The organism is Proteus sp. PR00224, assembly GCF_016238105.1.
Lineage (GTDB): Bacteria > Pseudomonadota > Gammaproteobacteria > Enterobacterales > Enterobacteriaceae > Proteus.
Genome location: NZ_JAEHQU010000002.1, coordinates 173,014 through 230,684 on the forward strand (window position 1 = coordinate 173,014; position 57,671 = coordinate 230,684).

General features: G+C 39.2%; 51 protein-coding genes (2 of these 51 only partly in view). 9 read left to right on the forward strand and 42 right to left on the reverse strand.

Annotation, left to right across the window (positions count from 1 at the left end; genetic code table 11):
• Positions 1-37, reverse strand: partial view of a cell division protein ZipA gene (gene zipA / locus JEP71_RS04190; RefSeq protein ID WP_409281909.1) — the 5' end (the start) only. 989 nt of this gene lie to the left of the window's left edge; 37 of the gene's 1,026 nt are visible here — the first part of the coding sequence; it begins with the start codon at positions 35-37; the stop codon falls past the left edge of the window.
• A 226-nt stretch (positions 38-263) separates the two neighbouring features.
• On the opposite strand from zipA, the gene cysZ reads away from it, so the two are divergent.
• Positions 264-1,034, forward strand: coding sequence for a sulfate transporter CysZ (cysZ, locus tag JEP71_RS04195; protein ID WP_198619742.1), 771 nt, complete (start codon positions 264-266; stop codon positions 1,032-1,034).
• A gap of 117 nt (positions 1,035-1,151) precedes the next feature.
• Here cysZ and JEP71_RS04200 read toward each other — a convergent pair whose 3' ends face one another.
• Positions 1,152-1,682 carry a hypothetical protein gene (locus JEP71_RS04200; RefSeq protein WP_232797507.1) on the reverse strand — a complete coding sequence of 177 codons (531 nt, stop codon included), beginning with the start codon at positions 1,680-1,682 and terminating at the stop codon, positions 1,152-1,154.
• 235 nt (positions 1,683-1,917) lie between these two features.
• Between JEP71_RS04200 and cysK the strand changes: the two genes are divergently transcribed.
• The 4 genes from cysK (at position 1,918) to crr (ending at position 5,883) form a co-directional block, all read left to right on the forward strand.
• Positions 1,918-2,871: a cysteine synthase A gene (gene cysK / locus JEP71_RS04205; RefSeq protein ID WP_109370945.1), complete on the forward strand. Its 954-nt coding sequence runs from the start codon at positions 1,918-1,920 to the stop codon at positions 2,869-2,871.
• A gap of 330 nt (positions 2,872-3,201) precedes the next feature.
• Positions 3,202-3,459 (forward strand): phosphocarrier protein Hpr, encoded by a 258-nt coding sequence (ptsH, locus tag JEP71_RS04210; RefSeq protein ID WP_006533407.1) that lies wholly within the window; start codon positions 3,202-3,204, stop codon positions 3,457-3,459.
• 137 nt (positions 3,460-3,596) lie between these two features.
• Positions 3,597-5,324 (forward strand): phosphoenolpyruvate-protein phosphotransferase PtsI, encoded by a 1,728-nt coding sequence (gene ptsI, locus JEP71_RS04215; RefSeq protein WP_198625811.1) that lies wholly within the window; start codon positions 3,597-3,599, stop codon positions 5,322-5,324.
• A 49-nt stretch (positions 5,325-5,373) separates the two neighbouring features.
• Complete coding sequence (gene crr, locus JEP71_RS04220; RefSeq protein ID WP_036935451.1) at positions 5,374-5,883, forward strand: PTS glucose transporter subunit IIA; 510 nt, start codon at positions 5,374-5,376, stop codon at positions 5,881-5,883.
• 222 nt (positions 5,884-6,105) lie between these two features.
• Here crr and cysM read toward each other — a convergent pair whose 3' ends face one another.
• The 8 genes from cysM to JEP71_RS04260 form a co-directional block, all read right to left on the reverse strand.
• A complete protein-coding gene (cysM, locus tag JEP71_RS04225) occupies positions 6,106-6,990 on the reverse strand; it encodes a cysteine synthase CysM (protein WP_198625812.1) in 885 nt (294 codons plus the stop codon).
• Between the two features lie 173 nt (positions 6,991-7,163).
• Positions 7,164-8,252 carry a sulfate/thiosulfate ABC transporter ATP-binding protein CysA gene (cysA, locus tag JEP71_RS04230; protein ID WP_198619739.1) on the reverse strand — a complete coding sequence of 363 codons (1,089 nt, stop codon included), beginning with the start codon at positions 8,250-8,252 and terminating at the stop codon, positions 7,164-7,166.
• Between the two features lie 32 nt (positions 8,253-8,284).
• Positions 8,285-9,127 carry a sulfate/thiosulfate ABC transporter permease CysW gene (cysW, locus tag JEP71_RS04235; RefSeq protein ID WP_196534097.1) on the reverse strand — a complete coding sequence of 281 codons (843 nt, stop codon included), beginning with the start codon at positions 9,125-9,127 and terminating at the stop codon, positions 8,285-8,287.
• The gene (gene cysT, locus JEP71_RS04240) at positions 9,127-9,960 is read right to left on the reverse strand and encodes a sulfate/thiosulfate ABC transporter permease CysT (RefSeq protein WP_072068681.1); all 834 of its coding nucleotides are present in this window, start codon (positions 9,958-9,960) and stop codon (positions 9,127-9,129) included. Before cysT ends, cysW begins: the two co-directional genes overlap by 1 nt.
• Positions 9,960-10,979, reverse strand: a complete 1,020-nt coding sequence (gene cysP, locus JEP71_RS04245) for a thiosulfate ABC transporter substrate-binding protein CysP (RefSeq protein ID WP_198625813.1) — start codon at positions 10,977-10,979, stop codon at positions 9,960-9,962. Before cysP ends, cysT begins: the two co-directional genes overlap by 1 nt.
• Before the next feature lie 236 nt (positions 10,980-11,215).
• Positions 11,216-12,112, reverse strand: a complete 897-nt coding sequence (locus tag JEP71_RS04250) for a Dyp-type peroxidase (RefSeq protein ID WP_109370951.1) — start codon at positions 12,110-12,112, stop codon at positions 11,216-11,218.
• Positions 12,113-12,265: 153 nt separating this feature from the next.
• Positions 12,266-12,862 carry an RpoE-regulated lipoprotein gene (locus JEP71_RS04255; protein WP_232797508.1) on the reverse strand — a complete coding sequence of 199 codons (597 nt, stop codon included), beginning with the start codon at positions 12,860-12,862 and terminating at the stop codon, positions 12,266-12,268.
• A 350-nt stretch (positions 12,863-13,212) separates the two neighbouring features.
• Positions 13,213-13,650 carry a GNAT family acetyltransferase gene (locus JEP71_RS04260; protein ID WP_109371471.1) on the reverse strand — a complete coding sequence of 146 codons (438 nt, stop codon included), beginning with the start codon at positions 13,648-13,650 and terminating at the stop codon, positions 13,213-13,215.
• Between the two features lie 133 nt (positions 13,651-13,783).
• On the opposite strand from JEP71_RS04260, the gene hemF reads away from it, so the two are divergent.
• Positions 13,784-14,692, forward strand: coding sequence for an oxygen-dependent coproporphyrinogen oxidase (gene hemF, locus JEP71_RS04265; protein WP_198625814.1), 909 nt, complete (start codon positions 13,784-13,786; stop codon positions 14,690-14,692).
• An 89-nt stretch (positions 14,693-14,781) separates the two neighbouring features.
• Here the strand turns inward: hemF and JEP71_RS04270 are convergent, their stop codons facing one another.
• Positions 14,782-15,129: a hypothetical protein gene (locus JEP71_RS04270; RefSeq protein WP_232797509.1), complete on the reverse strand. Its 348-nt coding sequence runs from the start codon at positions 15,127-15,129 to the stop codon at positions 14,782-14,784.
• 306 nt (positions 15,130-15,435) lie between these two features.
• Between JEP71_RS04270 and JEP71_RS04275 the strand changes: the two genes are divergently transcribed.
• The gene (locus JEP71_RS04275) at positions 15,436-16,350 is read left to right on the forward strand and encodes a Gfo/Idh/MocA family protein (RefSeq protein WP_198625815.1); all 915 of its coding nucleotides are present in this window, start codon (positions 15,436-15,438) and stop codon (positions 16,348-16,350) included.
• Between the two features lie 70 nt (positions 16,351-16,420).
• On the opposite strand, the gene der is transcribed toward JEP71_RS04275, so the two are convergent.
• The 22 genes from der to trmJ form a co-directional block, all read right to left on the reverse strand.
• Positions 16,421-17,911, reverse strand: a complete 1,491-nt coding sequence (der, locus tag JEP71_RS04280; RefSeq protein ID WP_098942308.1) for a ribosome biogenesis GTPase Der — start codon at positions 17,909-17,911, stop codon at positions 16,421-16,423.
• Positions 17,912-18,030: 119 nt separating this feature from the next.
• Complete coding sequence (gene bamB, locus JEP71_RS04285; protein ID WP_109370955.1) at positions 18,031-19,203, reverse strand: outer membrane protein assembly factor BamB; 1,173 nt, start codon at positions 19,201-19,203, stop codon at positions 18,031-18,033.
• A 14-nt stretch (positions 19,204-19,217) separates the two neighbouring features.
• Positions 19,218-19,838: a YfgM family protein gene (locus JEP71_RS04290; RefSeq protein WP_109370956.1), complete on the reverse strand. Its 621-nt coding sequence runs from the start codon at positions 19,836-19,838 to the stop codon at positions 19,218-19,220.
• A gap of 10 nt (positions 19,839-19,848) precedes the next feature.
• Positions 19,849-21,132, reverse strand: a complete 1,284-nt coding sequence (gene hisS, locus JEP71_RS04295; RefSeq protein ID WP_036912557.1) for a histidine--tRNA ligase — start codon at positions 21,130-21,132, stop codon at positions 19,849-19,851.
• A 122-nt stretch (positions 21,133-21,254) separates the two neighbouring features.
• Positions 21,255-22,376, reverse strand: coding sequence for a flavodoxin-dependent (E)-4-hydroxy-3-methylbut-2-enyl-diphosphate synthase (ispG, locus tag JEP71_RS04300; RefSeq protein WP_196534106.1), 1,122 nt, complete (start codon positions 22,374-22,376; stop codon positions 21,255-21,257).
• Positions 22,377-22,423: 47 nt separating this feature from the next.
• A complete protein-coding gene (gene rodZ, locus JEP71_RS04305; RefSeq protein ID WP_198619734.1) occupies positions 22,424-23,407 on the reverse strand; it encodes a cytoskeleton protein RodZ in 984 nt (327 codons plus the stop codon).
• A gap of 76 nt (positions 23,408-23,483) precedes the next feature.
• Positions 23,484-23,918, reverse strand: coding sequence for a hypothetical protein (locus JEP71_RS04310; protein ID WP_198619733.1), 435 nt, complete (start codon positions 23,916-23,918; stop codon positions 23,484-23,486).
• A gap of 88 nt (positions 23,919-24,006) precedes the next feature.
• Positions 24,007-25,188, reverse strand: a complete 1,182-nt coding sequence (locus JEP71_RS04315) for a bifunctional tRNA (adenosine(37)-C2)-methyltransferase TrmG/ribosomal RNA large subunit methyltransferase RlmN (protein ID WP_023581631.1) — start codon at positions 25,186-25,188, stop codon at positions 24,007-24,009.
• Between the two features lie 155 nt (positions 25,189-25,343).
• Complete coding sequence (gene ndk, locus JEP71_RS04320) at positions 25,344-25,769, reverse strand: nucleoside-diphosphate kinase (RefSeq protein ID WP_023581630.1); 426 nt, start codon at positions 25,767-25,769, stop codon at positions 25,344-25,346.
• A 343-nt stretch (positions 25,770-26,112) separates the two neighbouring features.
• Complete coding sequence (pbpC, locus tag JEP71_RS04325; RefSeq protein WP_198625816.1) at positions 26,113-28,434, reverse strand: peptidoglycan glycosyltransferase PbpC; 2,322 nt, start codon at positions 28,432-28,434, stop codon at positions 26,113-26,115.
• A gap of 48 nt (positions 28,435-28,482) precedes the next feature.
• A complete protein-coding gene (locus tag JEP71_RS04330; RefSeq protein ID WP_198625817.1) occupies positions 28,483-33,576 on the reverse strand; it encodes an alpha-2-macroglobulin in 5,094 nt (1,697 codons plus the stop codon).
• A 288-nt stretch (positions 33,577-33,864) separates the two neighbouring features.
• Positions 33,865-34,290, reverse strand: a complete 426-nt coding sequence (locus JEP71_RS04335; RefSeq protein WP_196534111.1) for an enhanced serine sensitivity protein SseB C-terminal domain-containing protein — start codon at positions 34,288-34,290, stop codon at positions 33,865-33,867.
• Positions 34,291-34,317: 27 nt separating this feature from the next.
• Positions 34,318-35,613, reverse strand: a complete 1,296-nt coding sequence (gene pepB / locus JEP71_RS04340; RefSeq protein ID WP_198625818.1) for an aminopeptidase PepB — start codon at positions 35,611-35,613, stop codon at positions 34,318-34,320.
• 280 nt (positions 35,614-35,893) lie between these two features.
• Entirely contained in the window at positions 35,894-36,088 is a 195-nt protein-coding gene (gene iscX, locus JEP71_RS04345; RefSeq protein WP_006533441.1) for a Fe-S cluster assembly protein IscX, read from the reverse strand.
• Between the two features lie 15 nt (positions 36,089-36,103).
• Positions 36,104-36,439 carry an ISC system 2Fe-2S type ferredoxin gene (gene fdx, locus JEP71_RS04350; RefSeq protein WP_198619730.1) on the reverse strand — a complete coding sequence of 112 codons (336 nt, stop codon included), beginning with the start codon at positions 36,437-36,439 and terminating at the stop codon, positions 36,104-36,106.
• 2 nt (positions 36,440-36,441) lie between these two features.
• A complete protein-coding gene (gene hscA / locus JEP71_RS04355) occupies positions 36,442-38,292 on the reverse strand; it encodes a Fe-S protein assembly chaperone HscA (protein ID WP_198625819.1) in 1,851 nt (616 codons plus the stop codon).
• An 11-nt stretch (positions 38,293-38,303) separates the two neighbouring features.
• Entirely contained in the window at positions 38,304-38,825 is a 522-nt protein-coding gene (hscB, locus tag JEP71_RS04360; protein WP_100158400.1) for a co-chaperone HscB, read from the reverse strand.
• 48 nt (positions 38,826-38,873) lie between these two features.
• On the reverse strand, positions 38,874-39,197 hold the full coding sequence (iscA, locus tag JEP71_RS04365; RefSeq protein ID WP_006533446.1) for an iron-sulfur cluster assembly protein IscA: 324 nt from the start codon (positions 39,195-39,197) through the stop codon (positions 38,874-38,876).
• Positions 39,198-39,286: 89 nt separating this feature from the next.
• Positions 39,287-39,673, reverse strand: coding sequence for a Fe-S cluster assembly scaffold IscU (gene iscU / locus JEP71_RS04370; RefSeq protein WP_006533447.1), 387 nt, complete (start codon positions 39,671-39,673; stop codon positions 39,287-39,289).
• A gap of 24 nt (positions 39,674-39,697) precedes the next feature.
• Positions 39,698-40,912, reverse strand: coding sequence for an IscS subfamily cysteine desulfurase (locus JEP71_RS04375; RefSeq protein WP_100158398.1), 1,215 nt, complete (start codon positions 40,910-40,912; stop codon positions 39,698-39,700).
• A 68-nt stretch (positions 40,913-40,980) separates the two neighbouring features.
• The gene (gene iscR / locus JEP71_RS04380) at positions 40,981-41,475 is read right to left on the reverse strand and encodes a Fe-S cluster assembly transcriptional regulator IscR (RefSeq protein ID WP_006533450.1); all 495 of its coding nucleotides are present in this window, start codon (positions 41,473-41,475) and stop codon (positions 40,981-40,983) included.
• Between the two features lie 131 nt (positions 41,476-41,606).
• Entirely contained in the window at positions 41,607-42,335 is a 729-nt protein-coding gene (gene trmJ / locus JEP71_RS04385; RefSeq protein WP_198625820.1) for a tRNA (cytosine(32)/uridine(32)-2'-O)-methyltransferase TrmJ, read from the reverse strand.
• 124 nt (positions 42,336-42,459) lie between these two features.
• Between trmJ and suhB the strand changes: the two genes are divergently transcribed.
• On the forward strand, positions 42,460-43,263 hold the full coding sequence (gene suhB, locus JEP71_RS04390) for an inositol-1-monophosphatase (protein WP_023581619.1): 804 nt from the start codon (positions 42,460-42,462) through the stop codon (positions 43,261-43,263).
• Between the two features lie 86 nt (positions 43,264-43,349).
• On the opposite strand, the gene JEP71_RS04395 is transcribed toward suhB, so the two are convergent.
• A complete protein-coding gene (locus tag JEP71_RS04395; protein ID WP_196569567.1) occupies positions 43,350-44,504 on the reverse strand; it encodes a 3-phenylpropionate MFS transporter in 1,155 nt (384 codons plus the stop codon).
• 92 nt (positions 44,505-44,596) lie between these two features.
• Positions 44,597-45,850 (reverse strand): serine hydroxymethyltransferase, encoded by a 1,254-nt coding sequence (gene glyA, locus JEP71_RS04400; RefSeq protein WP_088495048.1) that lies wholly within the window; start codon positions 45,848-45,850, stop codon positions 44,597-44,599.
• A gap of 366 nt (positions 45,851-46,216) precedes the next feature.
• Here glyA and hmpA point away from each other — a divergent pair, with 366 nt between their 5' ends.
• Positions 46,217-47,416 carry an NO-inducible flavohemoprotein gene (hmpA, locus tag JEP71_RS04405; RefSeq protein ID WP_198619729.1) on the forward strand — a complete coding sequence of 400 codons (1,200 nt, stop codon included), beginning with the start codon at positions 46,217-46,219 and terminating at the stop codon, positions 47,414-47,416.
• Between the two features lie 95 nt (positions 47,417-47,511).
• Here hmpA and JEP71_RS04410 read toward each other — a convergent pair whose 3' ends face one another.
• The 7 genes from JEP71_RS04410 to purL all read right to left on the reverse strand — a co-directional run.
• Positions 47,512-48,159, reverse strand: a complete 648-nt coding sequence (locus JEP71_RS04410) for a hypothetical protein (RefSeq protein ID WP_198619728.1) — start codon at positions 48,157-48,159, stop codon at positions 47,512-47,514.
• A gap of 265 nt (positions 48,160-48,424) precedes the next feature.
• The gene (glnB, locus tag JEP71_RS04415) at positions 48,425-48,763 is read right to left on the reverse strand and encodes a nitrogen regulatory protein P-II (protein ID WP_006533462.1); all 339 of its coding nucleotides are present in this window, start codon (positions 48,761-48,763) and stop codon (positions 48,425-48,427) included.
• Positions 48,764-48,778: 15 nt separating this feature from the next.
• On the reverse strand, positions 48,779-50,395 hold the full coding sequence (locus JEP71_RS04420; protein WP_196534117.1) for an NAD+ synthase: 1,617 nt from the start codon (positions 50,393-50,395) through the stop codon (positions 48,779-48,781).
• Between the two features lie 73 nt (positions 50,396-50,468).
• On the reverse strand, positions 50,469-51,806 hold the full coding sequence (gene glrR / locus JEP71_RS04425) for a two-component system response regulator GlrR (RefSeq protein WP_023581612.1): 1,338 nt from the start codon (positions 51,804-51,806) through the stop codon (positions 50,469-50,471).
• A gap of 11 nt (positions 51,807-51,817) precedes the next feature.
• A complete protein-coding gene (gene qseG / locus JEP71_RS04430; RefSeq protein ID WP_232797510.1) occupies positions 51,818-52,861 on the reverse strand; it encodes a two-component system QseEF-associated lipoprotein QseG in 1,044 nt (347 codons plus the stop codon).
• Positions 52,861-54,309: a sensor histidine kinase gene (locus JEP71_RS04435; protein ID WP_196534119.1), complete on the reverse strand. Its 1,449-nt coding sequence runs from the start codon at positions 54,307-54,309 to the stop codon at positions 52,861-52,863. The genes qseG and JEP71_RS04435 overlap by 1 nt, the downstream gene beginning before the upstream one ends.
• Positions 54,310-54,999: 690 nt before the next feature.
• Positions 55,000-57,671, reverse strand: partial view of a phosphoribosylformylglycinamidine synthase gene (gene purL, locus JEP71_RS04440; protein ID WP_198619727.1) — the 3' portion only. Its footprint extends 1,219 nt past the window's final position; the window shows 2,672 of its 3,891 coding nt (coding positions 1,220-3,891); its start codon lies off the right edge, out of view; the stop codon is at positions 55,000-55,002.

Below are 57,671 nucleotides of genomic sequence, written 5' to 3' on the forward strand. Positions count from 1 at the left end.
CAACAACGATTAATATCAGACGCAAATTTTGCTGCATCATTTCTATCTCTGTTGTCTTGAGGTTTAATAGCCACGTTGGCAAATATTACTTTTTACTAAGAGTATTTGCCAATGCTCATAAGTGCAAGCCAATACTTAATTTTCTTGTCACAAAGATACACACTTCAATCTCTTATGTGCGTTTTTTAGACAATTCATGACTAGTAAGGCTGATTATCTCCCTATATGATACTAGCTTGCCCTCATTGGAGAGAATAGGAAGTATGACAAATTTGACAGAAACGAATAAAAATTTAAATGGATTTCATTATTTTGCTCTTGGTTGGCGTTTAATTACACGCAAAGGGCTGAAGCGTTTTGTTATCTTACCCTTACTTGCCAACATTATTATTCTCGGAAGCGCTTTTTGGTGGTTATATGGTCAAATTGATGGCATGGTCAATTGGATGATGGAAAAAATTCCTGATTGGTTACAGTGGTTGAGTTATTTGATCTGGCCATTATCCGTTATTTTTATCTTATTAGTGTTCACTTATTTCTTTAGCACCTTAGCCAACATTATTGCTTCTCCGTTTAATGGATTATTGGCTGAAAAATTAGAAGGTCAAATAACTGGCATTGCCCCACCAGATACGGGTGTTGCAGGTATATTGAAAGATGTTCCACGTATTTTAAAGCGTGAGTTAACTAAAATAGCTTATTATTTACCTCGCGCTATTGTTTTGTTATTGCTCTATTTTATTCCTGCTATCGGACAAACCGTTGCGCCTGTTTTATGGTTTGCTTTTGGTGCTTGGATGATGGCAATTCAATATAATGACTTTCCATTTGATAACCATAAAATTTCATTTGCAGAGATGAAATCTTCACTTAAACAGGATAAATGGAATAATCTTCAATTTGGTATGATTATTAATATTTTTACCATGATCCCTATTCTAAATTTAGTCATCATGCCAGTTGCGATCTGTGGTGCAACAGCAATGTGGTGCGATCGTTATCGTAAACAACATGTGCAAGATGGGCAGTGGTAAACCTAATTTAGCGACATATCGATAAATATAAAAAAACCCCGTTTTATTCTTCTTAGACGGGGTTTTATTTTATGGTTTTTCTAAAATGTGATTTAGCTTATTTTGTTATTAACCAGACTACTCAATTAATGAACGAATATAATCTTTCGTTTCTTCTCTATCCATCGGCTCACGCTCATTAATACCCATTTCAAAGATATTTAATGCGCCATCTAGTTTTTCAATAATCTCTTCATCATCTCGAATGCAGAGAATATAAGCATTTTCAAACGGTGTGAGATCGACCAATCGTAACCCTTTTTCTGTCAAAAAGTGGTTAATATATTCCAAATAAGGTAGTTCATAAGGCAACATATAAGGATCTACACTCACCTCATCCCAGTCAATATTTTCAACTTGAGATAAAATCAACGCACTCGGTGATTCAGGCAAAGAGATGTGCTCTAACGATTTTAGATCAGGAATATCACCGAAATATTCTGTCCACTCCACATAGTCCATTAATCCTTGAGCTGAGAGTGATTCATATAGCCAATTAAGGACATCTTCTTGAGCATCTGACTCGGGTAAATTTTCACGCAAAGCTTGCGCATCTAATTCAGGTACGGCGAGTTCAAGCGCACTAATCAACTCTTCAATGGTTTCCATTATGACCCCTGTATTTGCAGTAAATGTGGTTAAAAATAGATTATCAGCCATCAATATACTGTACATCTCTTGATTTATTAATTTGTGAATCGTCTCACTGACTCTTGATTAGAACCTTTTGGAATAAAAAGAGAAAAAAGTTATAAGTATATTCATAAAGCTTATTTCCATCTTTAGCTTGATGGCGTATGGTAATTTCATCTGACCTTATAAAAATTATGTACCGAGGATAAAAATGAGCAAGATTTTCGAAGACAACTCGCAAACTATTGGGCACACTCCCTTAATTCGCTTAAAACATTTCGGAAATGGCAACATTCTGGCTAAAGTGGAATCTCGTAACCCAAGCTTCAGTGTAAAATGCCGTATCGGTGCCAACATGATTTGGGATGCAGAAAAAAAAGGCATTCTTAAAGAAGGCGTTGAGCTTGTAGAACCTACCAGTGGTAATACTGGGATTGCTCTGGCTTATGTTGCAGCAGCTCGTGGCTACAAATTAACACTGACGATGCCAGATACCATGAGTGTAGAACGCCGTAAATTACTCAAAGCATTAGGTGCTAATTTAGTGCTGACTGAAGGCGCAAAAGGCATGAAAGGTGCCATTGATAAAGCCAATGAAATTCGTGATAGCGATCCTAAGCGTTACCTTTTACTACAACAATTTAGTAATCCAGCTAACCCTGAAATTCATGAAAAAACCACAGGTCCTGAAATCTGGAATGATACTGATGGTGAAGTAGGTGCTGTTATTGCTGGCGTCGGCACTGGTGGTACTATTACGGGTATTGGTCGCTATTTGAAAAAGACACAAGGTAAAGCGGTAACAATGGTTGCTGTTGAACCAGTAGGCTCCCCTGTTATAACTCAAGCTCTCGCAGGTGAAGAAATAAAACCGGGTCCACATAAAATCCAAGGTATCGGAGCTGGCTTTATTCCTGAAAACCTAGATTTATCGTTACTGGATCGTGTTATTCAAATCACTAACGAAGAAGCCTTTGATACTGCTCGTGAACTGATGACTAAAGAAGGTATTCTTGCGGGTATTTCTTCAGGTGCAGCTATTGCAGCTGCAGTAAAACTCGCAAAAGAACCAGAATTTGCAAATAAAGAAATTGTGGTTATTTTACCTTCTTCAGGTGAACGTTATTTAAGCACTCCACTTTTTGCTGACATTTCTGACAGCTAAATCGCGTCATCTCAATTGTAAAATATTTATTAAAAAAGCACCTCAATGGTGCTTTTTTTGTGGTAGAGATCAAAGTTTGTTATCCAGACAGGTGATTTATTTCTTCGAGTTTAGTATTTAATCAATTAATTATTTCGAAGGTCGAAATTAATCAGAAAATAACCGAGATGACAAAACGAACTCTTTTATCTTTCTGAACACTATTTTTATCAGATGACGCTTTACGGCTTAATATTATCTGATATTGCTACGCAAAGCAGGACAAATTCATCTACACTTACTAAGTCCTGACTTAATGTGAACAATTGAGTTATAAAAGGAAAAAATCCTATGTACCAGCAAGAAGTTACTATTACAGCACCAAACGGCTTACATACTCGTCCTGCGGCACAATTTGTAAAAGAAGCCAAAACATTTTCTTCTGATATCACGCTTATCTCTAGCGGTAAATCTGCCAGCGCTAAGAGCCTTTTCAAATTACAAACTTTAGGCTTAACCCAAGGTACTGTTGTAACTATCTCTGCTGAAGGCGAAGATGAAAAACAAGCTGTTGAAGCATTGGTAAAATTAATGGCGGAATTAGAGTAATTCGCAATTAAGCATTAACGCACTATTTATTCCCCTGAAACCATTCAGGGGAGTTAATTTCAATGATGATTTTAAAACAACAGTATTTTGCAATCCTATTCTTTTAAGATTATCACCAGCAAGTCATAGGATAAATTATGATTTCAGGAATTTTAGCGTCACCCGGTATCGCATTTGGTCAAACCCTTCTCCTCAAAGAAGAACCTATCATCATTAGCCAACGTAAGATCCAAAGTGATGAAATTGAAAATCAAATCGAACGCTTTAAAGACGGTCGTAACAAATCTGCACAACAACTAGAAATTATTAAAGAGCGTGCTGAAAAGAACCTTGGTGCGGATAAAGCCGAAATCTTTGAAGGCCATATCATGTTGCTAGAAGATGAAGAGTTAGAACAAGAAATTGTTACTCTTATCAAAAGTGACAAAAAAACCGCTGAAGCTGCGGTTCAATCTGTTATTGAAGATCAAGCAACCGCATTAGAAGCGTTAGATGACGAATATCTAAAAGAACGTGCAGCTGACGTTCGTGATATTGGAAAACGCTTAATGCGCAATATCTTAGAGATGCCAATTATCGATTTAAGTGCTATCTCAGAAAAAGTTATTTTAGTTGCAACTGACCTTACCCCTTCTGAAACTGCGCAATTAAGCTTAGACAACGTATTAGGTTTTATCACTGACTTAGGTGGCAGAACATCTCACACATCTATCATGGCTCGTTCATTAGAAATTCCAGCTATCGTGGGAACATCTAATGCGACACAAACAATTAAAAAAGACGATTATCTTGTTCTTGATGCGATTAATAACAAAATCATTATTAATCCATCAGATGAGGAACTCGAAGCATCAAAAGCTATCAAAGAAGAGTATCTACACGAAAAAGAAGAATTAGCAAAACTCAAAGACTTACCTGCTATTACACTTGATGGGCATCAAGTCGAAGTTTGCGCTAATATTGGTACAGTTCGAGATGTTGCTGGTGCTGAACGTAACGGTGCTGAAGGTGTTGGTCTGTATCGTACAGAGTTCTTATTTATGGATAGAGACTCTTTACCAACAGAAGATGAGCAATTCCAAGCCTATAAAGCGGTAGCTGAAGCTGTAGGAAGCCCAGCGGTCATTATTCGTACTATGGATATTGGTGGCGATAAAGACTTACCTTACATGAACCTACCAAAAGAAGAGAACCCATTCTTAGGCTGGCGTGCAATTCGTATTTGTCTTGACCGTAAAGAGATCCTTCATCCACAATTACGTGCTATCTTAAGAGCATCTGCTTTTGGTAAACTACGCATTATGTTTCCAATGATTATCTCTGTTGAAGAGATCCGTGCATTGAAAGCAGAACTTGAAATACTGAAAAGCCAGCTTCGTGAAGAAAAGAAAGCTTTTGATGAATCTATTGAAGTCGGTGTGATGGTAGAAACCCCAGCCGCAGCAGTGATGGCTCGTCATATGGCAAAAGAAGTTGACTTTTTTAGTATTGGGACTAACGATCTAACACAATATACTCTGGCTGTAGACCGTGGAAATGAGCTGATATCTCATCTATATAATCCAATGTCACCTGCAGTACTCAACCTGATAAAACAGGTGATTGATGCATCACATGCTGAAGGTAAATGGACTGGAATGTGTGGTGAACTTGCTGGAGATGAACGAGCAACATTGCTCCTTCTCGGCATGGGATTAGATGAGTTTAGTATGAGTGCGATTTCAATTCCTCGCATCAAAAAAGTGATCCGTAATGCGAATTACGATGATGCAAGAGCACTAGCAGAGCAAGCACTTGCTCAGCCAACTGCAAAAGAATTGATGGACTTAGTAGAAACTTTTACTAAAGAAAAGACACTATGCTAATCGCATTAGCCAGAGCCCGGTCCCAACTACAATAATTAGGAGAAGATTCATGGGTCTGTTTGATAAATTAAAATCACTGGTTTCAGAGGAAAAGAAAGGCAGTGGCACGATTGATATTGTTGCACCACTTTCTGGTGAAATCGTCAATATCGAAGATGTTCCTGATGTTGTTTTCGCTGAAAAAATCGTAGGTGACGGTATTGCTATCAAACCTGCTGGTAATAAAATTGTTGCGCCAGTCGATGGTACTATCGGTAAAATTTTCGAGACTAACCATGCTTTCTCTATTGAGTCTGACAACGGTATCGAGTTGTTTGTCCACTTCGGTATCGACACTGTTGAACTGAAAGGTGAAGGGTTTAAACGTATCGCTGAAGAAGGTCAGCAAGTAAAAGTAGGTGATACGATTTTAGAATTTGACTTAGCTGTATTAGAAGAAAAAGCAAAATCAGTTCTAACTCCGGTTGTTATCTCTAATATGGATGAAATTCAAGGTTTAACCAAAATGACAGGCCCAGTTACTGTTGGTGAAACCGTTATTATTCAGATTAAAAAATAATCTTCTGTGATGTTCTCTATTTAAACCGCCACCAATAATGTGGCGGTTTTTTATATTTAAAAAACACAAACTAAAAACTAAAAACTACTCTAACTCATTCGACGATGTTCTTACTCTAAATAATTCAAGGTGTAGCTAGGCGACAAGTGAATAAGTCCCTAGGAGCATACATTAGTATGTGGCTAGGGTGAGTGAACGCAGTCAACAACGCTACAACTTGAATTATGACGAGAAAACGCCCGTAGATAAATAACGATCACCCCTATCACACACAATCGCAACAATCACCGCACCAGGATTCTCTTTTGCAACGCGCAGAGCGCCAGCAACAGCCCCTCCAGAACTTACGCCACAGAAGATACCCTCTTGGCTAGCTAACTGGCGCATCGTCTCTTCTGCTTCGATTTGAGACATATCTATCACACTATCCACCAGCTCTTTTTTAAAGATACCCGGCAAGTAAGCTGGTGACCAACGACGAATACCTGGAATTTGGCTTTTTTCTTCAGGCTGAAGGCCTATCACTTGCACACTATTAGATTGTGTTTTTAAGTAACTTCCCACACCTGTGATTGTACCCGTTGTTCCCATACTCGAAACAAAATGCGTAATACGACCTTGTGTTTGTTGCCAAATTTCAGGGCCTGTTGACATAAAATGTGCTCTTGGATTATCGGGGTTATTAAATTGGTCTAATACCTTACCTTCGCCCTGTTGTTCCATTTGTTGTGCGAGATCTCGCGCACCTTCCATACCGATTTCACGACTCACTAAAATCAATTCTGCGCCATAAGCTTGCATTGATGCTTGACGCTCTTTACTCATATTCTCAGGCATTAGCAGCTTTAAACGGTAACCTTTTACCGCCGCAATCATCGCTAAGGCAATCCCCGTATTACCACTGGTTGCTTCAATCAACGTATCACCCGGCTTTATTTCACCGCGTAATTCCGCTTGTTCAATCATCGATAATGCAGCTCTGTCTTTTACTGAACCTGCGGGATTATTACCTTCAAGCTTAACCCAGATTTCAGCGTCTACCTCTTGTGTAAGTCGTTGTAGTTTTACTAATGGTGTATTACCAATAAATTGTTCTAACCCTGCCACAATAAGTCCCTGCTCATTTGTTTGTCTGTATTAATGAAGAAATCACATTTAACTTATTAACGCAATAACATTAACGTAATTCGATAAGTCTCTACACTTTCGTAAAAACCAAAACACCCACGCTAAAAATAAGCATGGGTGAGAAATAATAAAAGGCTATGCTATTAATAAAATTAAGCGGTATAAGCTAACGATACTGTATTTAAGGGAGTATCTCCCGTATATAAACGGGCTTGAGCACCTCCCATATAATAGGTATTTCCTTTTGCTGGCGCCGAAGAAATATCATTCCAAATTGCAGTAATAGGTGTTTCACTCCATCCTAATGGCTGTAAAATTAACTGCCAATAATGCCCTTTGGGTGATACCTCAATAACCTTAACGGGTAATCTGCAAACACTATTGGCATGTGCACTTAATGCAATTTCCCACGGACGTAAGAACACATCTACCGAACCTTGATAAAGCGGTGTCACAGATAATGGCAAGTGATATCCCCCGATCTGTAATTGAGCGCCATTAATTTCACCTTTTAGGTGGTTCACATCACCTAAAAATTCTAAAACAAAGCGACTTTTTGGTGATTGCCACACTTCTTGTGGTGTTCCTACTTGCTCTATTTTGCCATTTCCCATAATCACAATGCGATCAGCTACTTCCATCGCTTCTTGTTGATCATGAGTGACGAAGACACTGGTAAATTTAAGCTCTTCATGCAATTCACGTAACCAACGGCGTAATTCGGTTCTCACCTTGGCATCTAAAGCACCAAAAGGCTCATCTAATAACAAAATTTGAGGTTCAACGGCCAATGCTCTTGCTAAGGCTACACGCTGTTTCTGTCCGCCTGACAATTGTGCAGGATAACGTTGAGCTAAATGAGGCAATTGGATCATCTCTAATAACTGCTCAACTTTTTTATGAATTGCGTCTTTGCTAGGGCGCTCACGACGGGGCAATACGGTTAAACCAAAAGCGATATTCTCAAATACGGTCATATGACGAAACAATGCATAATGCTGAAAAACAAAACCGACTTTGCGATCTCTCGCATGTAATCGGCTAACATCCTGCCCTTCGAAACGAATACTTCCTTGGGTTTGATGTTCAAGACCTGCAATAATACGTAAAAGTGTCGTTTTCCCCGATCCTGAAGGCCCTAACAGCGCCACCATTTCACCTGAAGCCACATCAAGACTGACATCATGCAACACTTCAGTGCGATCAAAATATTTTGTGACACTATTAATTTCAATACTCATATTTTGCCTCTACTTTTGTGTAAATAATGATGTCATTGCTGACGAGCTAAGTGCCATTGCAATGCACTTTTAAACATTAAAGTGAATATTGCCATCATGGCGAGTAATGCAGCCGCCGTAAATGCACCAACGGTATTGTAATCTTGATGAAGTAATTCCACTTGTAACGGTAGTGAATAGGTTTCGCCACGAATAGCACCAGACACCACAGAAACCGCACCAAATTCACCAATTGCTCTAGCATTCGTTAATACAACACCATAGAGCAATGCCCAGCGAATATTAGGCAACGTCACTCGCCAAAACATCTTCCAACCACTCGCTCCTAATAACACGGCGGCTTCATCTTCTTGGCTACCTTGGCTCATCATCACTGGCACCAGTTCTCTGACTACAAAAGGGCAAGTGACAAACACCGTAACTAATACCATTCCCGGCCATGAGAACATAAGCTGGATATCAAATTGCGATAACCACTGCCCAGCCCAGCCATTACTACCGTAAAAAAGCAGATAAAGTAATCCAGCAACCACTGGAGATACTGCAAATGGAATATCTATCAACGTCATTAACAGTTGACGCCCCGGAAAACGAAAGCGCGTGACAAGCCATGCCATACTGACACCGAACAACATATTGACAGGTACAGTGATTAGCGCGATGAGAACCGTTAACCAGACAGCATGTAACATATCGCTGTCTAATAAATTCTCAGTAAATATTTCAACGCCTTTTGAAAACGCGGTCATAAAGATCCACGCAATAGGCACAACTAAAAATAAAATGGATAACACAACGCCAGTAAAGATTAACCCCCACTTTACCCAATCAATTTGGCGACGATATACCGAGCGTTGTTGCATAATATCTGACATCAATGCCCCCTTAACCGTTGACCAAATCGGCTTTGTAATCCATTAATTGAAAACAGTAAGACTAATGAAACAAGTAAAATTACAGAAGCAACGGCACTTGCCGCAGGATAATCAAATTCTTGCAATCGAATAAAAATCATCAAAGAAACGACTTCTGTTTGCCATGCAATATTGCCAGCAATAAAAATAACGGCGCCAAACTCACCTAAACTGCGCGTAAAAGAGAGCGCGGTTCCCGCTATTAGTGCCGGTGATAACTCAGGTAATACAACCTTACGAAAAGTCTGCCAACGACTCGCTCCTAGCGTCTCAGCCGCTTCTTCATACTCAGGGCCTAACTCTTCAAGAACTGGCTGAACCGTTCTTACAACAAAAGGTAAACTGGTAAAAGCCATAGCAACGGCAATGCCAATCCATGTATTAATGACTTTTATATCAAATTTATCCAATACAAAACCGTACCAGCCTTGTGTTGAAAAAAGCGTTGCGAGTGTCAAACCAGCAACAGCCGTAGGTAAAGCGAAAGGCAAATCCATTAAACCATCAAGCAGTTGTCTACCTGGAAAACGGTAACGAGTAATGATCCACGCAAGCAACATACCGAAAATAGCATTAAAAATGCTGGCAACTGCCGCCGCTAATAGCGTGACTTTATAAGCGGCCACAATTTGTGGATGCGTGATTACTGCCCAATATTGAGCCCAACTCATATCAGAAAGTTGCACAACCAGCGCACTCATTGGTAACAGTAAGATCAAGCAGGTATAAAACAGTGTTCCACCTAAACTTAATCCAAATCCTGGTAAAACCCGTTTGCTGGTTGTGGTAAACATTATTGACGTCCTTGCGCTAATAACTTGTCAAGCATGCCATCTGTCGTGAAATGTGTTTTCATCACGTTATTCCAGTCACCAAATACTTCTTCAACCGTAAATAGTGACGTTGCGGGGAACTGTGCTATTTTTTCAGCCATGACCGCTTTATCATTTACGCGATAATTAAATTGCGTGATGATCTCTTGTGCTCTCGGGCTGTATAAATAGTTTAGATAAGCTTTTGCCAGTACTTCGGTGTCGTTACGTTGAACATTTTTATCAATCCAAGCGACTGGAAATTCAGCTAAAATATCAACAGGTGGCACAATGACTTGATATTCATCTTCACCATATTGTTGACGAATATTATTAACTTCAGATTCAAAGCTTATTAATACATCTCCGAGTCCACGTTCAATAAAAGAAGTCGTTGCACCACGGCCTCCTGTATCAAACACCTCAACATTCTTGAGGAATTTCTTCATCGCTTCTTGTGTTTTCTCATCGTTACCATAAGCTTTTTCAAAAGCGCCCCACGCGGCTAAATAGGTATAGCGACCATTACCCGATGTTTTAGGATTAGGGAAAACCACTTTGACATCTTCACGGGTTAAATCTTCCCATGAAGTAATGTTCTTGGGATTTCCTTTGCGTACTAAATACGCCATGGTGGAATAATAAGGTGAACTATTATTAGGAAGACGTTGTTGCCAATCAGCAGGAATTAATTTGCCTTTATCATGCAAAATTTGCACATCAGTAACTTGGTTATAGGTCACTACATCCGCAGGTAAACCTTGCAATATTGCAAGTGCTTGCTTAGAAGAGCCTGCATGTGATTGTTTGATGGTGACTTTATCGTCAGGATGTTGTGCATCCCATTGCGTTTTAAAGTCGCTGTTTAGCTGTGTGAATAACTCTCTGGCGATATCATAAGAGCTATTAAGTAATTGAGCCGCCCCTGCATAACTACTAACCACCAAAGACAATGCTGCGGTTGCTTGTAATGCAAAGGTTCTGATCATGTTTTTCTTCATTAAAAGTACCCATCATTGTAAGTTTTATTCTAATGGTTACTCTATCGACTTTATTTATAACAGTGTAGTTAGCTTTTGTTATTTGATATAACTATAAGATATTAAAAATGAATAAAACTCAGGCTAATTAATTAAATTTGCATCAATTACTCTTTATATGAAAAAAATTCAGACAAAAATGCCCGCTTTTAAAGCAGGCATTTCATTAATAAAGCGTATTTAACACTAGATAATAATCACAGTGATTTTAATACTTCATAAGAAGGTGCGAAGTAATAACTTCCCGTTACAGGTTTACTCATACGTAATAGGTCATCATGTTTGCCGTCTAATTCACCAAACATGCTCAATAGTTGCTGCTCGATGTTATATAAACGACCACAGTAAGCTAAGAAATATAAACCATGTTTACCGCTTGCAGTACCGTAAGGCAGGCTGTGGCGTAAAATCGCTAGCTCTTCACCATCTTCTTCAATCACAACACGAGAAACATGAGATGTCACATTACGCTCAGATTCATCAAGTTCAACACTGTCTTTTTTAGTGCGACCGATCATTTTTTCTTGGTCTGATTCACTAAAACGAGCCCATTTTTTCAGGTTATGCTCATAACGTTGCACTAAAACATAACTACCACCAGCATCAATGCCGTCATTAATTAGTGCAACACCATAACGTTCATCATCCTGTGGATTTTCTGTGCCATCAATGAAACCACTTAAATCGCGCTCTTCTATCCAACGGAAACCATGTATTTCTTCTTCAACTTTGATTGCATCACCAAAAGCAGCAATTGCGGCTTGTGCTAGTGAGAAATTCACATCATGACGCATAGATTGGATATGAATAAGAAGATCGCGCTGTGTTGCAGGCGCTAAACCTTTACCTAGAGGGCGAAAAGGTTTGAGCTCTGGTGCGCTATTTTCATCGGAAAGTTTTTTCCAGAGATCAGAACCAAATGCAACAACTGCGCCTAGTGATGCATCAGGAAATTGCTTTTGTAAATCAGATAATGATTGCATGAATTTCTGACATCCTTCACGCAGAGCCTCTAATTCACCGACAACCATTGCTTCGATAAAAAGACCAAATTTACTATGTGCGACTAAAATGCCACTTTGTGCATGAGACATATTGCTTTCCTAATCAATAATCAAAACACCTAGAATGATGTTAATTATATCGAATATTTTTTTCTGAAGATTTGCCTTTTAACAAAAATCGGACAGTCTGATTATAAAATCTTCCTTGTTTTATAAGGAATAGCATAAGGAATAGCGTGAAGGCTATTTGTTCTGCCAAATAATTTGCGTTAACGTCCAGTTAGATAGAACTTCATCAGGTGGCATTAATCCATCAGGACCATCCCATTGACCACTAAAGACATAACTCACCGATTTAGCTTCTGTGGATTGACATAAAATAGTTCTCTGTTTTTCATCTTTAGAACCTTTGCTGCACACACCAAATGCTTTTTTATAGATATCTTTAAATGGTGTACCCATCGTTGTACCCCAATCTGTCGTAGCCTTGGCATCAAAGACTTCTATTTTCTCAACAGTGCCTTTTTCTTTGCCATAGAAAGCCACTTGAACTTTATTATCTTCAAGCGCTTGGACTACAACAATAATATCGCTACCTTGCATCTCCATGCCTTCACGATAATTGAAGCTACTCCCTAGCTCATTTTTTATTTCACTTTCTGCTATTTTGGTTGAGCTGGTAATATTTCCTAATCCATTGGCAGAAATTGTTAACGTATCATTTGAAAACCAATTCATCGGATTTAGTGCAGAAAAAGACATTCCTCCCATGGATGAACAGCCACTTAATAGCAAAACACTTGTGCTTAAACACAAGGGTAACCAAAACTTAGGCATCATTTATTTCTCCGTTAAACTTTTTCGTCACACATTAAAATAGATATTGAGGTTATTAAGTACACCTTATCTTACTCTTTGTATCGTCTCAATCATCAGACTAAAACTGTCGCAATAAGTCAGCATAACAAAATATTTACTGATTTGATCTTAGATAACCACATGAAAAGAAAGCCTAGTTACGACCATCAACATAACATTTTGTTCCACAGAAAAGGCAATATCAGATTTTACGCATAAAATAAGAAGTACAAATGTAAGAATAGAAACAAAGAAAAAAGAGATGAGCATAAAGGGAAGAATAGAAAGGGAAGAGAAATAACCCCTAAAGATATCAGGGGTTTTAAACACAATTAAAGATCAAAATCCTGATCAACAATTAATCGTTTAGTATAAGTTGTGCTTTCTTGGTTTTGATCTTCATACAATAATTTCTCAAACATACAAATTGTTGCATCATTTTCTTCTGGTACAACTAATGTAATTTGAGGACACCCTTTCGCGATCAGCTTTTTCTCTAACCGAGAGATCAATGCATTCGCAATGCCTCTTCCACGAAAATCTGGATGAACGCCTAAATAGTATAAAGAACCACGATGACCATCATACCCCCCCATCACACTACCCACGAGTTCACCCGCGACTTCGGCGATCAGAAACAAATCTGGTGAGTGGTTTATTTTTCTTTCAATATCAATTTCAGGATCGTTATCAGGCGATATCAAATCGCAACGCTCCCAAAGTGTAATAATTGCCTCAAAATCATCTTGGCGAAATACACGTATTTCCATGGTTTTGCCCATTATCGGTCACATAAATCTGAATTTATTATCGCTTGTTTAGTTTATGAATCAACTTGAAAATGAGAACATAGACAATATGGAGTTCTATTTTTAATAAATATGATAAAAATTGTAGGTTATTATGAATTTGCCTGATATTCATCGCGTTAAAGAATTTTTCTTATCACTACAAGATACGATTTGTCGCTCTCTTGAAAACATAGACCAAAAAGCCACTTTTCAGCAAGATAACTGGGAAAGAAAAGAAGGAGGCGGTGGTCGTACTCGCGTTTTAACCAATGGCGCTCTTTTTGAACAAGCTGGCGTCAATTTCTCGCATGTTTATGGCGACACATTACCGAAATCTGCCACTGCACATCGCCCTGAATTAGCAGGACGTCGTTTTCAAGCAATGGGTGTTTCATTAGTAATTCATCCTCTTAATCCTTATATTCCAACTTCTCATGCTAACGTGCGTTTTTTTATTGCTGAAAAAGAGGGAGAAGATCCTGTTTGGTGGTTTGGTGGTGGCTTTGACTTAACACCTTATTATGGGTTTGAAGAAGATGTTATTCATTGGCATAAAGTAGCTAAATCGGTTTGTACTCCTTTTAGTGAAGATTATTACCCTCGTTATAAAAAATGGTGTGATGATTATTTTTATATTAAACACCGCAATGAACCTCGTGGTGTAGGTGGCCTTTTCTTTGATGATTTAAATACTCCAGATTTTGACCATTGTTTCGAATTTGTCCAACAGGTTGGGCTTGGTTATCTTGATGCCTATTTGCCTATTGTTGAAAAGCGCAAATCAATGCCTTGGGGAGAGCGTGAACGCCAGTTCCAACTCTATCGCCGTGGCCGCTATGTTGAATTCAATTTAGTGTGGGATAGAGGTACATTATTTGGCTTACAAAGTGGCGGAAGAACAGAGTCCATTTTAATGTCGATGCCTCCCTTAGTCCGTTTTGAGTACAATTACTCGCCCGAACCGAATACCCCAGAAGCAAAGTTATACAGTGACTTTTTGATCCAAAAAGAGTGGGTATAAAATACTTCATTCATTGAGAGTAAAGCCACATTAAAAATGTGGCTTTACTAGAATCAAACGAGAAGTTTAATAACAAATATTTCCTAAAATCAATTAAACAAAAAAGCCAGTAAACCTGTCACTTTATTTTTGTTTTCCCACCCTTCTGCTCTCATACAGGTATTGAAATAGTCTTTACGTTCCCATTCATTAGCATCGGAAGGAAGAGATGCTCCTGCGCCTGAATTAGGAATATCTTTACCATTTATACTCATAGGAGCAAAAGAAGGCTGGCTTGAAGCCACATATCTCGCGGGATATCGCGCTTTAGCTTCTTGCATACACATATTCTTAGCAATATCTAACGGTGATGGATTTGTAGTTTTTGCTTCCCATTTTTCAGGTGTTGCACATGCAGAAAGCGTAAAAATTGATGCAATGATGATCGTTTTTTTCAAAGTAATAGCTCATTAAGACGAATGGGAATCAATTGCATTTTAGCTATTTTCCGAAAGAAATAATTAATTTTTTATGAAGCTTAATCTCATTGAATAATTATTGAGCATAAAAAACGACAAATTAAATGTTAAATAAGCTGTGACACCTCATTTAAGACAGTGATATCTATTTTTCATAATTTATCTCACTAAAATATATCAAAGCTCCCATCATGCAAGTATGTTGAAAAAATATAAAATTGAAAAATTTATCATTTTTCTTGTCTTAAACTAATCATGCGATCTAAGAAATAAGGAAGGTAAATAATGAGAAAATTACGTATTGGTATGGTCGGTTTAGGATCAATTGCACAAAAAGTTTATCTACCTATTTTAAGTAAAGCTTCTAAGTGGGAATTTATAGGCGCATTTTCACCTAATCAGGAAAAAGGGAATATAATTTGTGCCACTTATCGTATCCCTTTATTCACTAGCTTAAGTGCTTTAGCTCAACAGTGTGATGCGATATTTGTACATAGTACAACTTCAAGTCATTTCGAAGTTATAGACTATTTATTAAACGCAGGTGTACATGTTTATGTTGATAAACCCTTAACAGAACATATTCACCAATCTGAGGCACTTATTGAGCTTGCTGCCAAGAAAAATAAAAAACTCATGGTGGGTTTTAATCGCCGCTTTGCCCCCTTTTATCATCAGTTGAAACAAAATATTACCCACCTTTCTTCTTTAAGAATTGATAAACATCGATGTGATAGTGTCGGCCCTAAAGAGACTCGTTTTACCTTGTTTGATGACTATTTACATGTTGTTGATACGGCACTTTGGTTAGCAGGTTCAAACGCTAAATTATTAAGTGGTAGTATTATCCAAACAAAAGAAAATGCACTTTTTTATGCTGAACATCATTTAAAAATCAACGATTGCTGGATAACAACATCAATGCACAGAAAAGCAGGAAGCCAGCAAGAGCAGATTATTGCCGTTGATGAAGATGCAATCCATCAAATTACAAATATGAATTTATGGCGCAGTGAAAGCAGAAGTAGGCTCACTGAAAAACATCCAGAAAATTGGGACCCCATTTTATTACAACGAGGTTTTATTGGGGCGGTGGAACACTTTATTGAATGTGTTACGAATAATACAGAGCCATCGACAAGTGGAGAGCAAGCCATTGTTGCTCAACTCATGATAGAAAAAATGTTAGCTAATCAATAAATTCCAGGTATAAAAAAACTGAGTTCATTATAAATTGAACTCAGTTTTTATTTTTTGACGTTAAATTAACTTATTTCGATTTCTTCAAATGTGACATTAAACGCTTACGTTTACGCAACTGAGATTGTGTTAATTTATTTTTCTTATCCGCATAAGGGTTTTCACCCTCTTTAAATTGAATACGGATTGGCGTACCCATCACTTGCAGAGTACGGCGGAAATAGTTCATCAAATAGCGCTTATAGCTATCTGGTAAATCAGTGACCTGATTACCATGAATAACTACAACAGGTGGATTATAACCACCAGCATGTGCATATTTCATTTTTACACGACGTCCACGAACAATTGGTGGCTGATGATCATCTTCTGCCATCTTCATGATGCGAGTTAGCATAGAAGTTCCTACGCGACGCGTTGCACAGACATAGGCTTCTTGAATTGATTCAAAAAGATTACCCACGCCACTACCATGTAATGCAGAAATAAAGTGAACACGCGCAAAGTCAACAAAGCCTAGTTTAAGATCAAGCATGGCTTTTACTTGTTCGCGATCGTCTTGTGTCATGCCATCCCATTTATTAACAGCAATGACTAATGAACGACCTGCATTCAAGATATAACCTAATAATGAAAGATCCTGATCTGAAATACCTTCACGGGCATCAATAACCAGCAATGCAACGTTAGAGTCTTCAATGGCTTGTAATGTTTTGATAACAGAGAATTTTTCTACTGTTTCTTTCACTTTACCACGTTTACGAACACCCGCTGTATCGATGATGATATATTCTTTTTCATCACGTTCCATTGGAATATAGATACTGTCACGGGTTGTACCTGGCATATCGTAAACAACCACACGATCTTCACCAAGCATACGGTTTGTCAATGTTGATTTACCGACATTAGGACGACCAACAATCGCTAATTTTACCGGTAATGTAGAAGGATCAAAGTCGTCTTCTTCCTCTTCTAACGCTTGTGCTTCTTGTTCTGCTTCTAATGCAGCCCAATAAGCCGCATTTTCTTCTTCTTCAGTCAGCTCTAGCTCTTCTTCCACTACTTTACCCGTAATTGGTAAGAGTGCTTGTTCAATCAATTGAGCAACACCACGACCATGAGATGCAGCAATTGGGAAGATTTCGCCTAATCCTAAAGAGTAAAAATCAGCTAATGCAGTATCAATATCGATACCGTCAGTTTTATTCGCAACTAAATACGTTTTTTTCTCAACACCACGAAGGTGTTTTGCAATACCTTGGTCTGCTGGCATCAAGCCCGCACGAGCATCAACTAAAAACAGTACGATATCGGCTTCTTGAATAGCCTGTAGCGATTGTGATGCCATATGGGTTTCAACACCCTCTTCAGCACCATCAATACCACCGGTATCAATAATAATAAATTCTTCGCCTTCTAACTCTGCTCGACCATATTTACGGTCACGGGTGAGGCCTGGAAAATCGGCAACTAATGCGTCTCTTGTGCGTGTTAGTCGATTAAATAACGTGGATTTACCCACGTTAGGGCGCCCTACTAAGGCAATAACGGGTATCATTTTTTGATGCCTCATAAAAATACAATCACAAACCTGATTGTATTTTACATGTAATTACTAAAAAGACGAAACGGCTCCTTTAAAGGAGCCGTAAAATAAATAGATTTGTCAGCAATTAATTACCGACTATAAAGATAAAGCTTACCGTCGCGAGCTTGGATCATCAGTTTATCTTGTACCGCTTGAGGGCGACTTAATAAGCCTGAACTGTTCACTTGGTTTTGTGCAATAAATTTACCTGTATTGGTATCAATCCAATGGAGATAACCTTCTGCATCACCAACCACTAAATAACCATCAAAAATAGCCGGAGCAGTTAAATTGCGATGCAATAAATCTTCTTGTGTCCATAATGTCACACCATCAGATTTACGAACAGATAAAACTCTGTCATTTTGGTCAACAAGGTAAAGATTATCACCCAACAGCACCATATCATTGACTGAGCCTAACTCACGTTTCCAAAGAATTTGTCCAGAACGCATATCAAGGCTAACTAAATTACCGTTATACGCCATTGCGTAAACAGTATTTTCATCAATAATCGGTGTGATATCCACATCATTTAATCGGCTAATTTCAGTAGAGCCTTTAATTTGTGAAATATTTTGTTGCCAAATCAGCTGCCCTTGAGAAAGAACAACTGCACTGACACGGCCATTATCTGCACCAATAATAGCTGCGCCATAAGCAACAGCAGGTGCAGACTCGCCACGAAGAGATAATGATGGAGTATCTAAGTTAATAGTCCAAGAAATCTCACCACTTAACAAGTCGAGTCCTTGCAACATACCATTACTGGTATGAATAAGTACTAAACCATCACTAACAACAGGTTTTGAAATGGCTTCACCAGCAACATCTGCTTCCCAATCAATGGAGCCATCTTCAGTGTTCAGTGCGTATACTTTCGCTTTTTCAGTTCCCACAAAAACGCGAGTGCCTGAAACTGTTAACCCACCAGAAAGTAATGCGGACTCATTGGATGAAAGAAAACCTGTTTTAATAGAGAGATCTTGCGACCAAAGCTCTTTACCTGTTTCTACATCTAATGCTTTCACTAAACCATGGCGATCAGCGACATAAACAACTGCGCCATCCCATGTTGGTGACAAGTGAGAATAGTATTTACCAATACCATTTCCAACTGATTTGTCCCAAACAGCTCTAGGTGTAAATTGGCTTTGCACCTCAGGCAATGGAGACATTGTCACATTATCCTGTTCACTAGAACATCCTGCCAACAAAGCAGATGCTAGTAGACCAACCAGGAGAGTTTTACGCAGTTGCATGTCTGAAGATCCCTTTAATTGGATAAATTATTGAGTTTAAGTTCAACCAGTGAGCGAATAGCACCCGCATTTTCATCAGTTAATGCGCTACGATAAGCGGTTGTAGCACCCGTGTTATCGCCTTTTTTCGCTAAGACATCGCCACGGATATAATTTTTCATTCCATTCCATGCTTTGCCTTTCACTTGCTCTAACGAAACTAAAGCAGCATCTGTTTTATCTAATGCTAATTGTACACGAGCTAAACGAAGATTAAGCATATCTGCAAATGCGTCATTTTTTACTTTTGCCACAGCATTCGTTAGATGGCGTTCACCACTGACTAAATCATTAGCATCAATAGCGATTTGGGCTAGCTCTAATGAAGCTAAAGCGCCATAAATATCATTCGTTTCAGTAACAAATTTTTCAGCTAATGCAATATTTTCAGGCGTAGGCTTAGCAAGTGCCTCGCTGACTGTTGCAAAAGCACCTGCGCTTTCTTGCAGACGATTTGTTTGATGTGATTGCCAATATTTCCAACCAAACACACCACCAAAACCAATAACAGCGGCTAAAACGATAGTTAAGCCGTAGTTTTTAAAGAACTGTTTAATTGCATCAACTTGTTCGTTTTCGGTGCTATAAACTTCCACAAGTCTCTCCTTAACCTAATAACAGAGTCAATTGCTGAGCGAGCTCATTGCGAGCAACGATTGTTTGTTCCCCTGAACGCAAATCTTTCACTGCAACAGTGCCGGCATTAATTTCATCTTCGCCTAAAATCAGAGCAATTTTAGCGCCTTGTTTATCAGCACGCCCTAACTGCTTTTTAAAGTTACCATTACCATGATTCGTCATTAAACGTAATGTTGGTAATTGATCACGAATTTCTTCAGCCAGCATTAATGCTGCGCTTTGACTCTTTTCGCCAAATGAAGCAAGGTAAACATCAGCGACATTAGTATCTGCAACAAATTCAGGGTTAACCGCTTGAACTAATAAGATCATGCGTTCCATCCCCATAGCAAAACCAACTGCTGGTGTTGGGTGTCCCCCAAGTTGCTTCACAAGGCCATCGTAACGGCCGCCCGCACACACGGTTCCCTGTGAACCTAATGCGCTAGTTACCCACTCAAAAACAGTACGGTTATAATAGTCTAAACCACGAACTAAACGCTGATTAACACGATATGTAATACCGACAGCATCCAATAAAGCACAAAGACCATCAAAGTGCGCTCTTGATTCGTCATCAAGATAATCGAAAAGTTCAGGCGCATCATTCAATAAAGTCTGAATTTCTGGATTTTTTGAGTCTAAAACACGTAATGGGTTAGAATACATACGACGTTTGCAGTCTTCATCTAACTTATCTACGTGCTGCTCTAAGAAAGCAACTAACGCTTCACGATATTTAGCACGCGCTTCTAATGAACCAATAGAGTTAAGTTCTAATGTTACGTGTTCTGCAATACCTAACGCTTTCCACCAACGCGCAGTTAGCATAATTAATTCCGCATCAATATCTGGGCCTTGTAGACCAAAGACCTCTGCACCTAACTGGTGAAATTGACGATAACGACCTTTTTGAGGGCGCTCATAACGGAACATTGGTCCTAAATACCATAAACGTTGTTCTTGGTTATAAAGCAAACCATGCTCGATACCCGCACGAACACAACCTGCTGTGTTTTCTGGGCGTAATGTCAGACTTTGAGCATCTTCGCCACGATCGGTAAAAGTATACATTTCTTTTTCAACAACATCGGTCACTTCACCAATTGCTCGCTGAAATAGAGGGGTATGCTCTACGATAGGTGTTCTGATTTCACTAAAGCCGTAACCCGCTAAAATTTGTTTTAGCGTATTTTCAATTTTCTGCCATACACGAGTGTCAGCAGGTAGATAGTCGTTCATACCACGAATGGCTTGGATTTTTTGTGCCACTTTTCTTCTCTAATAGTTATTAATTGATTGTTAGGCTGATTATAGAAGCGAAATCAATCAGTATTCAATGTGAAATCAATAGTAAAACTGGCTCATTGATTAATGAGCCAGTTTTTTGAGTATTATTTGTCCAGCTGATTTATATTTATACGCATACTATCATCAAGCATTGATGCTTTAGCTCGAATTTTCGCTTCTAATAAATCAATCATATTAACGTTATCAAGACGCTCTTTTTGTCTCACACCATCTTCATAAAAACCACTTCGTGTTTTAGCGCCAGTTACACCTAACGTTGAAACTTCAGCTTCGCCTGGTCCATTAACAACACAACCAATAATAGAAACATCCATAGGTGTGATGATATCTTCCAAACGTTGCTCTAATTCGTTGACTGTTCCAATAACATCAAATTCTTGACGAGAACACGTTGGGCAAGCAATAAAGTTAATTCCGCGAGAACGAATACGTAAGGATTTGAGAATATCAAAACCGACTTTAACTTCTTCAACCGGATCTGCAGCTAATGAGATCCTTAATGTATCGCCGATACCTTCTGATAATAAGATCCCAAGACCAATCGCAGATTTAACAGATCCCGCTCTTGCACCACCCGCTTCGGTGATCCCAAGATGCAATGGTTGATCTATTTTTTTTGCTAGCAAACGGTAAGAATCAACAGCAAGGAAAACATCAGAAGCTTTTACACTGACTTTAAATTGTTCAAAATTCAGCTTATCAAGGATATCCACATGGCGCATCGCCGATTCAACTAACGCCTCAGGTGTTGGCTCTCCGTATTTCTCTTGAATATCTTTCTCAAGTGAACCGCCGTTTACGCCAATACGAATAGGAATATTGTTGTGACGGGCGCAATCAACAACTTGGCGAATGCGTTCTTCACTACCAATATTACCTGGATTGATACGTAAACAATCAACACCATATTCAGCGACTTTTAATGCGATACGGTAGTCAAAATGAATATCAGCGACTAAAGGCACATTAACTTGTTGCTTAATTAATTTGAATGCTTCCGCAGCATCCATTGTGGGTACAGAAACTCGAACAATATCCACCCCTACACGTTCCAGAGATTTTATCTGGCGAACAGTCGCTTCTACGTCTGTTGTTCGTGTATTCGTCATCGACTGTACCGCGATAGGAGCGCCATCGCCAACAGGTACATTGCCCACATAAATTCGTGTCGATTTGCGACGAATAATAGGTGATTCTTTATGCATTGATTAATTCTCCCATGCTTCCATGCTTGCTCAAAGGTGTAGTCAGATTAAGCGCTCGGTACTGTTATTTTCGCTATTTTTCCAGTAAAACGGCTTAAATCAACAGATTCACCATTAAACTGTAAGCGAGTAACAGAAGGTGCGCCTATTTTTAGTTTATAAGGTTGCTCACCATCAAATTCCAAACGATCACCCGCTTTCTTAATACCATTAAATAAGACTTTATTTTGAGCATTACGAACTTCTAACCAACATTCACCATCAAACATAAGAACCAATTGATTCGCAATAGCAGGAGCTTCCGATGAAGTAGATTCTTGCGTTGAATTTGCTCGAGAAGTTGTTGATGTTGTTAGTGGTGAGACTGGTAATGGAACCGTTCTCACTTCTGTTGGTACTGGTACTGTTGGTGCTGGTGACGTCGTTTCAGCCGTTGGTGATGTAGCGACATTATTCGCCTGATTATCAACTAATGGCGACGCAGGTACTTGTAAATTATCACCTTCAGATGTTGACGTATTATCTAAGGTTGCTAAAGGAGAATCTATCGTGTTGGTGTTTTCTTGTGTACTATTTTGCCCTACGTCTTGAGATGCCATAGAGACTAATTCTTGTTGATCCGCCTGATGACCTTGCCACCACCAAACACCTACTAATGCAATCATAACAATCAAAATCACCCAAGTGATTTTCATCAGCCAACCTTCACGTTTTTTATGACGTTTGCCTAATGAGTAATTTTGTGTGGTTGTCATTCTAATTTGTTTAACAGGCGCTTGTTGGTCGATAAAACCAAGGATGTCTTTTTCAGGAACACCAACGAGCTTGGCATAAGAACGCATATATCCGCGTAAAAATGTGGGTGCAATATCAGAAGAAACAGAATCTGTTTCAATGTCGCGCACTGTTGATAACTTCAAACAAAGTCGATCAGCAACAGTTTGTTGTGTTAGCCCTACTTTTTCTCGTGCCTGACGTAAAAGTTGACCTGCTGTTAATTTCACTTCTTCGGTTTTGTTTTCAGTATTCATTAGCAATCTAGGCACTGTGGCTATTGGATGTTTAACATTGATGAACTCGCAAAAGCACAAAGTACCTTAACGTATATCACCGCGAATTTTTTGATATTTTATTATCACTTTGCTGACAGACCAAATAATCTGGCGGTATATCCTCAATTAACACACTATTATTGTTTAATAGTTTTTGTTCACAAAGGAAATTACCATAAAGCCTTAATACATTAACATTTACTGGCTTCGAGTTCATCGCTAATTTGTAATAATCTAACGCTTGAATAGAATTTCCTAATAACTGCGATGTTAATGCCATTCCTAAATTTGCATCAGGATGATTTGGCATCACTGATAACACTTTTTGGAAATGATATTGCGCTATTTGATATTGTCTTTCAGCTAAATAAGCATCACCTAATTGTAAACGTGTAGACACTGCAACACGTTCTTGATTGGCTGATGATTGACAACCAAGTGTCAATAGCATCAAGCCAATAGTTATAACTACTGATGATATCCTTATCATCGTTTTATTCCTCAAATATATTCATCCTTGTTCTCTCTACATTGTAATTATGTAATACACTTCACAAAGAAAGAGATATCCAACTGTATCAGACTGCTTTTACTGAAATTAGTTCACCTTGTTGGCGTTTTTTCAGTGTACGTTTTGTACGGTCAATAACATCACCTGCTAATTGTCCACAAGCCGCATCAATATCATCGCCACGGGTTTTACGTACAATCGTCGTAAAGCCATATTCCATTAATACTTTAGAGAAACGGTCAATACGGCTATTAGAACTACGTCCATATGGCGCACCTGGGAACGGGTTCCATGGAATTAAGTTAATTTTACACGGCGTGTCTTTTAAAAGCTCAGCTAATTGGTGTGCTTGGTCTGTGCTGTCATTAATATGATCAAGCATGACATATTCAATAGTCACTCGCCCTTGGTTCGCGTTTGATTTAGCAATATAACGGCGAACACCTTCAAGAAACATTTCAATATTGTATTTCTTGTTAATTGGAACGATTTCATCACGAATTTCATCAGTTGGTGCATGCAATGAAATAGCTAAAGCCACGTCCACAGCATCACCTAATTTATCTAATGCAGGTACAACACCTGATGTAGAGACAGTGACACGACGTTTAGATAGACCAAAACCAAAATCATCCATCATGATTTCAAGTGCTGGAATAACATTATTTAAATTTAGTAATGGCTCACCCATTCCCATCATCACGACATTAGTAATAGGACGACGGCCTGTCTCTTTTAATGAACCGATAATTTTAGCTGCACGCCAAACTTGCCCAATAATTTCAGACACTTTCAAGTTACGGTTAAAACCTTGCTGTGCAGTTGAACAGAACTTGCACTCTAAAGCACAACCCACTTGTGAAGAAACACATAATGTTGCGCGATCATCTTCTGGAATGTACACAGTTTCTACTTGTTGATCGCCAACTTTAATTGCCCACTTAATCGTGCCATCTGTTGAACGTTGTTCTTCAGAAACTTCAGGTGCTTTAATTTCAGCAATTTCTTTTAATTTATTGCGTAACACCTTGTTGATATCTGTCATTTGATCAAAATCGTCATAACAGTAGTGGTACATCCACTTCATAATTTGGTCAGCACGGAAAGGTTTTTCGCCCATAGAGACAAAAAGCTCACGCATCTGTTTACGATTTAAATCTAACAGATTAATTTTAGTTTTTTGATTCACAGTATTTTCTTTAGAAACAGCGACAGAAGCGCTTGGCGCTGGAGTGGTAGATTGGGTCATGACATTGCCTCGTTGTTACACTATGCGGCCTGCATTAGCATTGATGCTAATGGGATACTTATATATTTGTATAATAAACAATAATAAAAAACGCCCTGTTAATTATCAAACAGGGCGTCGCATTGTACTGTTTTTCGCGTAGAGATGCTAATAAATTAGCGCGCGCAAACTTCGTTTTCAGTGAAGAAGTATGCGATTTCACGAGCAGCAGAAGCTTCTGAATCTGAACCGTGTACCGCGTTTTCAGTAAAGCTATCAGCGTAGTCAGCACGTAATGTACCTGCTAATGCGTTGTCTGGGTTAGTTGCGCCCATCAGATCACGGTGACGTTGAATCGCATTTTCACCTTCTAACACTTGAACCATGATTGGACCAGAAGTCATAAATTCAACTAGACCGTCAAAGAAAGGGCGGCCTTTGTGTTCTTCATAAAAGCCTTCAGCTTGTTCGCGCGTTAAATGCAACATTTTAGCGCCAATGATGCTAAAACCTGCACTTTCAAAACGGTGATAGATAGCGCCGATAACATTTTTTTTCACTGCGTTTGGTTTGATAATAGAAAATGTGCGCTGAATAGCCATGTCTTACCTCTAAATTATTTTATTAATGATAACTTTTGTTATTTCTTTTATCGCAGATCATGGAAAAACGAATCAAAAACCGCATTCCCTGCAAAAAATAGGGCTCGATTATAGGAGGATAAAAATAAATTGCACAGATTGAATATCCTTTTTTTTAAGAAACTGTGGCAAAAAAGTTATAAATTATCGATCTAATCACATTTTTGACGTATTCCATGTTCAAACTTGAAAATAAGAATAAAAAAGAACCGAAATGACACTCGATAAATAGTCTAATTATCTTTATTAAAAAACCTATTTTAGTGAAAAATCTCTCAGTTCTCATTTATTCCATTGATTTAGTTTAACGAAATATAAAATTAACCATATCCGTTTGACCACTTAGATCAAGCACAGAAAGTTGATATTTACCTCGTTTTTCTAATAAATAAGAGAATGTTTCTCCGTTTTCTGTTTTACCTATTTGCTCACCATTTAAAAACCACCATTGCATACCACTTCCTCCTTGCGTAGAAACTGTTATTTCGAGATTAGTTTCACCAGGTAATGGCCTTAATAAATCACCCGCACGAATACCCGAGATAAACAAAGGAATAATATCTTCTTTAATTGGTGGGCAAGTTTCAGAAATCGGTGGCAGTCGTTTTGCTCTGCGCTCTTTTTCAGGCAACCATGCTTCTAATGCTATCGGCCATAAAGCAATATCTTTTAACTCTGCATTAGGACAATTAGGCCCAGTGCGTTTACCTTCATCATCTAACCAAATTTTTTCGTTGATCCCCAAAATACCTTCTTGGCTATCATTCAATAAAGTTGGCGGAATAGTGTTATCTAAGATCCAGCTTCGACGACTAACTCGACAGTTACTATCTTCTTTAGGTAATGCCTTACCTGTCGGCCAACAGATTGTTGCTGCTGTTACACTATTAGGACGTAAATCAGTAGGTGGTCTTTGTTTATTTTGATAGAAATAGCCAGTTAATAAGTTATTGACCTGATTCATAATAGGGACAGCCGTTGCAAAGCCAAATTGCCCTGCAACAGGTGTTCCATCAGGTCTGCCCACCCAAACACCAATGGTGTAGCGAGCATTCACACCGATAGACCACGCATCCCGATAGCCATAACTTGTCCCTGTTTTCCAAGCTAAAGGAACAACGGGTGAAATTGCACTATTTGGGCGAGGTCTGGCTTCTCCGGCTAATATGCGTCTGACAATCCATGCCGCACCTTGTGACATCAACACTCGGTTTTCTATTATTTGTTCCGACTTAAAACGCAACGGTGCTGTTTTTCCTTGCCTTGCTAATGCACTGAAGGCGGAAACGAGCTCATCCATTCGTGTTGCAGTTCCTCCTAAGATCAGCGCTAAATTTGGCTCTGAACCATAAGGAAAGCGCATTTCAAGATGGTTATGACGCAATTTCGCTGCAAATTTCTTTGCACCATACACTTCGATAAGTTGTACTGCTGGCAAATTCAAAGAACGACTTAGTGCTTCACTGGCACTGACCGCACCATTAAAATCAGAGTCAAAATTACCAGGACGATAATTATCAAATCGACGAGGAACATCTTGTAAGAGTGATTCTGCATGAATAAGCCCTTCATCTAATGCGAGTCCATAAATAAATGGCTTTAATGTTGAACCTGGCGAACGCCATGCGCTAATCATATCGACATGACCAAAGCGCGAATTGTCATTAAAATCAGCAGAACCAACATACCCTTTCACACTCATATCCGTATGATCAACAACTAGGATGGCTAAGGATGTTTTATCCGCTAATTGATACTTCCATTGATTCGCAATATCTTCGAGTTGTCGTTGAATATTGATATCAATCGTGGTGGTAATAACAGGCTCTCGCTTTTCGTTATACATACGACGAGCCAGCAGTGGTGCTAATTGCGGTGTTTGCCTTGGCGCTAATAAAACCTGCTCTTCTTTGATTTCATCAACTTTTTCTTGTGGCCATATTTGATACTCAGCCAATCTATCTAATACTTTATCTCTGGCAGCTTGAGCACGTTCAGGATATCTATCTGGTCGTAAACGACTTGGTGCTTGTGGCAATACAGCCATTAATGTCGCCTCTCCCGCAGATAAATCAGCGGGTGATTTGCCTAAATAAGCCCAACTTGCAGCACCAATGCCCTCTAACGTACCGCCAAAGGGTGCTCTATTGAGGTAAATTTCCAGAATTTCATCTTTTGAGTAATACCACTCTAATTGCAAGGTGCGCCAAAGCTGTTTGATTTTTCCCCCTAAAGTACGGGAGTGAGGATCAATAAGGCGAGCCACTTGCATTGATAATGTGCTTCCGCCTGACACAATTCTTCCTGAACTTAGATCTTGCCACGCCGCACGTAATATCGCCATCGGGTTAACACCAGGATGCTGATAAAACCAGCGATCTTCATAAGTGATTAAAGCTTCTAAATATTCAGGAGAGACATCAGCGAGTTTGACATGATAACGCCATACCCCTTCTTTATCGGCAAAGCGCCAAAGAGGAGTACCATCTTGCGCTGTAACAATCGTCGCAATTTGAGGTTCAGGATCAGGGAGAGGCCAAATTTTATCTGCGATCCAGACTAAAATTGGCGTTGTTAGCAAAAAAATAATGATAACAGCAATAAGCCGTTTATATCCTAGTTTCATTCAATCACTCAAAGGAAAAAGCCCTTTCCGAAGAAAGGGCTACAAGATTTAAGGAACAACGTCAATCTTGGTTTCTGTTGATCCTATTGCACGCCAATAAGGCACATACATGGATTCAACTTGTGGTGGTGGTACTTGATAGTTACCTGGTGTTACAGCTCTTGCTAAATAGAGCAATGTCGTAGGGCGATATTTATCAACAGAGATAGCGGCAACAAAGCGATCATCTCGATACTCAAGATGTTTGATATTCGCTTGTCCCATATCGTCGATAAATTCCTGCAAGTCTGCAGCACTATCACTTAAGCTTGCACTACTTGATGCTAAGTTTTGGTTTTCGATTTCAAGACCAGCTGGTAATAAATCAACAACTAATGCATCAGGTACGTCTCTATCAGCAGAAACTTCCAGTTTAACCACCAGCATTTCACCACTTTGTAAGCGATTAGGATGAACGCGGTTTCCTTTCAAATCATAATAACTGCGATGGATATTTAATATATTACTATAAGGAGCAGGAGCCACTTTAGGATAGCCCACGATATTCATACGAGAATAAATCGCGGCACCACCACGATTATTTAGCTCTAAGCCTTCTTGTAATTGTGCTGATGTTAATGTCTCATTGACTGCACGATCGCTACTGATTGCGGGAACTTGACGATTAACAGCAACTTCCCAAGGCTGTTCTGCCATATTAATAAAGAAGCGCCCAGCAAGGTATAACGAGTTACTTTCTTGGGTTGAGAACCATTCACGGCTTGTTAAGTTATCAGATAGTGTCATCACACTTGCATCACGAGATTGTGTTTCAAGGTTATTTTCACTTAACAATGCAATAATTAATGCTTGGTCACGAATGGTGCTACCGTAGTCGCCCAATCCATAATTATATTTACGCGTTGTTGTCACACCTTCAGCAATCAAGCTTTCAGCGCGGCTGCCATCCCCCATCAGTTTTAATGCGATACCTAACTGAACTAAGGCTAAACCACTTCCTGCTTGATTACGCTCAAGATAGAGACGACGTAATTCACCTAAAGGTGCTTTTTGCTGATTAGCTAATACTAACGCGGCATAAGCCCTTGCTGAGAAACGTGCTGCATCTTGATTAACCGCATATTCATAGTTAACTAAGCTTTTATCTTGTAAATAACGTAATAAACGATCATTCGCACGTTTTAATGAATCAGTTGGAACTGAATAACCTTGTTGTGACGCACGGAATAAGAAGTCAGTCGCATAAGCGGTTAACCAATATTCTTCACGTCCACCTTGATCCCATAAAGAGAATCCGCCTTCTGACTTTTGCATCGTCAGCAGATGAGCAATACCTTTATCAATAGCCGCTTTTCTATCAGCATCAGTTTGCGTTTTAATTCCCAACTGTTTCAACTCTTTTTCTGTTGAATACAGTGAAGGATAAAGCCCGCTGACTGTTTGTTCTAAGCAACCATAAGGATAAGCAAATAGCTCTCTAACATAACGCGCCACTTGTAACGGAGGACGGCTTGTTAGTAATAACTCACCTTCAAGCGTTGAGCTATTAAAGCGACTTAAAATTTCTGATGGTAAGCGCCAAGTATCACCATCTTGCAATGTGCTTGCATAATGAATAGTTTCTGCTGGGAATGCAGGGCGAACACCAATATTCCATGTATTGTGATAAGGTTTAATCTCTTCACCTGGTACTTTAATACCATAAATAGACAGTGAGAATTCCCCCTGACCAAAGCCATGTTTCGCTTTTACTGGGATTTGAATTTGAGTACGTTCACCTTTCGTTAGCGAGACAGTTTTGCTTTCATCGCCACCTAACCCCACCAACCCTGAAGCGGTATAATTTAAGGTAATAGATTGTGCATCATCTGTCAGATTGGTTAAATCTAACGATAAAAGTGCATTATCACCACCAGCCATAAAGCGAGGTAATGAAAGCTGAGTCACTAAAGGTGCAGCAATAACAACTTTACCTTCCTGACTACCAAATTTATCCGCAGTCCAAGCTTGCGCCATTAAACGAACTTCACCATTAAACTCTGGAATAGGCAAAGAAACTTCGCCCTCACCTTGAGCATTTAATTTTACAGGAGCTGTTTGTTGAGCAATAATTTGCACATCAGTTAATGGCTTTTTGCCACCACGAGATAATGCGGCAGCTTCACCACCATCACCACCAAAACGCAAGTTAGCTAAACGACCTTGCCCTTCAATTAATTGACCGTAAACATCATATTGGTCAATGCTATAACGTTTACGACCAAAGAAGGCATCGTAAGGATCAGGGGTTTTATACTCTGTGATATTCAATACACCAGTATCAACCGCAGAAACTAATACATTAATATTTTCAGGTAATGGCTGACCAGCAACTGGATTCGCTTTAATACGAATTTTTAAATCTTGGTTAGGGCGAATTTTTTCAGGTGCATCAAGTGAAATATCAATCCGACGGTTTTTATCCTGTAATGGTAAATGCAAAATACCCACAGCACGTTTTACTGTCGCTTGTTTTGAAGTATCTCCTGGTCTTACAACAACAGAAGTCAGATAGAGATCGTGTCTTGCCCACTCTTTATTAATAGGCACTTCAACATCAAGCCCTTTTTCTGGTACATCAATTTCCTGCCACCATAAAGGTCCATTACTTGATTCAAGTAACACATAACCTTTACCCGGATGAGGTGCAACAATGTTTAACTTAACTTTTTCGCCCGGTAAATAACCATCTTTATCCAGTTTCAATTTAACTTGGTCTGGTCTTACCGCGCCTGTTCCACCAGTGTTATCCATCCAAGAATAACCTGCCCAGAAACGTAGGCTACTAACTAATTCTGTTTTAGGATCAACAACTTCAATACGATAAGAGCCCCACTCAACAGGGAATGCCACTTTTGCGGTGCCATCTTTCGCAATCTTAATTGTTTGCTCATCCATTTGCAGATCTTTTTCGTTATAGCCAGATTCCCAGCCATTCGAACTAGACCAACGCCAGTAATAATCATGGCGTTCATAGATAAACTTCACTTTCAGATCATTAGCAGGTAGTTTTTTGCCGTCTTGGTCTGTATAGACAATTTCAAATTCAGCCATTGAGTTTTCATCAACGCTATAACCTGATTTATATTTGTCTGTACGATAATCGTAGACTTCTTTTTTAGGAAAGACAGGACGAATACCCGCAAGATGAGTGGCAGGCCAAACTGCTTGTTGATAACGACGAGTAACAGGACGTCCACCCGCTTCAAGTAAGCTTGCTTGTAGAATAATATTGATAGGTGATTTCAACTCAGCGTAGCGTTCACTATCAACACTTAACTCACCTTCACCATCAGAGTCTAAATTAAGTTCAAACTCATCCAGTAGACGGCTGAAGTTTTCATCTTTTACAGTACCAAATTCATATCCAGGTAATTTACTGACAGCTTCACGAGAGGCTTTTAAGAAGACTTGCCCTTGTAAGCGATTATCGGCAGCTGGTGCGCCATAAAGATAGCGACCCTTAATGTCAAAATAAGCGTCATTACCACTCAATAAAATGCCTTTCTTACCAGTGATTTCTAATGCCATACGTTCTGGCATAAAATCTTCGACCTGAAACTCATAGAAACGAGGTGTACCATCGCCTACATCAAAACGTAAGGTACGTGTACCAGTATTTTCATCCGCAGGAATAACTAATTTTAATTGGTAAAGCCCCTTTTCAGGTTGCCAAACAAAACTACGAGACACTTGCCCGTCTGTTTTAAGCAGATCGACTTTAACAGGTTGCTCTTTAATAGGATTACCATCACCGTCACGTAGCAATGCGTTAACGATCAATGTTTCACCGGGACGATAGAGATCACGTGGGCCGAAAGCAAAAAACTGTTTGCTATAACCTTGTGGGCCACCAATATCAAATTCAGACAGATCAAGCGCAGGTTTACGCAAGTCAATCATACTGGTTTGCCCATCACGAATAGCCATTAATAAACGTGCTTTATCACTTTTCTCAAGTGTGGCATGCCCTTGGCTATCTGTCTGTGCTTTAGAAATCAATCCACCTTTTTCATCTAATAGGCGAATTTCTACTTTATCTAATGCAGAACCATTTTTAAGTGATTGGGTAAAGATATCTAACGTATCAAGATAACTGTGCATCGACAGTCCGATATCACTAAATGTAAATACCGTTGCTGGCACCGTATAAGAATACTTACCCGCTTGTTGCATAACCGCAATGTAGGCACCCTCTTTTTTCAGGGCATCTATTGATTTTAGCGGTAACAACACGTTTTCACGGGTATTTGTTTCTGTGTTTAATTCAAAGCGACCGGTATAAACCAGATCAGCTTGAGATAAAAACTCATCTGATTCCCAATAGTTAATATTAGAACGGCTTTCCCATTGCGTTAAGAATTGGGCTAATTGCTCATCTTTAACACGGAAAAAGTTTACGTCAACTTGCCCCACATTTAACGCAATGATGGGTAGACCTTCAGCCGCTTCAAGTGGCAGTAACGATCCTTTACTGGTAAAGCCAACAGATGGGAAAATTTCTTCTGTTGTTAGTTTCTGGCTAAAAGGTGTCGTTAATGTACGTTCATTAATACCTTTTATTTTTTCATCAATAGTTAAATTTAATTCTGTTGATGGTGGTAAATGACGGAAACGTAGTTCCATTAGGTTATCAGATAGCTCCCACGCACCTTCTAATTTCCCTTTTTTGGTATCAACAAGATGAATAACATCATCAAACTTTTGGTCAGGATCAAGCGGTACAGAGAAAGTCACAACCATTGTGCTCGCACCATCACGCTGTAATTCTGATGCATCTAATACGGTGACTTCTTTTCCAGCAAAACGCATTGCCAACTCATCACGGACTTCTTTACTTTTTAATGCAGTTTCGTTATTCGTTTTTGTTGTAACTGCTGGTTTTTCGCTTATTTGAGTTGCAGTACCTGATGTGCTCTGAGCGGTATCTTTTTGCTCTGCCACTTGTGTATTTTGCGTCTTATCAGCAGATGATGTGTTTTCATCCGTTTTATCATCACAACCTGTAAGAGCCAATGCTGATGCCAATACAACAGCAAGAGAGCTCCAACGATAGCCTCTCTTTTCTGTATATTGTCTAAATTGGTTTTGGTTCATATCCATTTCCTTTAATTCAACCCCTGAATAATGCGATGTTCTATGCAGGCAGAGATAATATATGTATTTTTTTATGCTAATAAGATAAAGAATAACTTAATAAGCTATCTTTTACCGCGTAAGACGAAATAAATTACAACACAAAGTCGTCTTATTTTTACTTTAAAAACAAAGCCTAGCTAAAACAAAGCGTTATATAAAAATGCAAACAATTTGCTAATTTAGTCAATTTTCTATTATAAGATAAAAAAAAGCGATATCTGATGAGATATCGCCTAAATTTAGAGGGCTGTATTAACTATCCAAATTAACTATTGGGATGCCTTTTCTTAAGAATCCCCCTAGTTTGCGTTGATAAAAAGGTGATACATGGTGGATCATAAAATGACTCACGCCTTTTTCATCTTTATTCACAAAGCAAAAATCTAGAGATTGTCCTTCTTCTAAATATTCAAAAGCCGATTCAGCCGCTTGTGGGAGTATCTGCATGATCACATCTTCTTCACCCGTTATTTCTAAACCAATAAGATAAAATGACTCTTCATCATCTTGCTCCTGAGCATTAACAATAAAGGCGCGGCGGATCGGTTTATGTTCACCAAAAAACTCGCTAAGCGCGGTTGTTAATTTTTCAGGTTGTGGCTCTAGAACACTCAACTTTAAAGAAGAACCTTCAACAGAAACAATTTCTTGTGTCTCAAATTGTTCAGATACACCCATTACAAACTCCAAATCAAATAACGTTTATTATTTTGCTTTTGCTAATAACAAATTCGCGATAGAACGTACACCGTAACCCGTAGCACCTGCCGCCCATTGCTCTACAGAAGATTTTCTGTACGTTGCTGAACAGTCGATATGTACCCAACCTTTTTTGTAGTTAGTGACAAAGTGCGATAAGAATGCAGCCGCAGTACTTGCACCTGCAGTATGAGAAGGTGCTGCGATATTATTTAAATCAGCGAAGCTAGAAGGTAATTGACTACGATGGAAATCCGCTAATGGTAGACGCCAGAACAATTCATTTTCTTGTTCAGCGCTAGTCAGTAGCTCTGTTGCTAATTTATCATCAAAACTTAATACAGAGTGGTAGTCATTACCTACTGCAACTTTAGCTGCACCCGTTAATGTTGCTGCATCGATAATCAGCTCTGGTGCAATATTGCTTGCATCAATTAAACCATCAGCTAAAACTAAACGGCCTTCAGCATCTGTATTCATGATTTCAACTGATTTGCCATTACGGTAACGAATAATATCACCTAATTTAAAGGCATTACCGCTGACCATATTATCTGCGATGCAGAGCAGTAGTTTTACGCGTTTATTTAAACCACGAGTAACCGCTAATGCTAAAGCACCTGCTAAGGTTGCTGCACCACCCATATCGGCTTTCATTGAATTCATGGATGATGAAGGTTTGATGCTATAACCACCTGAGTCAAAAGTAATACCTTTGCCGACTAAACAAGCAAATACAGGGGCATTGCTATCTTTTGTTGGATTGAAATCTAATGCTAAATAGACAGGATCACGAGAAGAGCCTCGTCCTACTGTATAAATACCGGCATAATTTTGATCGCGCAGATCAACACCTTTGGTGATCTTATAGCTAATATCTTCTTTATCAAGACCACAGAACAGATCAACTGTGCGTTGTGCTAGTTGTTCAGGCCCTAATTCTTCAGCTGGTGTATTGATGGTATCTCTAACCCAATCAACGATGCGAATACGTGATTCTAGTTCGTGTTTATCTGCATCCTTTAATTGTGGCCATTCGATTGAACGAGCGCCTTTAGGTGCTCTAAATCCTAACCAGAAAGCCCAACTACGTTCTAAATCCCAGCCTTCGCCAACAAGTGCAACATTACGAATACCTTGGCCATCAACTTTACGTCCACCACGCTGAATAGCGCCTAAACGGTTTTCTTCCGTTAAGTGGATTGTCATGCCGGTTTCGCTAGTGCTAATTAGTGCTTTTTCACCCCAACATGCAGCAGCAGGTTCATTTGACAGCATGATAGGCATAATTTGTTTATTCATTTATTGTCTCACTTATTATTACTGGTGGCAGTTAACCTATTCAGACTACCAGATATTTACCGTTTAGCGTGATCAATTTACTGCAAAAACAAAGAGGTCACCATTATCATCCAGTGATCTTACGTATTTACATGATATACCTCGAAGAAGATCGCACAATAAAATCCCCATACTTCCCTCTTTATGGTTATTTTTAAATCACTGATAAAGCAAAGTGAGAAAGGCCATAATGCAAAAAGACCAGCAATTAGCTAGTCTTTTAAATTTACGATGTCAGCAATTATTCAAATTCATCAAGCCAAACAAGTAAAATAGCCTCAAGAATTTTTTCATTGGATTTCTGTGGATCATCATCAAAATCTTCTAAATCACAAATCCACTGATGCATATCAGTAAAGCGTACCGTTTTAGGATCAGTGTCAGGGTAAAGATCAAATAATGCTTCCCCTATTTCACGCGTGTCACTCCATTTCATGCTCGGCTCCTAAAATTAATGCTCTCTTGCGTGATTAATCGAATATTTAGGGATCTCAACAACTAAATCTTCGTCAGTCACTTTTGCTTGGCAACTCAAGCGGCTTTCTGGCTCTAAACCCCATGCTTTATCTAACATGTCGTCTTCAAGCTCAGAGCTCTCTTCTAGTGAATCAAAACCTTCACGCACTACACAGTGACAAGTTGTACATGCACAAGACATTTCACAAGCATGTTCAATCTCAATGCCGTTGCGTAATGCAACATCTAGAATAGACTCACCTTCTGTTGCCTCAACAACAGCACCTTCAGGGCACAGTGTGCTATGGGGTAAAAATACAATTTTAGGCATAGTTATATCTCATCCACAGAATGACCTGCCAACGCTTGTCGAATAGATGAATCCATACGACGCGCTGCAAAATCCTGAGTTTGCTTATCCAGTAGTTTAATCGCGTTTTCAATAGCAACAGGATCTGTTCCTTCAACGCTCTCTATTAAGGTATCTACAACTTTGTCGATAGCCATTTTCTCATCTTCATTTAACAGATGAGCATCTTCTTCTAATGCTGCAGTTAAACTTTCTAACACGCGAGCTGCTTCGACTTTTTGCTCGGCTAAACGGCGAGCTTGTAAATCTTCTTGGGCATTTTCCATCGAAGATTGGATCATCTTAGCGATTTCAGTATCACTAAGACCATAAGACGGTTTGACTTGTACTGAGGCTTCAACACCCGTTGATTTTTCCATTGCACTGACACTGAGTAAACCATCAGCATCAACTTGGAAAGTGACACGAATATGTGCGCCACCCGCAGCCATTGGAGGAATTCCACGTAATGTGAAACGTGCTAAAGAACGACAATCACTCACCATTTCACGTTCACCTTGAACAACGTGAACACTCATTGCCGTTTGACCATCTTTGAATGTCGTAAATTCTTGCGCTCGGGCAACAGGAATAGTGGTATTGCGAGGGATCACTTTTTCAACTAATCCGCCCATTGTTTCAAGACCAAGAGAAAGTGGAATAACATCTAGCAATAGCATTTCGCTATCCGGTTTATTGCCCACCAAAATATCAGCTTGGATTGAAGCACCAATGGCAACCACTTTATCTGGATCGATAGAGGTTAACGGTTCTCGTTTAAAATAATCACCCACCATTTGACGAACTAATGGCACTCGTGTTGAACCACCAACCATAACCACTTCTAGAACTTCATCTATTTCAACATCCGCGTCTTTTAATGCGCGGCGAACAGATAATAATGTACGTTTCACTAATGATTGAATTAATGATTCAAACTCAGCACGAGTGATCTCACCTTTCCATCCATTAATGTTGATATCTGCAACATCGTTATCACTCAATGCAATTTTGGTTTCTGATGCAACATCTAGTAATTGACGTTGTAATACAGCATCTTTTTGATGACCAAAACCAGCACGTTCTCTTATCCAGTCTGCCAGCATCATATCGAAATCATCACCACCTAAGGCAGTATCACCGCCAGTCGCTAAGACTTCAAAAACGCCTTTAGTTAAACGCAAAACAGAGATATCAAAAGTACCACCACCTAAATCATAAACAACGATGGTGCCTTCTTTTCCTGAATCTAGACCATAAGCAATAGCTGCCGCTGTTGGTTCATTTAATAAACGTAGAACATGTAAACCCGCACGACGAGCCGCTTCTTTTGTGCCTTGACGTTGAGCATCATCAAAATAAGCAGGCACAGTAACAACAACACCATCAAGTTCGCCACCTAATGATTGTATCGCGCGCTCTGCTAATGTTTTTAATATGTCAGAGGAGACTTGGATAGGATCGACAATACCTGCTGCGGTTTTAATTAATGGCAGATCGTTGTCATTTTCATGAAAATGATAAGGAAGGTTTGGATAACGGCTTGTCACATCACTCAGTGAGCGACCCACCATTCTTTTTATTGAGCTTATCGTGTTAGCAGGATCTTTTTCTGCTTCTTTTTTAGCATTCCAACCAACATTGATATTATCAACTTGATACTGCACAACAGATGGCAATAAATAGCGACCTTCGCTGTCTGAAAGCGCTTCGGCTTGCCCACTACGTACAGTGGCAACTAATGAGTGTGTCGTACCTAAATCAATACCCGCTGCAAGTCGGCGCTGGTGCGGTGCAGGCGTTTGACCCGGTTCACTAATTTGTAATAATGACATAACTATTTCCCTTAAAAACCATCAAACAAGCGTTCTTCAAGTTGCTCTACTTGCTCTTTTAATTTTGCGAGAAAACGCAATTTTCTCACATTATCTGCAGCAATATCCCAAGTTTGATTATCTAACGTTTTGACCATTTCATCATGGCGTACTGTGTACATTTTTTCTAAACGCGCAGAAAAATCGGCTAACAAACTTTCGGCTTCAGCACTGTGTTCGATGTTATCCAGCTCTTCACGTAATGTGAGTTGCTCCATTAAAAATGCAGTATCGTGCATCGTTTGTTGCTCATTAGCAATATCGATACCGTGTAATGAGAGCATGTATTCAGCTCTTGAGAGTGGATTTTTTAAGGTCTGATAAGCCTGATTGATGGTTGAAGCAAGCGAGATTGCTTGAGCCTGTTCTTTTTCAGACTGACCTGCAAAACGATCTGGGTGATATTGACGCTGCATATCTTGATAACGTGTAGCAAGTTGCTGTTTATCAATATCAAAACGATTAGGCATGCCTAATAGTGTGAAATAGTCCATACATCTACTCTTGGATTAATTAACGTTAATACTGTGTTTTAACACAAATTACACAGTGAAGCTCTCACCACAACCACACTCATTCGATACATTTGGGTTGTTAAATTTAAAGCCTTCGTTTAATCCTTCTTTGACGAAATCAAGCTCTGTTCCATCTAAATAGACCATGCTTTTACCATCAACGATAACTTTCACACCTTTGTCTTCAAAAACAGTATCTTCGTCATTGATGACATCAGCAAACTCAAGAACATAAGCCATTCCAGAACAACCAGATGTTCTTACGCCTAAACGCAAACCTTCACCTTTTCCACGATTAGATAAGAAAGAGCGAACTCGATTAGCGGCGGATTCTGTAAGGGAAATTGACATGGCACACCTCACTCATAAAGAACGAAAGCGGATACTGAAAAAAAGTTTCAGCATCCGCCAATATTTTATTTTTTTATTATAAAAGACAATTACTTGCCTTGGCGTTTGCTTTTATAGTCTGCAATCGCTGCTTTTATTGCATCTTCTGCAAGAATTGAACAGTGAATTTTCACTGGTGGTAATTCTAATTCTTCTGCAATTGCTGTGTTCTTAATAGATTCGGCTTCATCTAATGTTTTGCCTTTCATCCATTCTGTTACCAGTGAACTTGATGCAATTGCTGAACCACAACCATAAGTTTTAAAACGCGCATCTTCAATTACGCCATTATCGTCAACTTTGATTTGCAGTTTCATAACGTCACCACAAGCAGGTGCGCCAACCATACCACTCCCTACAGTAGGGTCATTATTATCAAATGATCCCACATTACGAGGGTTTTCATAATGATCAATTACTTTTTCGCTGTAAGCCATGATTTAACTCCTGAAAACGTCTGATTAATGGTGAGACCATTCGATGCTGTTGATATCAACACCTTGTTTATGCATATCCCAAAGTGGCGAAAGATCACGTAAGCGACCAATGGCACTGTGGATTTGTTCAATTGCATAATCTATTTCTTCTTCAGTGGTGAAACGACCCAGAGAGAAGCGAATAGAACTGTGTGCAAGTTCATCAGTTAAACCTAAAGCACGCAGTACATAAGAAGGTTCTAAACTAGCTGAAGTACAGGCAGAGCCTGAAGATACAGCAAGATCTTTCAGTGCCATCATTAATGATTCGCCTTCAACATAGTTGAAGCTCACATTAAGAATATTTGGCGCAGTATGTTCTAAAGAACCGTTGATATAAACTTCTTCGATATCTTTAATGCCATTCCATAAACGTAAACGTAATTCGTTTAAGCGTTTAGTTTCATCAGCCATTTCTTCTTTCAAAATACGGTAAGCTTCGCCCATACCTACAATTTGGTGAACGGCTAATGTACCTGAACGCATACCACGCTCATGTCCGCCACCATGCATTTGAGCTTCTAAACGAATGCGTGGTTTACGACGAACATAAAGCGCACCAATACCCATAGGGCCGTAAACTTTATGCGCAGAAAGAGAAAGTAAATCAACTTTTAACTTAGAGAGATCAATCGGTAGTTTACCCACGCTTTGTGTTGCATCTACGTGGTAAACAATACCTTTGCTACGGCATAATTCACCGATAGCAGCAATATCTTGAACAACACCAATTTCGTTATTTACATGCATGATAGAAACTAAAATAGTGTCTTCACGCATCGCTTCTTCAAGCTCTTTCAGGTCAATCAGACCATCACTTTTTGGTGCTAAATAAGTCACTTCAAAACCTTCACGCTCAAGTTGACGACAAGTGTCTAAAATGGCTTTATGTTCAGTTTTTGAAGTGATGATGTGCTTACCTTTTTTCTGGTAAAAGTTAGCAACACCTTTTAGTGCGAGGTTATCAGCTTCAGTTGCGCCTGATGTGAATACGATTTCACGAGGATCTGCACCGATTAAATCAGCAATCTGATTACGTGCAATATCGATAGCTTCTTCTGCTTGCCAACCAAAACGGTGTGAACGAGAGGCTGGGTTACCAAAAATGCCATCAATAGTCAGGCATTGCATCATTTTTTCAGCAACTCGTGGATCAACGGGAGTGGTTGCTGAATAATCTAGATAAATGGGTAATTTCATTGCTCACTAACTCCAAAGACGACGGATCTTCTTTAATAATTTTGTTTTTGCCTACCTAGAGATCGCCGTTAAACTCGCATATTAACAATGGTTTCTTGTAAACGACCATTGATAGCATGGCGTTTTTCATTGTCTTGACGATCGGCGACATCCATAACCTCTTCGTTATTGACTAACTCTTCAAGGCTGATACTGCTTAGGAAACTGGTTATACGATCACTTAAATCACGCCACAAAGTATGAGTCAGGCAACGATCGCCACCTTGACAACCTTCTTTGTTACCCTGACAACGGGTAGCATCGACAGATTCATCAACCGCAGAAATAACTTGAGCAACAAAAATTTGCCCTGCATCACGACCTAATAAATAGCCGCCACCAGGACCACGAACACTTGCGACTAATTCATTTTTGCGCAAACGTGAGAAAAGCTGCTCAAGATAAGAAAGGGAAATCCCTTGACGCTCTGAAATATCAGCGAGGGGGACAGGGCCTTGCTGTGAATGCAATGCAACATCAAGCATTGCAGTAACTGCGTAACGCCCTTTTGATGTCAGTCTCATAACAAATACTCCGTGGTGAACAATAATCAAATTGTGTCATTCCCGAGTAATTTAGTCAACTATTTATCCGAGTGTTTTAGTCAAGTATTATACTCAGCCCAAAGTTGACTTAAGTTAATCAACTTTGCCCTCTATTTCTTAGCCCATTTCTCAACTGACGTCAGAATACCACGTAAGATATGAAGCTCTTGTGTTTCTGGGCGCGCACGCGTAAATAGACGGCGTAAACGGCTCATCACTTGTCCCGGATGTTTAGGGCGAATAAAGCCAGATTCATTAAGCACCTGTTCTAAGTGAACGTAAAAACGTTCTATATCATCAGCTGGTGGATAATCAATCTCTGATGAGTTATTTTCCTCTTGTTTTTCTTCTTGGGCAAGTGCTGCCATACGAATTTCATAACTAACAAGCTGAACAGCCATCGCTAAATTTAAAGAACCATATTCTGGATTAGTCGGAACATACAGATGAAAATCACATTTTTGTAATTCTTCATTGGTTAAACCTGTGCGTTCACGGCCAAAAATAATAGCAACAGGCTTATTTTTAGCTTCCATGACACAGCGCTCACCACATTCACGTGGTGCAAGCATTGGCCAAGAAAGTGTACGGCTACGGGCACTTGTTCCTATGACTAAACCACAGCCTTCAATCGCTTCATCGATACTATTAACAATATGTGCATTGCCAATAACATCACTTGCACCCGCGGATAGGGCAATAGAATGCGAATCTGGTTTTTCTTTTGGATTAACAAAATAAAGATTGGTTAATCCCATAGTTTTCATAGCTCGAGCTGTAGAGCCCATATTGCCTGTATGCGAGGTTTCTACAAGGATGATGCGAATATTTTCTAACATTGATTTCTTGTTAATTGCTTTGTGATCTATCTATTTTATCACAATTGTAGCCAGAAACACGAATGCCTGTTATACTCTGGCACGTTTTTTATCCCCGTTCTTTAACATCTTGTGGAAGATAACCATGCATCCGATGCTGAATATTGCCATACGTGCCGCACGTAAGGCTGGTAATTTAATCGCCAAAAATTACGAAAATCCTGAATCTGTAGAAACTAATCAGAAAGGTACCAATGATTTTGTCACTAACGTTGACCGTGACGCAGAACAAGCAATCATTGAAATCATCCGTAAATCTTATCCCAAACACACCATTATTACGGAAGAAAGTGGCGAGTTACTCGGTGAAGATCACGACATACAATGGGTTATTGATCCACTTGATGGCACGACTAACTTCATTAAACGTCTTCCACACTTCTCTGTTTCTATTGCTGTACGCATTAAAGGCCGTACTGAAGTGGCTGTTGTTTACGATCCTATGCGTAACGAATTATTCTCAGCCGTTCGTGGTCAAGGCGCACAATTAAATGGTTATCGTCTGCGTGGCTCTAATGCTCGCGATTTAGACGGTGCTGTTCTTGCGACTGGTTTTCCATTCAAAAGCAAGCAACATTCAGCTGCTTACATGAACATGTTAGGCAAACTGTTTGTACCTTGTGCTGATTTCCGTCGCACAGGCTCAGCGGCATTAGATTTAGCTTATGTTGCCGCAGGTCGTGTTGATGGTTTCTTTGAGATTGGCTTAAAACCTTGGGATTTCTTAGGTGGCGAATTAATCGCTCGTGAAGCAGGTGCTATCGTTTCTGACTTTACAGGTAACCATGGCTACCTACAAACAGGTAATATTGTTGCAGGTAACCCTCGTGTTGTCAGAGCATTATTAGCTGAAATTCGTAGCGAATTAACAGATGCATTAAAACGTTAATTTCGTTGATACGAATAAAAAATATAAACGAAAAAGACCATAATATTATGGTCTTTTTTATTGCACTTTTTCTTATGTAGAATAAGTTAACTATTTTGAGGTTTAACTTGAGGTCTTATAAACATCGCAGGAATAGTTAATGCCGCCATTAACCAGAAAATTAATGATTCTTGATTTGGCAGTTTCTCATATAGCCAACCTGATACTATCGTCATAATCGCAATACTTCCTCCCATTGCTAAAGCAGAATAAACAGCTTGCAGGCGAATAATTTCATGCTCTTGACGCGCACTAATAAAGCGCATAGCGGCTAAATGGCACACTGTAAACGTACCACTATGTAAGATTTGAACAACAATAAGCGCGGGTAATGCGGTAAAACTCCCCATTAATCCCCAACGTAAAAATCCAGCAAAAGCAGAAAGCAAAAGTAAATTTCTTGCGCTCCAACGACGGAATAAACGATGGCTCAGCATAAAAACAACTACCTCTGAAACCACACCTAATGACCAAAGATAGCCGATTGTTGCAGTGTCATACCCTGCTTTTTCCCAATAAAGTGCGCTAAAACCGTAATAAGCTGCGTGTGCGCCTTGCAGTAAAGAGACACATAACAGAAAACGCCAAACTGGCCCATCTGAAATGAGTTTCATAAAGGACACATTGCTGTGTTCTGCTTTTTTTACTTTACCCTGTGGCATAACTTTAGGGCGGAGCATAGATGTCAGGAATAGAGCAAAAGTACTGGCAATCAATCCATAAAGAATAATGGGATGCCCAAAAGCATCAATTAAAACACCTAGCAATGATGAGCTAATAATAAAAGCGATTGAACCCCAAACGCGAATTTTTCCATAATCAAAAGGAAACTGTTTTTGCCACGTTCCCGCTAGGGAATCCCCTAAAGGCACCATTGGTGAAAAGAAAACGTTAAATCCTGTCATTACAAAGAATAACCATGCCCAATGGCTACCCATCATAAATGCAACAGTAAAAAGTAATGAGAGAAAAGCAAATAATCTCAATGCAGTGATAAGTTTTGACGGATCCTTTACCGCAGGCGTTAAAATTAGGCTACCAACAAAACGTGCAGTTAAACCTACACCTAATAACAGACCTATCATTGCCGGATCGACACCCTCTCCTTTTAGCCATATGGACCAAAAAGGTAAAAAAATGCCGTATGAAAAGAAATAAGTAAAATAATCTAAGGCAAGCCACAATGTTGATGGAATAACCATCCAATCCCCCATTTTTAAGATGCAAAAAAACCCGCCAAGAACAAGTTCTCGAAGCGGGCTTGTACAACGGGTTTTATTATATCGTTACAAACTTATGCGTAAACTGGAAATTTAGCGCAGATATCCAAGACTTTTTGTTTCACTTTCTCAATGTTCGCTTCATCATTGATATTATCAAGGACATCACACATCCAACCGGCTAATTCACGAGCTTCCGCTTCTTTAAAACCACGACGTGTAATCGCTGGAGAACCGATACGAACACCAGAAGTGACAAATGGGCTACGTGGATCATTTGGTACGCTGTTTTTGTTAACAGTGATATTTGCACGACCCAGTGCAGCATCTGCATCTTTACCTGTAATATCTTTATCGACTAAATCTAATAAAAACAGGTGGTTTTCAGTTCCGCCAGACACTACTTTATAACCGCGATCTAAGAAAACTTCTACCATTGCTTTCGAGTTTTTCGCAACTTGTTGCTGATAAACTTTAAATTCTGGCTCCATAGCTTCTTTTAATGCAACCGCTTTACCTGCAATAACATGCATTAAAGGGCCACCTTGAGAGCCAGGGAATACAGCAGAGTTCAGTTTTTTATAAAACTCTTCGTCGCCACCTTTAGCAAGGATAAGACCACCACGTGGACCCGCTAAAGTTTTGTGGGTTGTTGTTGTAACAACATGTGCATGAGGAACTGGGTTAGGATAAACACCCGCGGCAACCATACCTGCTACGTGTGCCATATCAACAAATAAGAATGCACCAATGCTATCTGCAATTTCGCGCATTTTAGCCCAATCAACCAGACCAGAATAAGCAGAGAAACCACCGATGATCATTTTTGGTTGATGTTTTTTAGCCTGAATAGCGATATCTTCGTAATCAATTTTACCTGATTCATCAATACCATAAGGTACGATATTATACAGTTTACCAGAAAAGTTAACTGGTGAACCATGAGTTAAGTGACCGCCTTGCGCTAGGTTCATACCTAAAACGGTATCACCTGGTTTTAATAATGCCATATAGACAGCGGCATTCGCTTGAGAGCCTGAGTGAGGCTGTACGTTAGCGTAATCTGCACCAAATAATGCTTTTGCACGATCGATAGCCAGTTGCTCTACAACATCCACATACTCACAACCACCGTAGTAACGTTTACCCGGATAGCCTTCAGCATATTTATTTGTCAGCTGAGATCCCTGCGCCTGCATAACACGAGGGCTGGTATAGTTTTCAGAAGCAATAAGTTCGATGTGCTCTTCTTGACGAGTCACTTCACCTTCCATTGCATTCCATAATTCTGGATCGTAATCAGCAATATTCATTTCACGTTTTAACATTCACATCTCCTGACTCAGCTAACTTCACTAAAGACAAACTCCCATGCGGGAGAAAGAATGGCATACAGTGTAAACTCTTTTTCTTCATTGAGATAGCCCCTAATGAAAAAATACGCAATCGTTTGCCATCCAACTATAACAGCATATTATTACTTTTTAACAACCTCATTTTATCCTGTACTTATTCCTCTTTTTGAGGTGCATCTCGCCTTATTTTGCAAACACCCCGCATCATTCTCTAAGAATTGAGATTTTTTGTTAAAAAATAAAAACAGAGATTTACAAAATACTCAAAAAGAGATAAGTTGCATATAAAATGCAATTTATAAAAATTCACAATAAACTGAAAATTTTTCAGGAGCAATTATGTTAGATGCACAAACTATCGCGACAATTAAATCAACAATTCCCCTCATTGCTAAAACAGGTCCTGCGTTAACTGCCCATTTTTATGATCGAATGTTTTCTCGCCACCCAGAATTAAAAGATATTTTCACCATGAGCCATCAAAGCAGTGGTGCGCAACGTGAAGCCTTATTTAATGCAATATGCGCTTATGCGACGAATATTGAAAACTTAGCTACTATTTTGCCTGCCGTTGAAAAAATTGCACAAAAACACACCAGTTTAAATATTCTTCCTGAACACTATCCCATCGTCGGTGAAAATTTATTAGCAACAATTGATGAGATGTTTAGTCCTGGGCAAGAAGTGCTAGATGCTTGGGGGGAGGCTTATCAAATATTGGCTGATGTCTTTATCAATCGCGAAGAACAAATTTATCAACAAAAAGAACAAACAAATGGAGGCTGGAGAGGATTACGAAACTTTAAAGTTAAACATAAAGTAAAACAAAGTGATGTAATTACCAGTTTTGAATTAGAGCCTGAAGATGGACTTGCGGTTACTCCTTATCAAGCAGGGCAATATTTAAGCCTTTATATCCGTGATGAACATCTTGAAAACCAAGAAATACGTCAATATTCATTAACTCACTCTTCAAATAATAAAACCTATCGCATCGCAGTAAAACGCGAAGATAAAGGTATTTTATCGAATTTTCTGCATGACCATATTCAAGAAGGTGATACTTTACACGTCGCCGCACCAGGAGGCGATTTCTATTTAGATGTGTCACCAACAACACCTGTAACCTTAATTTCAGCAGGTGTGGGTTTAACGCCAATGCTATCTATGTTACACACACTTTCAGCTCATAAAGCTAATATCAATTGGTTACATGCGGCTGAACATGGTGGTGTTCATGCTTTTAAAGATGAAGTTAATCAAGTCGGCAATCAACTTTCACATTATCAACAAGCGATATGGTATCGCACGCCACGAGCGGAAGACGTGCAAAATAAAGATTATCAATTCGAAGGCTTAATGACATTAAAACAAGTTGAAGATTGGTTAACTATTCCTGATATGCATTTCTATTTTTGTGGCCCTTTACCTTTTATGCAATCTGTTGCTAAGCAACTTATTGAATTAGGTATTAATAGTGACAAACTTCATTATGAATGTTTTGGTCCTCATGCTGTTATTACACAAGATTTACAGTAAAAATACTTTCATTAAAGTTCGATTTTAAATTGAATAAAAAAAACGCTGATAGAGTTATATTTATCGGCGTTTTTATTAGCTATTTCACTGCCTTTTTATGATCGATATTTATTTTCAATCGCCGCAGGAATAACATGCTCTTTAGCAGAAAGACCGTACCAAATAACACTAATTAAACAGAGCGTATAACCAAATAATTCACTGCCCTCTTCCACCATGTTTTTAACAGCACGGTTATAATCTTCACCCAATAATTTATGCCAAAGTATTCCCATGCCAAATAAACGAGAGAACAGTAAAACACATAATAGACCAGCAACTAACATTCCATGGCTTGGATGAGTAATAAAGTGAATTAAGCCTTTTAACGTTCTCTTGCCTTCTCTAATTGCAATAGCAATACAAATAAACGTGACCGTTAGAGCAAACCAAACCCAAGAGCCGTGTGCAATCTGATCAAATACACCATCTAACTCACGAATTAAAATACATAGAAAAAAGCCCAGAATAAGTGTGAATGCTCCCTGTTGTTCACATCCTTGGCACGCTTTAACAAAAAAGAATAAACAGATAATGGCAACGATAATTTCTTGACCTAATTCAGTTACCGACGTTTCAGAAATACCATTATCAAGAACCAAAATATCAAGAAAAATAAATCCCGTAGTGATAGCGATTAACACTGCTGCACATAAAAATAAAGCGAGACGCTTTAATAAATAATTAAACACTATTTTGCCCATACCTTAATGATTTTTTAATATTGATGATAATAACTTTCCTTAAAAGTTATTGAATAACATTTTGTGCCTTAAAGTTTATAAAAAATAGTAAAATAAATTGCTCAGTATCATCAATAGACTTGTATAAGATATAAATAGCATTATAGGCAAAACATTAAAAAATTAATTATGCGCAAAAAAAGAAAAAGCCCGATATCTTGATTAAAAAATATCGGGCTTTAATAAAAATGAAAAATATAATTATTTGGCTTAAATTAATTAATAACTAAATAGCCTCTTCGTCTTGTTCGCCAGTACGAATACGAATAACGCGATTCACATCAAAGACAAAAATCTTACCATCACCAATTTTACCTGTTTGTGCCGTTGTCATAATTGTATCTACACAGGTTTCAACAATTTCATCAGAGACAACAATTTCAATCTTCACTTTAGGTAAAAAATCGACCATGTATTCAGCACCGCGGTAAAGCTCAGTATGCCCTTTTTGGCGACCAAAGCCTTTCACTTCTGTTACAGTCATTCCCGTGATACCCACTTCGCCGAGCGCTTCTCTTACATCATCTAATTTAAACGGCTTAATTATCGCTTCAATTTTTTTCATCGTATTATCCTGCTATTACCAGTTGTGGCGACCAAAACCGCTTGTAATTGGGTATCTGCGATCTTTACCAAAATTACGACTTGTAATACGTGGCCCTACAGGGGCTTGACGTCGCTTGTATTCATTAATATCGACTAATTTTATCACTTTACGGACTGTCGCTTCATCAAATCCTGCTGCAACTAAATCAGATACAGATTTATCTTGCTCAACATAACCTTCAAGAATAGCATCCAGAATGTCATAAGGAGGTAAATTATCTTGGTCTGTTTGCCCCGGTGCAAGTTCTGCTGATGGTGGTCTATCAATAACACGCTGAGGAATAGCAGGTGAAAGTGTATTACGATATTTAGAAAGCTCGAAAACTAATGTTTTAGGTACATCTTTTAGTACATCAAAACCACCCGCCATATCGCCATACAATGTGGAATACCCCACTGCTGATTCACTTTTATTGCTTGTGGTTAACACTAAACGACGGCGTTTATTCGACATTGCCATCAAAATAACAGCGCGGCAACGTGCTTGTAGATTTTCTTCTGTGGTATCTGCGGCAGTATCTTTAAACATAGGCGCAAGCTGAGCCATAAAAGCATCAAACATAGGTTCAATAGAAACCGTATCAAACTCAACACCTAATAAATCAGCCTGTTCTTTTGCGTCATGAATGCTCATTTCTGAAGTATAACGAAATGGCATCATAACAGCCTGAACACTCTCTTTGCCTAAGGCATCAGCTGCGATAGCAACTGTTAGTCCAGAGTCAATACCACCAGATAACCCTAGAATTGCCCCTTTAAAGCCGTTTTTAATTACATAATCACGCGTTGCAAGCACTAACGCTTGATAAACTTGCGCTAAAGGCGAAAGTTCCGGAGCAGGATCTGCCATCGGAATAATATTTAATTCATCGAACTCAACGATAGTGGTTTGTTCATCAAATGCAGCTAGACGATGCGTAATAGTACCGCGTTCATCAAATACTTTTGAACAACCATCAAATACCAACTCATCTTGGCCACCAATTTGGTTAAGATAAATCACGGGAAGATGTGTTCTTTGGCAATGTTCTTTAATTAGCTGTGTACGAACATGAGGTTTTTCACGGTTATAAGGTGATGCATTAATAGATAGAACAAGATCAGCACCCGCTTGTTTTAATGCATCGATAGGTTCATTGATCCAGATATCTTCACAAATTAACAAGCCTAAGTGGTAACCTTTAAATGGCACCACACAGCGCTCATTTCCTTGTTGGAAATAACGCTTTTCATCAAACACACCATAATTAGGCAATTGCTGTTTGAAATAACGCGCTTGTAATTCACCTTTATAGAAAAATGAAAGTGCGTTGTAAATTTTGCCGTTTTGCCACCAAGGATGCCCAACAACAATCGCCGTTTTTTTACTTGCTTGTTCTAAACGCGTAAGTTGTGTTTCACAACGCTGTTGGAAATCAGGACGAAATAGCAGATCTTCAGGAGAGTAACCGCATAAAGCCAACTCAGAAAACATGACCAAATCGGTATCTTCTTGTGCTTTTACGGTAGATAACATGCGTTCGCAGTTACCTTCAATATCGCCAACAACCCAATTAAGTTGAGCCATGGTGAGTTTTAGTTTACGACTCATAAAAATTAGTCTCTCCGCTATCTTCCGCATAAAAGGAAAGTTAGTTTAAAAATATATTCGTTATCTGAAAAGGTTATTCTTTAAAATCATTCGCATCTAGCTCATGACGAGATAACAATTTATAAAACTCAGTTCGATTGCGCCCAGCCATACGTGCGGCTTGGGTCACATTGCCTTTTGTCATTTGCAAAAGCTTTCTCAAATAGGTCATTTCAAAATGCCCTCTCGCTTCTGCAAATGTGGGCAGTGCCGTATTTTCACCTTGTAATGCCTGTGTTACAAGCGCTTCACTGATCACAGGTGCTGTTGTTAACGCAACACATTGCTCAATAACGTTAACCAATTGACGCACATTACCCGGCCAACTTGCTGTCATTAAGCATTTCATCGCATCGGTTGAAAAACTTCGAACAAAAGGTTTATGGCGTTTAGCAGACTCTCTCAATAAGTGATTAGCAAGAATAGGAATATCTTCTGCTCTCTCACTTAATGTCGGAATACGTAAGTTAACCACATTTAAACGATAGAACAGATCTTCTCGAAATTCATTACGTTCCATCGCTTTAGGTAAATCACGATGCGTTGCAGAAAGAATTCGTACATCAATATCAATATCGCGATTACTGCCTAATGGGCGAACTTTTCGCTCTTGTAAAACACGTAATAACTTAACTTGCAATGCCATTGGCATATCGCCAATTTCATCTAAAAATAATGTGCCGCCTTCAGCTGCCTGAAATAGACCTTCACGGCTACTCACCGCGCCTGTAAAAGCGCCTTTCGCATGGCCAAATAATTCAGACTCTAGAAGTTGCTCAGGTAAAGCACCACAGTTAATGGCAATAAAAGGTTTTTTCGCTCTAGGGCTTGCGCGATGGATAGCTTGAGCAAGGACTTCTTTACCCGTACCACTTTGGCCATTGATAAGTACACTGACATCAGATTGGGCGACTAGCTTTGCTTGCTCTAATAAACGTAGCATTTGCGGGCTACGTGTCACGATATCTTTTGACCACTCTTCATCTGAAACAATAGTCACAAGCTCAAGTGCTTCATCAATCGCTTTATAAAGTGCGTCTCTATCAACGGGTTTGGTTAAAAAGCTAAATACGCCTTGCTGTGTTGCGGCCACTGCATCAGGAATAGAGCCATGAGCCGTAAGAATGATAACGGGCATGCCCGGCTGCTGACGTTGTATTTCAGCAAACAGCGCCATACCATCCATTTCATCCATTCGGAGATCACTAATAACAAGGTCTATTTTTTCTTTTAAGAGAAGTTTTAGTGCTTCTTGTCCACTTTCAGCGGTGAAGATATGAAAACCCTCACTTGTTAATCGCATACCAAGTAACTTTAATAACCCAGGATCGTCATCGACAAGTAAAAGATTTGCTGATTTATGGCCAGCCATGCACATTCTCCTTATTTAGAACCTGTTTCAGTCGGTTTTGAGCCTTGTGTGTCAGTATCTGTTTTGACAGGTTCTGGTTTTACCGCCTCAGTTTTCGTAGATTCGGTTTTTGTAGATTCTGGTTTGGAAGGCTCTGGTTTAACCACTATTGCAGGCGGTTGTTTTTCCTCACCTTTTGACTTCTCTGTTATCGATTGCGTCGAAACGGGTTTTTCATTCGTTTTTTCAACTGCTGGTTTTTCAGCAGCAGGTTTCTCTGCATTCACTTTTTCTGTTTCCGTTACGCTCTCAGCTAAATCTTCATTTTGCGATAGCGAATCAACAGAGCCACTCTGTTTTCTATTCGATAACTGCCGTTCAATTTGGGTAAGACTTTCAAGCTTTTTCAGGGTGAGACTCAGTTCATGCTGTAACGCATTATTCTCTTTTCTTAGTGCATCAATTCTATTATCTGTATCTGTGATTAAACGGCGATAACGACTCTTTTCTTCTGCTAAAGAGAGAATAAGCGTTTGGTTCTCAATCCATGTTGATAATAGAACTCGCATAGAACTTGGAAATTGTAATTGATAGCTTTCTAATAATACTAATTGTGTTCGACGATCGGCAATCGTCATTCCAGCACGCTCTAATAGAATACTTTTATAAAATGCATCATCCCAACCAGTGACGACAACACTGCTGGCTTGGCGTTGTGCTTCGGTCGTCATTATGCGGTTTGTACATTCAATAGCACGTAACCAATAAAGCGCGTTATTGATGCCTTCATCATAAAATGAGCTTAATGTTTTACATTCAGCCCAACGATAATCAATCGTTTTTTGCTTAACAACAGGGATTTCTGGCTCAGGCTCTTGTGTCTCAGTGAGCGACTTTGGTGTACACCCTGAAAGAACCAGTGGAAACATAATAAACAAGAAACACTGCTTCCAATTTAATGCAATTTTTCTAGTTGATGCAGGGGCCATAGATAACAATTCAATACCAAGCATCTTCTTATTTATTTTTTTATACTCATGATGAGGAGATGCTTGTTTTTGTGACCTGATTTGCATTATTTAATCTCAGAAAGTAGCGGTAATTCAATACGAAAACAGACATCGGCATAGTCAGAAGGAACAACACTTAGTTCACCTTCCATTCTTTTGATACAGTCATGAGCAATACTTAAACCTAAACCACTTCCTTTGACAGCCCCTTTGCGTAGCAAAGATCCTTGGAAAAAGGGTTCAAAAATCATTTTTTGTTCAGATTCAGGAATAGGTGTTCCTTTATTGGCTATATCAATAACTATTTTCTGTTCAACTTGATAACTAGAGATCCAGATATTACCTGATTCAGCACCATAGTGCACCGCATTCGAGTAGAGATTGTCGATAACTCGCGATAATAACGTCGCTTCTGCTCGACATGTGGTTAGATTAAGTGAAATTATCGTTTTAATATCTTTTGCTCTCGCGGGTAAACTGTGGGCTAATACCACATCATTTACTAAATCAGTCAAGTTAATTTCTTCGATTTGTTGAGGAACTTCAGAAAGTTTGCGATTGTAATCAAGTAGTTGTTCAATTAATAACTGTAACTGCTTACTGCTATTATCGAGAATTGAAACGACTTCTTTTTGATCAAGAGTTAAAGGGCCCGCAACTTCATCAGCTAATAATTCCGTACCTTCTCGCATACTCGCTAACGGTGTTTTTAACTCATGAGAAATATGACGCAAAAATTCATGTCGTTGTGACTCAAGCCATGCTAAACGCTCACTTAACCAAATAATACGTTGTGCTAATGAACGAAGTTCTCGCGGCCCTTGAAAAGTATCTAGATTATTACTCAGTGTTCGACCTTCACCTAATCGATTGATCATCTTCTCAATCCCTTTAACAGGGCCAATAATCATTCGAGTAAATAGCGCAATGAGGATCAAACTGAAAACAAAAACGATAAGACTTTGCCAACCAAAATAGCGCCCTTTCTCAGCGATTGCCATTTGAAGTTGTTCACCACGGCTAAAAATAATCTCTTTAGTTAATACAACGATACGGTTATTGGCATAAGAGAATTGCTCTAAAGCTTGTTGCATCTCTTTTGTGGGTTCACTGCTTTCACATTGAATCGATTTTAGTTTTTCAAGTGAGGTATTAAGTACATCGGCTTCTTTAGATGCCGAAAGAGGAATAATGGTTTGCTGTAATGTTGAGAAGAGTTTGGTGTATTGCTGGTAGCGTTGCTGATACATATCATCATCAGTTTTATCTCTTAAAACACAATACCGACGATAGTTTCCTTCCATTTCAATCGCAAGATTTCGCATTACTTCACTGCGTTCAGTATCTGCGAGTGCATTTTTATTGGTAATAGCAGCCTGATTACTTAATTGATCGAGACTTTGATAAGCCTGATAAGCAAGCACAAGTAAAGGTAATAGCACCATCCAAAATGCCATTATCACGAGCTGTCTTAAAGAACGGGGGAAAACACGCCACTTTTTCAATGAAATCATCTCAACACCTATTAGAGTAATGCGATGCTACATGACTTGATAACAAGAAAAAAGTCCGACATTGGGAAAATTAGGTAAGAGAACAAACACAAACGAGGAAATGCGACAGGCTCTAGAAGTGGGAGAGCGGAATATCTTATTGAGATATTCCGCTCGTCAATATTTCATCTCTTTTTTCTCTAAAAGAGAATGAAGGTGGTGCCTCACTCCACGTGTCGCCCTGTGTTTGATAAGGTCCGAAGACGAGTATCATGATGTTGGACGGTAGGCACCTTACTCTGGCGTCATTCCTAGCTTATGTGGTATGTTCCCACCCATATTGTGGACCGACATAAAAAGTTGAATGAGCAACTGATTTATATAATGCACAAGGCGTGCCAACTTTTTAAAAAATCTTCTAACAAACTGAAAATAAACAAAAAATAAAAATACCTCTCTGATATTTTATTTATAACTCTTTTTTATCTAGTTATAAAACAACCAAGCTGTCTCCATATCCAGACAGAGTTACCCTAAATTTAATAATTACTTATATTTCAATAAATTAAATGTCGCCAAAAAGAGACAAGCAAACTAGTAAGTGTCGCCGTTTTTACACAACAAAAAATAATTCTTTTATTATCAATAAAATAAAGCCTCTAACAATGTAGAGGCTTTATGTATTTATCTCTAAGATAATATTACATTTGATTAATCAAATTGTTTTCTTGCATTGCGGAATAAACGCATCCAAGGGCTGTCTTCACCCCAATTATCTGGATGCCAAGAATTACTGACTGTTCTAAACACACGTTCTGGGTGAGGCATCATAATGGTTGAGCGACCATCTTTTGTAGTGACAGCCGTGATCCCTTTTACAGAGCCATTAGGATTTAATGGATATTGTTCTGTTGGATTACCGTAGTGATCCACAAAACGTAATCCCACTAAATTTTGTGCTTCTAGTTGTGCTAGTTGCTCAGCATTACGGAATTCAGCAAAACCCTCACCATGAGAAACTGCGATAGGCATTTGTGAACCCACCATACCTTGTAGTAATAATGATGGGCTTTCTGTCACTTTCACTAAACTAAAGCGCGCTTCAAAACGCTCAGAACGATTGCGAACAAAACGAGGCCACAAATCTGCACCTGGAATAAGTTCTGATAATGTCGACATCATTTGGCAACCATTACAGACCCCGAGAGATAAGGTATCTTGACGTTCAAAGAATTGAGCAAATTCATCGCGTAAGCGAGAATTAAATAAGATGGACTTCGCCCAGCCTTCCCCCGCACCTAATACGTCACCGTAAGAGAATCCACCACAAGCCACCAGCACATCAAAATCACTGAGTGAACGTCGTGATGAATGTAAGTCACTCATATGAACGTCGATAGCATCAAAACCAGCCCTGTCAAAAGCAGCCGCCATTTCAACATGAGAGTTAACACCTTGCTCTCTTAAAACTGCAATACGAGGGCGACTCCCTGTTGCAATATAAGGTGCAGCAATATCTTCATTTGGATCAAAGGTTAACTTCACATTTAACCCAGGATCGTTGAGATCTTGTTTTGCTTGATGCTCTTCATCCGCACACTCTGGATTATCACGTAAGCGTTGCATTTGCCATGTTGTTTCTGCCCACCAAAGACGCAATGTGCTGCGTTTTTCGTTGTAAACTTCCGTTTCACGGCTTTGGATAATAATGGCATCATTTTCTGTTGCTTGACCTAAATAATGTAAACAATCCGATAAACCATATTCGGCAAATAATGCTTCGACAACTTCTTGATGTTCAGCACGAATTTGGATCACACCACCGAGCTCTTCATTAAAGAGTCCAGCTAAAATATCTTCATCATAAGCACTGATATCAACGTGTAAGCCACAATGGCCTGTAAATGCCATTTCTGCAAGAGTGACAAATAACCCACCATCAGAGCGATCGTGATAGGCCAACAATTTGCCTTCATTGACCAATTGTTGCATCACATTGAAGAACTGTTTCAACTGTTCAACATCTCGAAGATCAGCCGCTTTTTGACCTAATTGGCGATAAACTTGCGCTAGTGCCGTTGCACCTAATGCATTATGACCATTACCCAAATCAATTAAATACAAGCGGTTTCCAGCTTGTGTTGATAATTCAGGCGTCACTGTTTTACGCACATCTTCAACACGAGAGAATGCTGTAATAACTAAAGATAGTGGAGAAGTAACCTCTTTGGTTTTCCCATCTTTATCTTGCCAGCGCGTCTTCATTGACATCGAATCTTTGCCCACAGGAATAGTAATACCTAGCTTTGGACATAACTCTTCACCAATGGCTTTCACTGCGTCATATAAACCTGCATCTTCACCCGGATGACCTGCTGCTGACATCCAGTTAGCCGAAAGCTTAATGCGATTAAGTGCTTCTACATCACAACCCGCCATATTTGTTAGTGCTTCACCGACAGCCATACGTGCAGATGCAGCAAAATCTAACAGTGCGATAGGTGCTCGTTCACCAATAGACATCGCTTCACCATAATAGCTATCTAATGTTGCTGTGGTAACGGCACAATTGGCAACAGGAATTTGCCAAGGCCCGACCATTTGATCACGCGCAACCATTCCCGTTACAGTACGGTCACCAATGGTAATTAAGAAGGTTTTTTCAGCAACGGCTGGTAAATGAAGAACACGATAGACGGCATCTTTTAAATCGATATCTTTACGGGAGAGATACTCACCTTCTGTTTTAAGTGATTTTACATCACGCAACATTTTAGGTGCTTTACCTAATAATATGTCTAATGGCATATCAATCGGCTTATTATCAAAGTGTGTATCATTGAGCACTAATTCACGCTCTTGCGTTGCTTCACCGATCACAGCATAAGGTGCTCTTTCACGCTGACATAACGCATCAAAAAGAGGCATTTTTTCAGGCGATACCGCCAATACATAACGCTCTTGAGATTCATTACACCAGATCTCAAGTGGGCTCATACCCGGTTCATCATTAAGAACATCACGTAATTCAAAACGACCACCACGACCACCATCATTAACTAATTCAGGCATTGCATTAGAAAGACCACCAGCACCAACATCATGAATAAATAAGATCGGGTTATCGTCACCTAATTGCCAGCAACGGTCGATAACTTCTTGGCAACGACGTTCCATTTCTGGGTTATCACGCTGAACAGAGGCGAAATCTAAATCAGCATCTGATTGACCTGATGTCATAGAAGAAGCGGCACCACCACCAAGACCGATGTTCATAGAGGGTCCACCAAGTACAATTAACTTAGCGCCAACAGTGATTTCGCCTTTTTGTACGTGATCTTCACGAATATTACCGATACCCCCAGCTAACATGATGGGTTTAT

Bases quoted from the DNA above. Each gene is read 5' to 3' on its own strand.
- ptsH (WP_006533407.1), top strand. From the start codon at position 3,202: ATGTACCAGCAAGAAGTTACTATTACAGCACCAAACGGCTTACATACT.
- glnB (WP_006533462.1), bottom strand. From the start codon at position 48,763: ATGAAAAAAATTGAAGCGATAATTAAGCCGTTTAAATTAGATGATGTA.
- iscU (WP_006533447.1), bottom strand. From the start codon at position 39,673: ATGGCTTACAGCGAAAAAGTAATTGATCATTATGAAAACCCTCGTAAT.
- hmpA (WP_198619729.1), top strand. From the start codon at position 46,217: ATGTTAGATGCACAAACTATCGCGACAATTAAATCAACAATTCCCCTC.
- JEP71_RS04410 (WP_198619728.1), bottom strand. From the start codon at position 48,159: ATGGGCAAAATAGTGTTTAATTATTTATTAAAGCGTCTCGCTTTATTT.
- cysW (WP_196534097.1), bottom strand. From the start codon at position 9,127: ATGTCAGATATTATGCAACAACGCTCGGTATATCGTCGCCAAATTGAT.
- hscB (WP_100158400.1), bottom strand. From the start codon at position 38,825: ATGGACTATTTCACACTATTAGGCATGCCTAATCGTTTTGATATTGAT.
- JEP71_RS04260 (WP_109371471.1), bottom strand. From the start codon at position 13,650: ATGGAAATACGTGTATTTCGCCAAGATGATTTTGAGGCAATTATTACA.
- ndk (WP_023581630.1), bottom strand. From the start codon at position 25,769: ATGGCTATTCAGCGCACATTTTCTATTATCAAACCAAACGCAGTGAAA.
- glyA (WP_088495048.1), bottom strand. From the start codon at position 45,850: ATGTTAAAACGTGAAATGAATATTGCTGATTACGATCCAGAATTATGG.
- JEP71_RS04315 (WP_023581631.1), bottom strand. From the start codon at position 25,188: ATGACCCAATCTACCACTCCAGCGCCAAGCGCTTCTGTCGCTGTTTCT.
- qseG (WP_232797510.1), bottom strand. From the start codon at position 52,861: ATGCAAATCAGGTCACAAAAACAAGCATCTCCTCATCATGAGTATAAA.
- JEP71_RS04330 (WP_198625817.1), bottom strand. From the start codon at position 33,576: ATGGATATGAACCAAAACCAATTTAGACAATATACAGAAAAGAGAGGC.
- JEP71_RS04375 (WP_100158398.1), bottom strand. From the start codon at position 40,912: ATGAAATTACCCATTTATCTAGATTATTCAGCAACCACTCCCGTTGAT.
- glrR (WP_023581612.1), bottom strand. From the start codon at position 51,806: ATGGCTGGCCATAAATCAGCAAATCTTTTACTTGTCGATGACGATCCT.
- der (WP_098942308.1), bottom strand. From the start codon at position 17,911: ATGATACCCGTTATTGCCTTAGTAGGGCGCCCTAACGTGGGTAAATCC.
- suhB (WP_023581619.1), top strand. From the start codon at position 42,460: ATGCATCCGATGCTGAATATTGCCATACGTGCCGCACGTAAGGCTGGT.
- ispG (WP_196534106.1), bottom strand. From the start codon at position 22,376: ATGCATAAAGAATCACCTATTATTCGTCGCAAATCGACACGAATTTAT.
- JEP71_RS04250 (WP_109370951.1), bottom strand. From the start codon at position 12,112: ATGTCTCATGCACAAAGTGGCATTTTAGTCGCACATAGTAAATTTGGT.
- rodZ (WP_198619734.1), bottom strand. From the start codon at position 23,407: ATGAATACTGAAAACAAAACCGAAGAAGTGAAATTAACAGCAGGTCAA.
- bamB (WP_109370955.1), bottom strand. From the start codon at position 19,203: ATGCAACTGCGTAAAACTCTCCTGGTTGGTCTACTAGCATCTGCTTTG.
- pepB (WP_198625818.1), bottom strand. From the start codon at position 35,613: ATGAATAAACAAATTATGCCTATCATGCTGTCAAATGAACCTGCTGCT.
- cysP (WP_198625813.1), bottom strand. From the start codon at position 10,979: ATGAAGAAAAACATGATCAGAACCTTTGCATTACAAGCAACCGCAGCA.
- cysZ (WP_198619742.1), top strand. From the start codon at position 264: ATGACAAATTTGACAGAAACGAATAAAAATTTAAATGGATTTCATTAT.
- trmJ (WP_198625820.1), bottom strand. From the start codon at position 42,335: ATGTTAGAAAATATTCGCATCATCCTTGTAGAAACCTCGCATACAGGC.
- iscX (WP_006533441.1), bottom strand. From the start codon at position 36,088: ATGAAATGGAGTGACACGCGTGAAATAGGGGAAGCATTATTTGATCTT.
- iscR (WP_006533450.1), bottom strand. From the start codon at position 41,475: ATGAGACTGACATCAAAAGGGCGTTACGCAGTTACTGCAATGCTTGAT.
- JEP71_RS04310 (WP_198619733.1), bottom strand. From the start codon at position 23,918: ATGATAAGGATATCATCAGTAGTTATAACTATTGGCTTGATGCTATTG.
- ptsI (WP_198625811.1), top strand. From the start codon at position 3,597: ATGATTTCAGGAATTTTAGCGTCACCCGGTATCGCATTTGGTCAAACC.
- JEP71_RS04435 (WP_196534119.1), bottom strand. From the start codon at position 54,309: ATGATTTCATTGAAAAAGTGGCGTGTTTTCCCCCGTTCTTTAAGACAG.
- JEP71_RS04395 (WP_196569567.1), bottom strand. From the start codon at position 44,504: ATGGTTATTCCATCAACATTGTGGCTTGCCTTAGATTATTTTACTTAT.
- cysT (WP_072068681.1), bottom strand. From the start codon at position 9,960: ATGTTTACCACAACCAGCAAACGGGTTTTACCAGGATTTGGATTAAGT.
- crr (WP_036935451.1), top strand. From the start codon at position 5,374: ATGGGTCTGTTTGATAAATTAAAATCACTGGTTTCAGAGGAAAAGAAA.
- JEP71_RS04275 (WP_198625815.1), top strand. From the start codon at position 15,436: ATGAGAAAATTACGTATTGGTATGGTCGGTTTAGGATCAATTGCACAA.
- JEP71_RS04335 (WP_196534111.1), bottom strand. From the start codon at position 34,290: ATGGGTGTATCTGAACAATTTGAGACACAAGAAATTGTTTCTGTTGAA.
- hscA (WP_198625819.1), bottom strand. From the start codon at position 38,292: ATGTCATTATTACAAATTAGTGAACCGGGTCAAACGCCTGCACCGCAC.
- cysK (WP_109370945.1), top strand. From the start codon at position 1,918: ATGAGCAAGATTTTCGAAGACAACTCGCAAACTATTGGGCACACTCCC.
- iscA (WP_006533446.1), bottom strand. From the start codon at position 39,197: ATGTCAATTTCCCTTACAGAATCCGCCGCTAATCGAGTTCGCTCTTTC.
- fdx (WP_198619730.1), bottom strand. From the start codon at position 36,439: ATGCCTAAAATTGTATTTTTACCCCATAGCACACTGTGCCCTGAAGGT.
- JEP71_RS04420 (WP_196534117.1), bottom strand. From the start codon at position 50,395: ATGAGTCGTAAACTAAAACTCACCATGGCTCAACTTAATTGGGTTGTT.
- cysA (WP_198619739.1), bottom strand. From the start codon at position 8,252: ATGAGTATTGAAATTAATAGTGTCACAAAATATTTTGATCGCACTGAA.
- hemF (WP_198625814.1), top strand. From the start codon at position 13,784: ATGAATTTGCCTGATATTCATCGCGTTAAAGAATTTTTCTTATCACTA.
- pbpC (WP_198625816.1), bottom strand. From the start codon at position 28,434: ATGAAACTAGGATATAAACGGCTTATTGCTGTTATCATTATTTTTTTG.
- JEP71_RS04255 (WP_232797508.1), bottom strand. From the start codon at position 12,862: ATGATGCCTAAGTTTTGGTTACCCTTGTGTTTAAGCACAAGTGTTTTG.
- JEP71_RS04200 (WP_232797507.1), bottom strand. From the start codon at position 1,682: ATGGAAACCATTGAAGAGTTGATTAGTGCGCTTGAACTCGCCGTACCT.